The sequence below is a fragment of the Ruegeria sp. YKSF131 genome, from assembly GCF_059612645.1.
On record NZ_JBXWQZ010000018.1, the window covers coordinates 1 to 54174 of the forward strand.

57 protein-coding genes and 1 pseudogene (1 of these 58 only partly in view) are annotated in these 54174 nt (G+C 58.7%); 33 read left to right on the forward strand and 25 right to left on the reverse strand.

Annotated elements, in window-relative coordinates:
* Positions 1-115 precede the first annotated feature (115 nt).
* Both AC2FLZ_RS08525 and trxB read right to left on the reverse strand, forming a co-directional pair.
* Entirely contained in the window at positions 116-565 is a 450-nt protein-coding gene (locus tag AC2FLZ_RS08525) for an RES family NAD+ phosphorylase (protein ID WP_496716163.1), read from the reverse strand.
* Positions 566-568: 3 nt separating this feature from the next.
* The gene (gene trxB, locus AC2FLZ_RS08530) at positions 569-1510 is read right to left on the reverse strand and encodes a thioredoxin-disulfide reductase (RefSeq protein WP_496882075.1); all 942 of its coding nucleotides are present in this window, start codon (positions 1508-1510) and stop codon (positions 569-571) included.
* 227 nt (positions 1511-1737) lie between these two features.
* On the opposite strand from trxB, the gene AC2FLZ_RS08535 reads away from it, so the two are divergent.
* Positions 1738-2238, forward strand: a complete 501-nt coding sequence (locus AC2FLZ_RS08535; RefSeq protein ID WP_496882076.1) for an Lrp/AsnC family transcriptional regulator — start codon at positions 1738-1740, stop codon at positions 2236-2238.
* A 119-nt stretch (positions 2239-2357) separates the two neighbouring features.
* Here the strand turns inward: AC2FLZ_RS08535 and AC2FLZ_RS08540 are convergent, their stop codons facing one another.
* The 5 genes from AC2FLZ_RS08540 to lgt all read right to left on the reverse strand — a co-directional run bounded on the left by AC2FLZ_RS08540 (position 2358) and on the right by lgt (position 6578).
* Positions 2358-3140, reverse strand: coding sequence for a Hint domain-containing protein (locus tag AC2FLZ_RS08540; RefSeq protein WP_480475489.1), 783 nt, complete (start codon positions 3138-3140; stop codon positions 2358-2360).
* 329 nt (positions 3141-3469) lie between these two features.
* Positions 3470-3598: a hypothetical protein gene (locus AC2FLZ_RS08545; protein WP_267362961.1), complete on the reverse strand. Its 129-nt coding sequence runs from the start codon at positions 3596-3598 to the stop codon at positions 3470-3472.
* A gap of 270 nt (positions 3599-3868) precedes the next feature.
* Positions 3869-4627: a peptidoglycan editing factor PgeF gene (gene pgeF, locus AC2FLZ_RS08550; protein ID WP_480553930.1), complete on the reverse strand. Its 759-nt coding sequence runs from the start codon at positions 4625-4627 to the stop codon at positions 3869-3871.
* Positions 4624-5691 carry a class I SAM-dependent methyltransferase gene (locus tag AC2FLZ_RS08555; RefSeq protein WP_496715295.1) on the reverse strand — a complete coding sequence of 356 codons (1068 nt, stop codon included), beginning with the start codon at positions 5689-5691 and terminating at the stop codon, positions 4624-4626. The genes pgeF and AC2FLZ_RS08555 overlap by 4 nt, the downstream gene beginning before the upstream one ends.
* Complete coding sequence (gene lgt / locus AC2FLZ_RS08560) at positions 5688-6578, reverse strand: prolipoprotein diacylglyceryl transferase (RefSeq protein ID WP_480475495.1); 891 nt, start codon at positions 6576-6578, stop codon at positions 5688-5690. Before lgt ends, AC2FLZ_RS08555 begins: the two co-directional genes overlap by 4 nt.
* A gap of 97 nt (positions 6579-6675) precedes the next feature.
* Between lgt and AC2FLZ_RS08565 the strand changes: the two genes are divergently transcribed.
* From AC2FLZ_RS08565 to AC2FLZ_RS08585, 5 genes are all read left to right on the forward strand, one after another.
* Positions 6676-6924 carry an accessory factor UbiK family protein gene (locus AC2FLZ_RS08565; protein WP_050604795.1) on the forward strand — a complete coding sequence of 83 codons (249 nt, stop codon included), beginning with the start codon at positions 6676-6678 and terminating at the stop codon, positions 6922-6924.
* A 321-nt stretch (positions 6925-7245) separates the two neighbouring features.
* Positions 7246-7746: a type III secretion system chaperone family protein gene (locus AC2FLZ_RS08570; RefSeq protein ID WP_209598027.1), complete on the forward strand. Its 501-nt coding sequence runs from the start codon at positions 7246-7248 to the stop codon at positions 7744-7746.
* 39 nt (positions 7747-7785) lie between these two features.
* Positions 7786-8601, forward strand: a complete 816-nt coding sequence (proC, locus tag AC2FLZ_RS08575) for a pyrroline-5-carboxylate reductase (protein WP_480519138.1) — start codon at positions 7786-7788, stop codon at positions 8599-8601.
* Complete coding sequence (locus AC2FLZ_RS08580; protein ID WP_496882077.1) at positions 8594-8932, forward strand: tRNA-binding protein; 339 nt, start codon at positions 8594-8596, stop codon at positions 8930-8932. The genes proC and AC2FLZ_RS08580 overlap by 8 nt, the downstream gene beginning before the upstream one ends.
* Positions 8932-9882, forward strand: a complete 951-nt coding sequence (locus AC2FLZ_RS08585; RefSeq protein WP_496809345.1) for a 2-hydroxyacid dehydrogenase — start codon at positions 8932-8934, stop codon at positions 9880-9882. The genes AC2FLZ_RS08580 and AC2FLZ_RS08585 overlap by 1 nt, the downstream gene beginning before the upstream one ends.
* On the opposite strand, the gene AC2FLZ_RS08590 is transcribed toward AC2FLZ_RS08585, so the two are convergent.
* Complete coding sequence (locus tag AC2FLZ_RS08590) at positions 9879-10457, reverse strand: thymidine kinase (RefSeq protein WP_480519134.1); 579 nt, start codon at positions 10455-10457, stop codon at positions 9879-9881. The two genes, AC2FLZ_RS08585 and AC2FLZ_RS08590, sit on opposite strands and share 4 nt — an antisense overlap.
* Before the next feature lie 355 nt (positions 10458-10812).
* Between AC2FLZ_RS08590 and AC2FLZ_RS08595 the strand changes: the two genes are divergently transcribed.
* Positions 10813-11274 (forward strand): hypothetical protein, encoded by a 462-nt coding sequence (locus tag AC2FLZ_RS08595; protein WP_480475505.1) that lies wholly within the window; start codon positions 10813-10815, stop codon positions 11272-11274.
* Between the two features lie 159 nt (positions 11275-11433).
* A complete protein-coding gene (locus AC2FLZ_RS08600; RefSeq protein WP_480831311.1) occupies positions 11434-13236 on the forward strand; it encodes a hypothetical protein in 1803 nt (600 codons plus the stop codon).
* A 26-nt stretch (positions 13237-13262) separates the two neighbouring features.
* Here AC2FLZ_RS08600 and AC2FLZ_RS08605 read toward each other — a convergent pair whose 3' ends face one another.
* Positions 13263-14387, reverse strand: a complete 1125-nt coding sequence (locus AC2FLZ_RS08605; RefSeq protein ID WP_480482230.1) for a beta-ketoacyl-ACP synthase III — start codon at positions 14385-14387, stop codon at positions 13263-13265.
* Between the two features lie 160 nt (positions 14388-14547).
* Between AC2FLZ_RS08605 and AC2FLZ_RS08610 the strand changes: the two genes are divergently transcribed.
* From AC2FLZ_RS08610 to AC2FLZ_RS08620, 3 genes are read left to right on the forward strand one after another with little or no spacing between them, the layout of a single operon-like run.
* Positions 14548-15015 carry a MarR family winged helix-turn-helix transcriptional regulator gene (locus tag AC2FLZ_RS08610; RefSeq protein ID WP_480475511.1) on the forward strand — a complete coding sequence of 156 codons (468 nt, stop codon included), beginning with the start codon at positions 14548-14550 and terminating at the stop codon, positions 15013-15015.
* Positions 15012-16049 carry an efflux RND transporter periplasmic adaptor subunit gene (locus AC2FLZ_RS08615; RefSeq protein WP_480493636.1) on the forward strand — a complete coding sequence of 346 codons (1038 nt, stop codon included), beginning with the start codon at positions 15012-15014 and terminating at the stop codon, positions 16047-16049. The genes AC2FLZ_RS08610 and AC2FLZ_RS08615 overlap by 4 nt, the downstream gene beginning before the upstream one ends.
* Positions 16050-16060: 11 nt before the next feature.
* Positions 16061-19108, forward strand: coding sequence for an efflux RND transporter permease subunit (locus AC2FLZ_RS08620; RefSeq protein ID WP_496821490.1), 3048 nt, complete (start codon positions 16061-16063; stop codon positions 19106-19108).
* Positions 19109-19173: 65 nt separating this feature from the next.
* Here AC2FLZ_RS08620 and carB read toward each other — a convergent pair whose 3' ends face one another.
* Positions 19174-22527: a carbamoyl-phosphate synthase large subunit gene (gene carB, locus AC2FLZ_RS08625; protein ID WP_496882078.1), complete on the reverse strand. Its 3354-nt coding sequence runs from the start codon at positions 22525-22527 to the stop codon at positions 19174-19176.
* 178 nt (positions 22528-22705) lie between these two features.
* Between carB and AC2FLZ_RS08630 the strand changes: the two genes are divergently transcribed.
* From AC2FLZ_RS08630 to aspS, 4 genes are all read left to right on the forward strand, one after another.
* Positions 22706-23833, forward strand: coding sequence for an aminodeoxychorismate synthase component I (locus AC2FLZ_RS08630; protein ID WP_496809341.1), 1128 nt, complete (start codon positions 22706-22708; stop codon positions 23831-23833).
* Positions 23788-24435 (forward strand): aminotransferase class IV family protein, encoded by a 648-nt coding sequence (locus AC2FLZ_RS08635; protein ID WP_480622128.1) that lies wholly within the window; start codon positions 23788-23790, stop codon positions 24433-24435. Before AC2FLZ_RS08630 ends, AC2FLZ_RS08635 begins: the two co-directional genes overlap by 46 nt.
* 154 nt (positions 24436-24589) lie before the next feature.
* Complete coding sequence (locus AC2FLZ_RS08640; protein WP_496715290.1) at positions 24590-24952, forward strand: CPBP family intramembrane glutamic endopeptidase; 363 nt, start codon at positions 24590-24592, stop codon at positions 24950-24952.
* 79 nt (positions 24953-25031) lie between these two features.
* Positions 25032-26807: an aspartate--tRNA ligase gene (gene aspS, locus AC2FLZ_RS08645; RefSeq protein ID WP_496882079.1), complete on the forward strand. Its 1776-nt coding sequence runs from the start codon at positions 25032-25034 to the stop codon at positions 26805-26807.
* Between the two features lie 180 nt (positions 26808-26987).
* Here aspS and AC2FLZ_RS08650 read toward each other — a convergent pair whose 3' ends face one another.
* Positions 26988-27707, reverse strand: coding sequence for a response regulator (locus AC2FLZ_RS08650; protein WP_480557782.1), 720 nt, complete (start codon positions 27705-27707; stop codon positions 26988-26990).
* 136 nt (positions 27708-27843) lie between these two features.
* Between AC2FLZ_RS08650 and mce the strand changes: the two genes are divergently transcribed.
* Both mce and AC2FLZ_RS08660 read left to right on the forward strand, forming a co-directional pair.
* A complete protein-coding gene (gene mce / locus AC2FLZ_RS08655) occupies positions 27844-28248 on the forward strand; it encodes a methylmalonyl-CoA epimerase (protein ID WP_480519118.1) in 405 nt (134 codons plus the stop codon).
* A 24-nt stretch (positions 28249-28272) separates the two neighbouring features.
* Positions 28273-28545, forward strand: a complete 273-nt coding sequence (locus AC2FLZ_RS08660) for a DUF1467 family protein (RefSeq protein WP_480519116.1) — start codon at positions 28273-28275, stop codon at positions 28543-28545.
* A gap of 6 nt (positions 28546-28551) precedes the next feature.
* Here the strand turns inward: AC2FLZ_RS08660 and AC2FLZ_RS08665 are convergent, their stop codons facing one another.
* Positions 28552-29262, reverse strand: coding sequence for an EI24 domain-containing protein (locus AC2FLZ_RS08665; RefSeq protein ID WP_496842733.1), 711 nt, complete (start codon positions 29260-29262; stop codon positions 28552-28554).
* The gene (locus AC2FLZ_RS08670; RefSeq protein WP_480622132.1) at positions 29247-29825 is read right to left on the reverse strand and encodes a nitroreductase family protein; all 579 of its coding nucleotides are present in this window, start codon (positions 29823-29825) and stop codon (positions 29247-29249) included. Before AC2FLZ_RS08670 ends, AC2FLZ_RS08665 begins: the two co-directional genes overlap by 16 nt.
* A 134-nt stretch (positions 29826-29959) precedes the next feature.
* Between AC2FLZ_RS08670 and AC2FLZ_RS08675 the strand changes: the two genes are divergently transcribed.
* Complete coding sequence (locus AC2FLZ_RS08675; protein ID WP_480622133.1) at positions 29960-30235, forward strand: DUF167 domain-containing protein; 276 nt, start codon at positions 29960-29962, stop codon at positions 30233-30235.
* Here the strand turns inward: AC2FLZ_RS08675 and AC2FLZ_RS08680 are convergent.
* A complete protein-coding gene (locus AC2FLZ_RS08680) occupies positions 30232-30471 on the reverse strand; it encodes a DUF8831 family protein (RefSeq protein ID WP_267364243.1) in 240 nt (79 codons plus the stop codon). The two genes, AC2FLZ_RS08675 and AC2FLZ_RS08680, sit on opposite strands and share 4 nt — an antisense overlap.
* 121 nt (positions 30472-30592) lie before the next feature.
* Here AC2FLZ_RS08680 and AC2FLZ_RS08685 point away from each other — a divergent pair, with 121 nt between their 5' ends.
* From AC2FLZ_RS08685 to AC2FLZ_RS08705, 5 genes are all read left to right on the forward strand, one after another.
* Positions 30593-31300 (forward strand): M48 family metalloprotease, encoded by a 708-nt coding sequence (locus AC2FLZ_RS08685; RefSeq protein WP_480625211.1) that lies wholly within the window; start codon positions 30593-30595, stop codon positions 31298-31300.
* Entirely contained in the window at positions 31297-31665 is a 369-nt protein-coding gene (locus AC2FLZ_RS08690) for a YigZ family protein (protein WP_480475541.1), read from the forward strand. The genes AC2FLZ_RS08685 and AC2FLZ_RS08690 overlap by 4 nt, the downstream gene beginning before the upstream one ends.
* Positions 31666-31733: 68 nt before the next feature.
* Entirely contained in the window at positions 31734-31985 is a 252-nt protein-coding gene (locus AC2FLZ_RS08695; protein ID WP_496882080.1) for a DUF6455 family protein, read from the forward strand.
* 14 nt (positions 31986-31999) lie between these two features.
* A complete protein-coding gene (locus tag AC2FLZ_RS08700; protein WP_496882081.1) occupies positions 32000-32269 on the forward strand; it encodes a DUF6455 family protein in 270 nt (89 codons plus the stop codon).
* On the forward strand, positions 32269-32529 hold the full coding sequence (locus tag AC2FLZ_RS08705) for a DUF6455 family protein (RefSeq protein ID WP_480553949.1): 261 nt from the start codon (positions 32269-32271) through the stop codon (positions 32527-32529). The genes AC2FLZ_RS08700 and AC2FLZ_RS08705 overlap by 1 nt, the downstream gene beginning before the upstream one ends.
* Here AC2FLZ_RS08705 and AC2FLZ_RS08710 read toward each other — a convergent pair whose 3' ends face one another.
* Complete coding sequence (locus AC2FLZ_RS08710; protein ID WP_480475549.1) at positions 32530-32772, reverse strand: CDGSH iron-sulfur domain-containing protein; 243 nt, start codon at positions 32770-32772, stop codon at positions 32530-32532.
* 226 nt (positions 32773-32998) lie between these two features.
* On the opposite strand from AC2FLZ_RS08710, the gene AC2FLZ_RS08715 reads away from it, so the two are divergent.
* Positions 32999-33187 (forward strand): hypothetical protein, encoded by a 189-nt coding sequence (locus AC2FLZ_RS08715; RefSeq protein ID WP_209504738.1) that lies wholly within the window; start codon positions 32999-33001, stop codon positions 33185-33187.
* 137 nt (positions 33188-33324) lie between these two features.
* Here AC2FLZ_RS08715 and rimO read toward each other — a convergent pair whose 3' ends face one another.
* Positions 33325-34713 (reverse strand): 30S ribosomal protein S12 methylthiotransferase RimO, encoded by a 1389-nt coding sequence (rimO, locus tag AC2FLZ_RS08720; protein WP_496882082.1) that lies wholly within the window; start codon positions 34711-34713, stop codon positions 33325-33327.
* 95 nt (positions 34714-34808) lie between these two features.
* Here rimO and AC2FLZ_RS08725 point away from each other — a divergent pair, with 95 nt between their 5' ends.
* Positions 34809-36764, forward strand: a complete 1956-nt coding sequence (locus tag AC2FLZ_RS08725) for an AsmA family protein (protein ID WP_480605262.1) — start codon at positions 34809-34811, stop codon at positions 36762-36764.
* Between the two features lie 47 nt (positions 36765-36811).
* Here the strand turns inward: AC2FLZ_RS08725 and AC2FLZ_RS08730 are convergent, their stop codons facing one another.
* The 4 genes from AC2FLZ_RS08730 to AC2FLZ_RS08745 are packed head-to-tail and all read right to left on the reverse strand — an operon-like array spanning position 36812 to position 41383.
* The gene (locus AC2FLZ_RS08730) at positions 36812-38308 is read right to left on the reverse strand and encodes a phosphomannomutase/phosphoglucomutase (RefSeq protein WP_480605264.1); all 1497 of its coding nucleotides are present in this window, start codon (positions 38306-38308) and stop codon (positions 36812-36814) included.
* Between the two features lie 15 nt (positions 38309-38323).
* Entirely contained in the window at positions 38324-39157 is an 834-nt protein-coding gene (gene kdsA / locus AC2FLZ_RS08735) for a 3-deoxy-8-phosphooctulonate synthase (protein ID WP_480475557.1), read from the reverse strand.
* Between the two features lie 5 nt (positions 39158-39162).
* The gene (locus AC2FLZ_RS08740; protein ID WP_480475559.1) at positions 39163-40746 is read right to left on the reverse strand and encodes a capsule biosynthesis protein; all 1584 of its coding nucleotides are present in this window, start codon (positions 40744-40746) and stop codon (positions 39163-39165) included.
* Positions 40724-41383 carry an ABC transporter ATP-binding protein gene (locus AC2FLZ_RS08745; protein WP_209504732.1) on the reverse strand — a complete coding sequence of 220 codons (660 nt, stop codon included), beginning with the start codon at positions 41381-41383 and terminating at the stop codon, positions 40724-40726. Before AC2FLZ_RS08745 ends, AC2FLZ_RS08740 begins: the two co-directional genes overlap by 23 nt.
* A gap of 249 nt (positions 41384-41632) precedes the next feature.
* On the opposite strand from AC2FLZ_RS08745, the gene AC2FLZ_RS08750 reads away from it, so the two are divergent.
* Positions 41633-42220, forward strand: coding sequence for a uracil-DNA glycosylase family protein (locus AC2FLZ_RS08750; RefSeq protein WP_496715279.1), 588 nt, complete (start codon positions 41633-41635; stop codon positions 42218-42220).
* Positions 42213-43001: an SseB family protein gene (locus AC2FLZ_RS08755; RefSeq protein ID WP_496882083.1), complete on the forward strand. Its 789-nt coding sequence runs from the start codon at positions 42213-42215 to the stop codon at positions 42999-43001. Before AC2FLZ_RS08750 ends, AC2FLZ_RS08755 begins: the two co-directional genes overlap by 8 nt.
* 59 nt (positions 43002-43060) lie before the next feature.
* On the opposite strand, the gene yghU is transcribed toward AC2FLZ_RS08755, so the two are convergent.
* The gene (yghU, locus tag AC2FLZ_RS08760) at positions 43061-43939 is read right to left on the reverse strand and encodes a glutathione-dependent disulfide-bond oxidoreductase (RefSeq protein ID WP_496809333.1); all 879 of its coding nucleotides are present in this window, start codon (positions 43937-43939) and stop codon (positions 43061-43063) included.
* Between the two features lie 248 nt (positions 43940-44187).
* Between yghU and AC2FLZ_RS08765 the strand changes: the two genes are divergently transcribed.
* Positions 44188-44706 carry a YHS domain-containing (seleno)protein gene (locus AC2FLZ_RS08765; RefSeq protein WP_480553955.1) on the forward strand — a complete coding sequence of 173 codons (519 nt, stop codon included), beginning with the start codon at positions 44188-44190 and terminating at the stop codon, positions 44704-44706.
* A gap of 48 nt (positions 44707-44754) precedes the next feature.
* Here AC2FLZ_RS08765 and AC2FLZ_RS08770 read toward each other — a convergent pair whose 3' ends face one another.
* Positions 44755-45435: a DnaJ domain-containing protein gene (locus AC2FLZ_RS08770; RefSeq protein WP_496882084.1), complete on the reverse strand. Its 681-nt coding sequence runs from the start codon at positions 45433-45435 to the stop codon at positions 44755-44757.
* Positions 45436-45649: 214 nt separating this feature from the next.
* Entirely contained in the window at positions 45650-46516 is an 867-nt protein-coding gene (metF, locus tag AC2FLZ_RS08775) for a methylenetetrahydrofolate reductase [NAD(P)H] (RefSeq protein WP_480553957.1), read from the reverse strand.
* 94 nt (positions 46517-46610) lie between these two features.
* Here metF and AC2FLZ_RS08780 point away from each other — a divergent pair, with 94 nt between their 5' ends.
* Both AC2FLZ_RS08780 and AC2FLZ_RS08785 read left to right on the forward strand, forming a co-directional pair.
* On the forward strand, positions 46611-47516 hold the full coding sequence (locus AC2FLZ_RS08780) for a LysR family transcriptional regulator (RefSeq protein ID WP_480553958.1): 906 nt from the start codon (positions 46611-46613) through the stop codon (positions 47514-47516).
* A gap of 98 nt (positions 47517-47614) precedes the next feature.
* Positions 47615-48400 (forward strand): inositol monophosphatase family protein, encoded by a 786-nt coding sequence (locus AC2FLZ_RS08785; RefSeq protein ID WP_480625220.1) that lies wholly within the window; start codon positions 47615-47617, stop codon positions 48398-48400.
* Between the two features lie 18 nt (positions 48401-48418).
* Here AC2FLZ_RS08785 and AC2FLZ_RS08790 read toward each other — a convergent pair whose 3' ends face one another.
* On the reverse strand, positions 48419-49162 hold the full coding sequence (locus AC2FLZ_RS08790; protein ID WP_480493652.1) for a rhomboid family intramembrane serine protease: 744 nt from the start codon (positions 49160-49162) through the stop codon (positions 48419-48421).
* A 42-nt stretch (positions 49163-49204) separates the two neighbouring features.
* A complete protein-coding gene (gene putA / locus AC2FLZ_RS08795) occupies positions 49205-52603 on the reverse strand; it encodes a bifunctional proline dehydrogenase/L-glutamate gamma-semialdehyde dehydrogenase PutA (RefSeq protein WP_496715268.1) in 3399 nt (1132 codons plus the stop codon).
* Positions 52604-52711: 108 nt separating this feature from the next.
* Between putA and AC2FLZ_RS08800 the strand changes: the two genes are divergently transcribed.
* From AC2FLZ_RS08800 to AC2FLZ_RS08810, 3 genes and pseudogenes are all read left to right on the forward strand, one after another.
* Positions 52712-53194 carry an Lrp/AsnC family transcriptional regulator gene (locus tag AC2FLZ_RS08800; protein ID WP_480475581.1) on the forward strand — a complete coding sequence of 161 codons (483 nt, stop codon included), beginning with the start codon at positions 52712-52714 and terminating at the stop codon, positions 53192-53194.
* Positions 53195-53224: 30 nt separating this feature from the next.
* Positions 53225-53791 (forward strand): tetratricopeptide repeat protein, encoded by a 567-nt coding sequence (locus AC2FLZ_RS08805; RefSeq protein WP_496715266.1) that lies wholly within the window; start codon positions 53225-53227, stop codon positions 53789-53791.
* 119 nt (positions 53792-53910) lie between these two features.
* Positions 53911-54174, forward strand: a pseudogene (locus tag AC2FLZ_RS08810) (integrase core domain-containing protein); its annotated part runs 183 nt beyond the window's last position; the annotation flags it as partial.

Genomic DNA, 54174 nt, shown 5'->3' on the forward strand with positions numbered 1-54174 from the left:
GTTGCCCAACCGCCACGCCACAATGCGCTCTTCAAGAATACCACCTGTATCGCTGTTCGCCGTGGTTGGACTTTGCGGGGACGTTCGCGGTCAGGTCAAGGCTTCGGGTGCAAATCTAAGCCTGCCAGTGGGTGGCAGGGTGTTGGGAGTGAATTGATATCTTGTCCGCACAAAACAGCACCAGATGGCTGAGGTCGGGGCGCGTGCGCGAGCTGTAGATCAAGCCGTCCGCCCTCAGTGCCCGCGCATTATCCGAAAAAGCCCATGTCGGCGAAGGGACCCCCATAGCACGATTATCCTGCCAGATCACCGAGACAGCCGTCTGCCCGCGGTAGTCCACCAACCGCGCGTTTTCCACCAGAAACCTTTGTATCACGCGGTCGGGATCATCCCCCGAGACGTAGCGCCGGATGGCGACCGAAGCGCCCTCGGCGCTGAGCGAGGCATAAAGCGCGAACTGTCCGGAATGATGAAAGCGCCCCTCAGGCGCGCGGGCAGGCAGCAATGGGGTCGCTGCCTGCGACGCAAACAGAATTCTCCAGACTGGGCCAGAGAATTCAAGCATGCATCAGTCCTGTTCGGCCAGGAACCGTTCGGCATCCAGTGCCGCCATACAGCCCATTCCTGCGCTTGTTACCGCCTGACGATAGACATGGTCGGTCAGATCGCCTGCCGCGAACACGCCGGGGATCGAGGTTTCGGTGCTGCCCGGTTTGGTGACGACATAACCACCCATATGGGTTTCCAGCGTGTCCTTGACCAACTCGTTCGCAGGGGCGTGGCCGATGGCGACAAAGACACCTTTGCACGGGATCTCGGTGATCTCGCCGGTTTTAACATGTTTGACCCGAACACCTTCGACGCCCAAAGGCGCATCGGTGCCGATCACTTCTTCCAGCTGGTGGAACCACAGCGGTTCGATCTTTTTATTCTTCAACAGGCGATCCTGAAGGATCTTTTCCGCCCGCAACTCATCGCGGCGGTGGATCAGGGTCACCTTGCTGGCGAAATTGGTCAGGAACAGGGCTTCTTCCACGGCTGTGTTGCCGCCACCGATCACCACGATTTCCTGCCCGCGATAGAAGAACCCGTCACAGGTGGCGCAGGCCGAGACGCCAAAGCCCTTGAACTTCTCTTCCGAGGGCAGACCCAGCCATTTTGCACGCGCGCCTGTGGCCAGAATGACCGCATCAGCGGTATAGGTGGTGCCGCTGTCGCCCTTGGCGGTGAAGGGGCGCTTGCTGAGGTCCAGATCGCTAATGATATCGCCAATCACCTCACATCCCATGGCCTTCGCATGGTCCTGCATCCGCACCATCAGGTCCGGGCCCTGCACCTCGGTGTCGCCGGGCCAGTTTTCGACCTCGGTCGTCGTTGTCAGCTGACCACCGGGTTCGATGCCCTGTACCAGAATGGGTTCCAGCATGGCGCGGCTTGCATATACGCCTGCGGTGTACCCTGCGGGCCCTGACCCGATGATCAGAACCTTGGTGTGTCTTGTGTCGGCCATGGTGCCCCCGCTCGAATTGCCTGAATTGGGCCCGCGGCCCGTCGCCCCGATATAGCGACCGACTGGCCCGGCTTAAAGCCCCTTACTGTTCAGGCCCCCTCGGGCCGGGGTGCCTTGTGTTTACGGGAAGAAGGCGAAAAGGAAACAAAGAAAATTGCGCATCTGCGAAACATTATTGCGCGCGTGTGGGGTGCTGATATAAGAACCGAAAAAATCAGGAGCATTTGATGGTCACGACTCGGCTGGATGATATTGATCGCAAGATTCTGGCGGAACTGCAGGCGGACGGTCGTATGACCAATGTCGAGCTGGCAAAACGGGTCGGAATCTCGGCCCCGCCCTGTCTGCGCCGGGTGCGCACACTCGAAGAATCCGGCTTCATCACCGGCTACCACGCCGAGGTCAACTCACGCGAGTTGGGGTTCGAGGTTCAGGTATTTGCCATGGTAGGTCTGAACAGCCAGGCCGAAGTCGAACTGCGCGCGTTCGAAGGCCGCTGCCGCGATTGGCCATTGGTCCGCGAATGCCACATGCTGAACGGCGAAGTGGATTTCATTCTGAAATGCGTCGCACCTGACCTGAGCAGCTTTCAGCAGTTTCTGACGGGCGAGTTGCTGACCACGCCAAACGTGGCCAGCGTCAAGACATCGCTCGTTATTCGCGGCGCAAAAGACGAGCCAGGCGTACCGTTCGACGTTCTGGAAGAACGTATGAACCGGATGGCGTGACCCCAACACGTTTTGGTTGCGCGGTGATTGGTGGCAACAGTGCTGCCACCGCAAGGGATAGAACCCAACTTATTACCAGCTGCATGATGCCCCCCATAATGCAGTAATCACAATCATGCTCAGGCCGTCATCGCGTCGATCTCACCATCTCCGGCGCGCGGCATCAGCAGCGGGCCAAAATCGTTCAGCGACTCGATATGCGCGAACAGGTTCAGATAGATCGACCGAAGCGAGTGGCTGATCATGCGAACCGCATTCACACCTGGATGATATGTTTCGAACTGTAATCCATCTACGCGAATAACGGAATGGCGTTTTAAACAAATGTGAAACAGTTCAACGGGGGTAGGCGGCATTGTTTCAATGACACCCATCCCGTCCTGAAATTCGGACACGGGTGTAAGAATCGGCTGTCCCCCATGCAGGTGCCGCAAATGTGCAGGTGTTCCCACGATTCGCGCCGCCGGGCCGGCAATGACACCCGACATTGGCTTTTGCATCCCGAACGTATCCGCCATGATCCGCGTCAACGGTCGCGTCCGGCCACGTGAATCCGCGCGTCCGGGGATCAACGTGACAGATCCCTTCCACAACACGGTTTCCGATGCGCCATTCTGCGTCAGGACCGTATCCCCAGGCATCAAATCCTCGATTGCCATCGGTCCATGTTCTGTTTCCACCAAAGATCCACGTGTGAAGGCACAAAACGCGTCTTCAAACATCGGCAAGGCGGGCGCGATATGGCGGGTCTGAACCACATCTCCATTCTTTAGCAGGCTGCTGACTTCATAGCGGCGCAGCTGGGCCTTTGGCTTTGAAACTGGCCGCGGTATTTCTCGCAGCATGGCCGAAGTTTCGATTGCATTTCTGGCCGCGCGGGCCAGTGAATTTGGAATAGTCATTAATATTCCGTCCCCTCAAAATGTTCGGTCAGGCGCGGCGTACCCCCGTACAGACGCGCCCGGCGAACTGGTTCTTTGTCTTGAAACAAATGGGTGACCCCCGGGCGATGACCGGAACGGTCCCGCAACGCGACTAAATCTCGCTTTCCAATGGTCAACACATTGACCCCCCAGACAAACTCGTACTACACGGGCGAAATTGCCCGCACACACAACTCCGTAAAAGTCACGAACCCCTCGTTCGTGACGCGCGATACATCAGGCCGGAGCAAACCTGATACGCGTTGACCCAGATAAGACCGGCAGCTTGGTCTCTGGGTTTTTCTGTCTCAGCGTCGTGCCGCGATGCGACTGGCGACCCTGACAGAATTGCTTGTTACCCGCTTCCACGGCATTTCCAGGTTCTGGTCCCGAGTGGCCTCGACCATGGCTTTCAGAAAGCGTGATTTGGTTTTCATTTTTTGGTCCTGCTCCGAGCGGGGCGTATTTCCCCACATCCTCTGTAAACCTTTTGTGACGCGCGTTTGCGGCAGGGATAAGGCTTATCCGGGATGATTTGCGGACAGAAAAATGAAGTCAGACGGACCTCCCACTCAACACGCCAGCGCCCGATTTTCGAACGTCAGATACCGATCTGATTACTGGCAAAAACTCGTTACGATTCTGATGCCCAATCAACACAACAAATGTGGCGGAAAAGTGGCAGGGTACCTAAATCTGGACGAAGATCACAATCTTATGACGGAGATCAGCCGCCCGTAATCGACCTCGTTCGCGTGCGTTGATCGGCGATAGGAATAGAACCTGTCGGGGTCGGAATATGTGCAGTGCCGGGTCCACTCGGCCTGTCCGATTCCCGCCTGCCGCAGCCGGTGCAGCCCGAAGGCGGGCAGATCAAATTGCAGGCGGTCACTTTCACCATTGGCAAAAAAGCGGCTGTTGTCCGGCGAATCCGCCAGGAACGCGTCCAGAAACTCTGGCCCCACTTCGTAAGCGCGCTGGGAAATACTGGGTCCGATCACGGCGCAGATATTGCTGCGGTCGGCCCCCAGCGCCTCCATCGCGTCCAGCGTTGCCTCCAGAACACCGTCCAGCGCGCCGCGCCACCCGGCATGGGCGGCACCGATCACATGCGCGTCGGGATCGGCGAACAGAACCGGCTGGCAATCGGCCGTCAGGATCGTCAGGGCCAGACCGGGTGTTGCTGTGACAATGGCATCCGCTTTGGGCTTTTCACCTTCAACCGGGGCTTTGACTGTCAGAACCGTTGGCGAATGAACCTGATGCACCGCGACCATTGCCTCGGGTTCAACCTCCATCGCGTCTGCCACCCGTCGCCGGTTCAGCGCGACAATCTCGGTTTGATCCGAGGACCCCTGACCACAATTCAAGCCGCTGAAAATTCCTGAAGACGCGCCGCCGCGACGGGTAAAGAACCCATGGCGAAATGGCGACAGCAGGTCCGAGGTCAGAATTTCCAGCGTCATGGTTCCAATCCTGGTGGTGGGGCTGCATAGGCCGGGAAAAGGCCCATCACCTTGAACAGATTTCCCATTTCATCAGGATGCGTCAACCGCCGATGCGCGGCAATCAGCGCATCCAGGTCGGAACCGCTCAGCGCCTTGGACAGGGCTTGCGCGCGGGCGGTGATCCCCAGCCGTTCAAAGAAGACGCCCTGCGGTGTCAGGCGGGAATGCCTGCAACCACAGGCACGGGTCGCAATAGCCAAAGGCTCAAAATCCACATGCGCGGTCAAATCGGCCTGACCGGGCGATGCCAGAGGATCGGTATGTTCGTGGTTTTGCAGAGCCTGCAAGGTATCGCCCAGCGAATGCCAGTCACCATAATCCACAATCAGCGCCGCGCCGCCATGGCTGGCGATCCGCCCCGCGATCACGGTCAGAATGGGAATCGCAGCAGCACACAGCTCGACCAGATCACCGTCCTTGGTGTCCGACAGCCTGTCATTCAACGCCACCTGCGGCCCGATTGCGCCCAGTCCGAACGTCAACCCGCCGTCACGTTCACCCACCAGACGCTCGCGCCAGCCCGTACCGTCACGCTGAAACTGGCGTATGGGCAGGGCATCAAAGAACTCGTTAGCAACCAGCAACAGCGGCTGGTCGGGCAGGTAGGCGATCGTGTCGATCCAGACCGCCTCGTAATCCTTCAGCGTTGCCGCCTGCACCTGTTTCAATACAGGCGATGCTTCAACCAGTACAACCTGCGCTGCCTCGTGAAATCCGGGTACAGCCCGTGTGGCGCGCAGAATATCGGCCATCAATGTACCGCGCCCCGGCCCCAGCTCGCACAGGGTAAACGGTGCAGGCCGTCCCTGATCCATCCAGCTCTGCGCCAGAGACAGCCCGACCAGCTCCCCGAACATCTGGCTGATTTCCGGCGCTGTGGTGAAATCCCCCGCTGCTCCCAGCGGATCACGGGTCGTGTAATAGCCCAGCGTCGGATGCAGCAGGCATTCGCCCATAAAATCCGTCACGCTCAGCGGTCCATCCTGCCGGATGCGGGCGATCAGATGATCGGTCAGGCTCATGCCGCCCGCCGCCGCGCCCGCAGGGCAAACCACAGACCAAGCGCGATCATCGGCAGCGACAGGAACTGCCCCATGGTCAGCCCGTACCCGCCCACATGCCAGGCCAGCCCCAGTGGATTGCCGGGCGATACGAACTGCGCATCCGGCTGGCGAAAGAACTCGACGATAAAGCGCGACGCGCCGTAGCCCGCCAGGAACGTTCCCATGACAAGGCCCGGTGTGCGAAAACCGCCGCGCCGATAGACCAGCCACAGCAATACCGCCCCCAGCAAAACACCCTCCAGCGCGGCCTCATACAGCTGCGACGGGTGCCGGGCGCACATACCTGCGACCACGCCGGGGCAATCCTGCGCAGCAAATCCGGGAAAGATGACGGCCCAGGGCAGCTCACTCGGGCGGCCCCACAGCTCGGCATTGACGAAATTGGCCAGCCGCCCCAGCAGCAATCCGGGCGGAACGGTGTAGGCAACCAGATCCCCCAGCGACAGGGCAGGGATCCGGTGCCGTCGTGCAAAAAGGTACGACGCAAGGATCACGCCCAGCAGACCGCCATGAAAGGCCATGCCGCCTTGCCAGACCTTCACGATCTCCAGCGGGTGCGACAGGTAATAAGCCGGCTGATAGAACAGTACAAAGCCCAGCCGTCCGCCCAGAATTACGCCCAGAATGATCCAGGTGACCAGATCCTCCAGTTGCTCGGGCTTCATCGGCGGGCCATCCGCAGGCCAGAGCGTTGGGCGGCGCAACGCCACAACGGCCAGCCGCCACGCGATCAGGATTCCCGCGATATAGGCCAGTGCATACCACCTTAACGCGAACTCCATCCCGAACAGCGGGATCGAGAACAGTTCGGGCGACAGATCGGGAAAATTCAGAACAGCCTGCATGTGCGTCTCATTGCCCGGGGTTTGCAGGTCAAGTCAACCTTGAGCCCGCGCCATTCTTTGCCCATATACATGTAAACCGCGAGATCGGAGAACAGATATGCAGACCCGCAACAAGATCCTGGATGACGTGTCCCAACTGATGACCAACGCCATGGGCGTGGCGCAGGGCGCGCGGGAAGAGGCTGAAAACGCGATGAAGTCGATGATCGACCGCTGGCTGGCCGATCGCGATTTCGTTACCCGTGAAGAATTTGACGCCGTGCGCGCCATGGCCCAGAAGGCGCGCGAAGAAAACGCTGCACTCGAAGCCCGCATCGCCGCGCTCGAGGCAAAACTGGACAAATAACGCCCCGGCGTTCCCTGTTTTCACAATTTTCGGACAAAGCAAGCCGCCGCGCAATCCAGCCCGGATTGTGCGGTGCTGTGTATTCTGACGCGTCGCATAATTTATTCAAGATAAAGCTGACTCTGACGCCAATATTTTGAGCGCCGTTGCCTTCTGTCCACAACTTATTGCTGTTATCCCCAATAATTAGGGTTGCCAGAACTTACGCCACATCGCACCATATTTAGTACAAGCCTATGGGGGAAGCCCGGTTTGTAGAGCAGGCAACTAGCGCTGGGGCGCTGCCAGCCCCGAAATGCTAGAGATTAGTGAGGTGGCATTATGGCCCTTTCCGAGCAGTATCTCGAAGAAGACATTCATCCGATCGACATTGTTGAGCATCTGGCCGAACATCACGACTGGGATTTTGATCGCATTGGGGACGATCAGATTGCCATGGCCGTTGAAGGGCAGTGGCGCACCTACTCGATCACACTGGCCTGGTCCAACTATGACGAAACGCTGCGCATGGTGTGCAGCTTCGAAATGGAACCACCGGCCGAGCGTGAAATGCAGCTCTATGAGCTGCTCAACAAGATGAACGACCAGTGCTGGGCAGGCGCGTTTACCTATTGGGCAAACCAGAAGCTGATGGTCTATCGCTATGGTCTGGTCCTTGCAGGCGGGCAAACGGCCAGCGCTGACCAGATCGACACGATGATCAATGCCGCCGTCATGAGCGCCGAGCGGTACTACCCCGCGATCCAATTGGTGACCTGGGGCAACAGAGGGCCAGAAGAAGCCATGCAAGTGGCCATTGCAGAGGCCTACGGCCGCGCGTAAACCTTTGCTCCGAACCGATATGTAATGCGGGAGGGGCAAATGGACATGACGCGAGTGGCCGAACAGGGGCTTGTGCTTCTGGGGTGCGGAAAGATGGGGTCCGCAATGCTGGCGGGATGGCTGGAACACGGCCTTCCGCCAGCTTCCGTTTGGGTCATCGATCCCTACCCGTCAGATTGGCTGAAGGCGCAGGGCGTCAATATCAACGCACCGTTGCCCGAATCCCCCGCCGTGGTGCTGGTTGCGGTCAAACCGCAGATGATGGGCGAAGCCCTGCCTGCCCTTCAGGCACTGGGCGGTGGGTCCAGCCTGTTCATTTCGGTTGCGGCTGGCACCTCGATTGCCACCTTCGAATCTGTTCTGGGCGGTGACACCCCGATCATTCGCGCCATGCCCAACACGCCCGCCGCCATCCGTCAGGGCATCACGGCACTGATCGGCAACGCACACGCCTCCGAGGCCGATATGGAACAGGCCGAAAACCTGTTGGCAGCAGTGGGTCAGACCGTACGCCTTGAGGATGAGGCACAGATGGACGCCGTCACCGGGCTCAGCGGGTCCGGCCCGGCCTATGTGTTCCATCTGATCGAAACTCTGGCCGCTGCGGGCGAGGCGCATGGCCTGCCTGCCGAGCTTGCGATGAAACTGGCCAAGTCCACAGTGGCCGGTGCCGGGGCGCTGGCCATGGCGTCCGACGAAGACCCGGCACAGCTGCGCATCAACGTGACTTCTCCGAACGGCACCACACAAGCCGCGCTTGAGGTGCTGATGCATCAGGAAACCGGCTTTCCCGACCTGCTGCATCGTGCCGTCAAGGCTGCAACCGACCGATCCAAGGAGCTCTCGCGTGAGTGAAATTTCGTTCGATGACTTCCTCAAGGTCGATATTCGCGTGGGCGAGGTGATCCGCGCCGAAGCCTATCCCGAGGCCCGCAAACCCGCGATCAAGATGTGGATCGACTTTGGCGACGAGATCGGTGAGCGCAAGACCTCGGCCCAGATCACCGCGCATTACGATCCGGCCACTCTGGTCGGCAAACAGGTCATGGCTGTCGTCAACTTCCCTCCGCGCCAGATCGGCAAGTTCATGTCCGAGGTTCTGGTGCTGGGTTTGCCCGATGACAGCGGCGAGATCGTTTTGATCGGCCCCGACGGCAAGGTTCCAACCGGCGGGCGGATGCACTGATGAAACTGCTGATCACGCGCCCGATGACTCCGGCAGTCGAATCGCGCGCCCGCGCCGATTTCGATGTGACCATCCGGGAAAACACCCTGCCCATGTCACGGCAGGAGATGCTGGCCGCTCTGGCCGACTATGACGTGGTCGTGCCGACACTGGGCGATCAGTTCTCGGCTCAGGTCTTTGCGGATGCAGGTCAGCCACGATGCAAGCTGCTGGCCAATTTCGGTGTTGGCTTCAACCATATCGACGTGGATGCCGCACGTGCGGCCGGGGTTGACGTGACCAACACCCCCGGTGCGGTGACCGATGCCACGGCTGATATCGCCATGACCCTGCTGCTGACCACAGCCCGGCGCGCAGGTGAGGGTGAGCGGCTGGTGCGGTCGGGTCAGTGGCAGGGCTGGCACCCGACGCAGATGCTGGGCCATCATGTGACCGGCAAGCGCGTGGGCATCGTCGGTATGGGCCGCATCGGGCAGGCCATCGCGCGCCGCTGTCATTTCGGGTTTGCAATGCAGGTGGCCTATCAGTCCCGCAATGCAAAAGATCTGGATTTCCCGGCGGAATTCACACCTGACCTTGAAACACTCGCCGCCTCGGTCGATTTTCTTGTGCTTGCCGTTCCCGGTGGTGCGGAAACCCGCCACCTGATCAATGCGCAGGTTCTTGAGGCGATGAACCCCTCGGCTATTCTGGTCAACATCGCCCGTGGCGAGGTGGTGGACGAGGCCGCGCTGATAACGGCTCTGCAAACCGGTCAGATCGCGGGGGCGGGGCTGGACGTCTACGAATTTGAACCCAAAGTGCCGCAAGCTCTGTGCGATATGGAAAACGTCACCCTGCTGCCCCATCTGGGTACAGCCACCGAAGAGGTGCGCAGCAGCATGGGTCACATGGCGCTGGATAACGTGGCGGCCTTTGTCGCGGGCAGGGCGCTGCCCAACCCGGTCTAGTCGCCCACCGCCTCACGCCAATGTTTACGGCAGAGCGAGACATAGGTCTCGTTCCCGCCAATCTGCACCTGCGCCCCTTCGGTGATGGCCTTGCCGGTTTCATCCCGCCGAATCACCATCGTGGCCTTGCGACCGCATTCACAGATCGTGCGCACCTCGCGCATTTCGTCGGCAAGGGCCAGCAGGGCGGCGGAACCGGGGAACAGTTTGCCCTGAAAATCCACCCGCAGCCCATAAGCCAGCACCGGCACATCCAGATCGTCCACCGCACGGGCCAGTTGCCAGACCTGCGCCTCGGACAGGAATTGTGCCTCATCAATGAAAACGCAGGCCACGGAACCATTGTCCAGCCGGGATCGGATCATGGCGAAGACATCATCTTCGGGTGTGAACGTGTCAGCCTGCTCCGATATGCCGATGCGCGATGCAATCCGCCCCGCACCCGCCCGCCCGTCAAGGGCGGCGGTCATCAGATAGGTCTGCATCCCGCGCTCGCGATAGTTGTGCGACGCCTGTAGCAACACGGTCGACTTGCCCGCGTTCATGGTGGAATAGTTGAAATACAGCTTTGCCATGGCGTGGGTCTAAAACGCCCGACGAAAAGGAACAAGAGAGCAATCGGTCGTAAGAAGCGACGTCGCCGTTGCGTGTGCAGAGGCCGAGCTGGGCTCGTAGGGGATGGAACCCCCGCGTCTGCAACAGCGACGCCGTCGGCCAACATGTGGCCAAAACAAAGCAAGGCCCAACAATACCGCCCTGCAATCACTCTTTACCGGCTTGAACTGCCGCCACTCACTCACAAAATCCCCCGCTTATCTGAGGGATAGTCAATGTATGACATTTCAATTATGACTCAGGTATGGGAAATTTCCCGACGCTTTCCCCGGTTTGGACACCGGGCGGGCGTTTGCAGGTAATAAAGGTAAATCAATGGCAGATATCGGGGCCTATCTGAAGAAACACACAGAAGCGCTGGTCAAAGATGTCGGAATAGAAGCTGCTTGTGAAATCACCGGAAAATCCAAGGCGACCCTGGGCCGGTATTATTCGGACAATGCCGAACACGCGGACAGGTTCATGCCCGTGGATGCGGTGGCTCGGCTTGAAAACGCAGCAACTTATCCGCATGTGACATCCGCGCTGGCGGATCTGAAAAACATCACCTTGTCCTACAGCGAACGCAACACCGAGGATCCTCGCACAGGCGGGGTGAATTCGGATGTCATCGCGCTCAGCCAGCGGTTTGCAATGCTGATGACTGAATATCAATCCGCAATCGAAGATGGCATCATCACGGTGAACGAAGCCAAAAGGCTGCTGAAAGAAACCAGTTTGCTTCAGCAGGTCCTGATTGAAATGAAACTGCACCTGGAAGAAGAAAGCGTCAGCTAGGCTTGACTGCGGTCCGTAACCGGCCAAATTCCGCCTGCCCGGATTGCAGCAGATGTCGTGCGCTTTGTGGAATGATCACCAACCGGACCCTGTGCCTCAATTCAGTCACGTCTTTCCGATAAGCTGCGGCGCAGGCAAGATCGTCAAGGGCAGTAAACCATGCAGAAAATGCAGGGAAATTACAGCGTTCTCGCAGACCATATGGTTTGGCGGTCGTTCCTGTTTGTCTATACGCTTTTTCTGGCCACGGTGCTGTTTGGTGCTTATCAGGAAGGCCCCGATGACGCGATGCGCTGGGTCATGGTGCAGGACCTGCTGGCGGGGCAGGGCTGGTTTGACGCCTATCAGCATCGGCTGGGGCCGGGTGACGGCACGCTGATGCACTGGTCCCGGCTTGTCGATGCGCCGATTGCCGGGCTCTACACACTGTCCGCGATGGTCGTGCCACCCGACAGCGCCTTGCAAGTGACTGCGTTTGTCTGGCCGGTGCTGCTGGCGGGGCTGACCCTGTGGGCCTTTGCTGTCACCGGTGGAGCTTTGGGCGGGCGCAATGGCGCGGTTTCGGCACTGGTGGTCGGCGTGCTGACGCTCGAACATTATCGGAAGTTCGACTATTTCTCTTTTGACCACCACAATGTTCAGATTCTGCTGTTTGCAGCGGCCCTCATGTTCTTTGTCCTGCGCAAGGCCAAACCCTCTGCTGCGGGGTGGCTGGGTGCCTGCCTCGCCCTTTCGGTGTCCGTCGGCACCGAATCGATCGTGCAGATCGCGGTTATCGCGGTGTTCCTTGCGATTGACTGGATCGTGACCGGCACAGCCGCCCGCCGCAACACCATGGTGTTTGGAGCCGGGCTGGCGCTGACCCTGTTGCTGGCCAGCGTTGCAACAACGGGACGTCAGGGCTTTCTGTTTCCAAGCTGCGATGCCCTGACGATCAGTGTGGCCCTGCCGGCCGGGATCGCGGCCCTGTGCCTGTGTGCAGCAGCCTGGGTCGGGTCGGGCTGGTCCTATTGGGGGCGTATCGGCGCGTGTCTTGTGGTCGGCGCTGTAACACTTGGCTGTGCTTACGCATTTGCACCCCACTGCCTTGAAAACCCGATTGCGGATCTGCCTCAGGACATGCGCGACTTCTGGCTCAGCCAGGTCGCTGAAGCACAGAATATCACCGTCGTTCTGGAACGGCATCTGGGCGAGGCCGCGGCCCTGATCGCCATGTCTGTCATCACGGCGGTGGCGGCCTTGATCTTTGCCCGCCAGTCACAAGACAAAATGGATTACCTCCTGTTTCTGGCGCTGATTGTGACCGGGTTTTCCATGTTTCTGTACCAGTCCCGGATGATGACGTTTCTGGGCGTGTCCCTCGTGGCTGTTCAGGCTCAGATGCTGCGGGCCCTTTACGTCAGTTACAGAACCCATGGCCGCACGCTCTCCGGCTTGGCTATGATAGGCTTTATCGTCTGCGTCTCGCCAAAGATCGGTAGCAGCGTGGAAAAACAGCTGGGACGGTTTGCGCGCCCATCCCTTGCGGCACCCGTCGCCGAGGTTGCGCGGGATTCGCAAAACGTCGGCGCCCCCTGCAAAGCGCCCGAGGCCTACGCGACCCTGCAAGACCTGCCAGCCGGAATGGTTCTGGTCGATTTCGATTATGCGGCAGAGGTGCTGCGCTATACTGATCATTCGGTTCTGGCTGGGAATTATCACCGCAACCGGGCCGGAATTCAGGCGCAGATCGCGGTTTTGCGTGTGGATGCGTCCCAGGCCGGTCCGCGTCTTGCTGCACTGGGTGTAAGCTATGTGCTGCTGTGCACCGCTGCGCCCCGTGCCGAATTCTGGGACTGGGCGTCTCAGGGGCGCGGGCTGCAATCCCAACTGGCAAAAGGTGAAACCCCCGCCTATCTCAGCCGGATTGATCGTGGGGAAGGGGCCGCGTTCCAGGTTTTTCAGCTGGCGGCCGATCTCTAGGCCGTCAGCGCTTTGCGGAATGCAGATCAGGCGTGACGCTTCACGATCACCGATCCAACCGAATACCCGGCCCCAAAAGAACAGATCAGGCCCAGATCGCCCTCTTGCAGATCGTCAGAGTATTTCGAAAACGCAATGATCGACCCTGCGGATGAGGTGTTCGCATAATCCTGAAGGATATTGGGTTGCTCGCCCGCTTCGGGTTCGCGGCCCAGAACCTTCTTGCCGATGAAGTCGTTCATCGTCTTGTTGGCCTGATGCAGCCACAGGCGTTTGAGGTCGGTATTGCTGACCCCTTCGGCCTCCATATGGTCGCTGATATGCTTGCTGACCATCGGCAACACTTCCTTGAACACCTTCCGGCCGTTCTGCATGAACTGCATGTCGCGGCGGTCAATCACACCATCGGGGCGCGACCGGCGCAGGAAACCGTTATTGTTGCGGATATTGTTGGAAAAGGCGGTGGCACAGCGGGTCGACAGGATTTCGAAATGCGGGCCTTTTGCGTCTTCGATCCGCTCGATCAGCGTTGCCGTTGCCACATCGCCAAAGATAAAGTGACAATCCCGGTCGCGCCATTCCAGATGGCCCGAGCAGATTTCAGGGTTCACCACCAACGCCGCGCGCACCGAACCGGACCGCACCATATCCGCCGCCGCCTGAATGCCGAACGTGGCCGAAGAACAGGCGACATTCATGTCAAAGCCGAACCCGTCGATACCCAGTTCCTGCTGAATCTCGATTGCAATCGCCGGATAGGCGCGCTCGTGGTTCGAGGCCGCACAGATCACCAGATCGACATCCGCCGCCGTGCGCCCCGCCTGCGCCAGCGCCTTCTTGCAGGCATCCACTGCCATCTCGGTCATGATCCCGGGCTCGTCATCGTTGCGCTGGCGCAGCGTCGGGTGCATCACGTCGGGGTTCAGCACCCCGGACTTGTCCATCACGTAGCGGTTCTGAATGCCCGACGCCTTGACGATGAACTCTTCCGAGGAATGCTGCATCGCCTCCATCTGCCCGGCTGCGATGGCCTCGGCATTCTTCGCGTTCTGCTTGTCGGCATAGGCGTTGAACGCTTCAACAAGCTCGGCGTTGGTGATGACGTTTTCCGGGGTGAAGACACCGGTACCGGTGATGGCGGGGGTATACATGGCGGGTCCTGAATGTTTCGGATTCGCCCAAAATGCAGTCATGGCGTGATTTGATCAAGATATGTTGACCTAAGGGAATTCGTTCCTGGGCGCAGTTTCATATCTTGAATAGTTCAGAAATTGAAGTATATCGCCCCGTAACCCGCGCGGAGACCCCCCAATGCCCGACGATATCAGCGCCAGACTGGGCCGCCTCAGCCCCGAGATTCAGGCGATCATGGGCGTCTATGCCCTGTACTGGAAACTGGAAGAGACCTTCGACTGTATCGAAACAGACCTGAGCCACCCGGAATGCCACATGCTGATCAAACTGGATCAGCCCAAGCGCATGGGCGTTCTGGCCGCTGATATGTTAAGCGTCCCGTCAACGATCACCGCCACAGCCGATGCCCTTGAAAAAACGGGCTACCTGACGCGGCGGCGTGACCCCGAAGACCGCCGGGCCTGGTTGCTGGTGCTGACAGAGCAGGGTGAAGAGGCCCGCAACATGCTGGTCGCCGCCGCCGGGGACCTGTTTCACAGGGCCTCGGGCCTAAACGAACAAGAAACTGCCGAATTCGCGCGACTGGCGCGCAAAATCCGCGACAACGTATTGAAAACGGGAATTCCCGAGGGATTGAAGAAATGAAACTCCTGACCTCTCTGGGCCTTGCACTGGCCATTCTGGCAACCCCGATTGCCGCTCAAGATACCCCGAAACCGGTGAAACTCATGCAGGTGCGCGAAACCGCGCCGGGTTTCACGCGGCAGTTCTTTGGCCGCGTCGCCGCGCGCCAGACCGTTGATCTTGCCTTTCAGGTTGCCGGCCAGATTGTCGAGATGCCCATCAACGAAGGCTTCATGATTCCCAAGGATGGTCTGATTGCCCGCCTGGATCAGGAACCGTTCGAGCTGCGCCTTGATCGGGCGCGGCTGCAAAAGGAACAGGCCGACCGCACCGTCGCCCGCCTGTCGCGCCTGCGCGGTACAACCGCCAGCCAGGTGGCCGTGGACGACGCCGAGACCGAGGCGCAGCTGGCCGCAATCGCCCTGCGCGACGCGGAATATGAACTGGAACACGCCACGTTGACCGCGCCGTTTGACGCGCTGGTCTCCAGCCGCTCGGTCGAGGCGTTTACGACCGTCTCGGCGGGCACCCCCATCGTCCGCATTCACGACATGTCGGAACTTCGCATCGTGGTCGATGTGCCCGAGATCCTGTTTCAACGCTCTGGCCAGAATGACGACTTCTTCATCACCGCGAAATTCCCGGTCAGTGACGAAGTCTTCCCGCTGGAAATCCGTGAATTCGACGCGGAAACCTCCAGCGTCGGTCAAACTTTCCGGATCCAGTTTGGCCTGACCCCGCCAAAGGGGCTGCAAATCTTTCCCGGTTCTTCCGTTACCGTCAACGTTCAGGTGCAGGACAACCGCACAGGCATCGTCGTCCCGGCGACCGCCGTAGTCGCTGACGCAAACGGCGCGCTGAACGTCGTGGTGTTTTCCCCGGTAGGGGCGGATGAGGGCACCGTGCGCCGCGTCCCAGTGACCATCGAGCCCACGCAAACCGGCGAAGTCCGGGTGCTGACGGGCCTGTCAGATGGGGATGAGGTCGTTGTGGCCGGGGGCGCTGTGCTGACGGATGGTCAGACGGTGCGCCGGTTCGCCGGTTTCGCGAACTGAGGGGCTGACAGATGAACATCGCCCGCGCCTCAATCGACCGGCCGCTTTACACATGGCTGGTCATTCTCATTGCTCTCATTGGGGGCATCTGGGGGTTCACATCGCTTGGCCGTCTGGAAGACCCGGCCTTTACAATCAAGAACGCGGTTGTCATCACGCAATACCCGGGCGCCACCGCCGAACAGGTGGCGCTGGAAGTATCGGAACCGCTGGAATCCGCCATACAGCAGATGGGCGAGGTGGACGTCATCACCTCGGTCAATCAACCCGGACGGTCCCTGATCGAGGTTGAGATCAAGTCGACATACGACGGCACCGAACTGCCCGCCATCTGGACCCGGCTCAGGGCCAAGGTGCGCGACGCCGCGCGCGGCCTGCCATCGGGCGTCGGCCAACCGTTTGTGAATGACGGGTTCGGCGACGTGTTCGGCCTGTTCTATGCGGTGACCGCCCAAGGGTTCTCGGACGCTGAAAAGCACGAACTGGCAACCTTCCTGCGGCGGGAACTGCTGACCGTTGACGGCGTTGCGGATGTCGAGGTTCAGGGCCTGCCGGACGAGGCGATCTTTGTCGAACCCGATCTGGCGATTTCGGTGAACCAGAATGTCCCGCTGCAAGCAATCAACCAGGCGATTGCCAATGCGGATTCGGTCAATTCCTCAGGGTCCTTGCGCTCTGATAACGACCGCACCACCATCCTGACGGCTGAAGGGTCGGACAGCGTGTCGGCCATTGCGGGCCTGTCTGTCGGTTCGCAAGGGCAGGTGATCAACCTCTTTGACATGTCCGATGTCTATCGCGCCCGTCAGAACGACCCCGACATTATCATCCGCTACAACGGGATCGAGGCTTTCACCTTGGGCATCGCGGGTCTGGCCACTGAAAACATTGTCGAGGTTGGCAAACGCGCTGACGCCAAATTCGCGGAGTTGAACACAAGCATTCCCTTCGGTGTCGAAATCCTGCCGATCTATCAGCAACATGTGGTGGTCGAGCAGGCCTCGAACGACTTTCTCGTGAACCTTGCCATGTCGGTGGCCATCGTGGTCGCCGTGCTGGGCATCTTCATGGGCTGGCGCGCGGCCATTGTCGTTGGCTCGACCTTGCTGCTGACCGTGGTCGGCACGCTTCTGTTCATGTCGCTCTTCTCAATCGAGATGGAGCGAATCTCACTGGGTGCCCTGATCATCGCCATGGGGATGCTGGTGGACAACGCCATCGTCGTGGCCGAAGGGATGCAAATATCCATGCTGCGCGGCCAGTCCTCGCGCGATGCGGCCGAGGATGTGGCGTCAAAAACCCAGATCCCGCTGCTGGGTGCGACCGTGATTGGCATCATGGCCTTTGCGGGCATTGGCCTCAGCCCTGACGCAACCGGAGAATTCCTGTTCTCTCTGTTCGCCGTGATCGGCATTTCACTGTTGCTCAGCTGGGTTTTAGCGATCACCGTCACGCCGCTATTGGGGCATTACTTCTTCAAACAGGGCAAAGCAGGCGAGATCGACGCTTATGGCGGCCTCCTGTTCCGCATCTATGGTGCGATTCTGCGCTTTGCGCTGCGCTTCCGCTGGCTGGTTGTTGCTGGTCTCGTCGGCGTAACCGTGGTGTGTTATGCCGGGTTTGGGCTGATGAAACAGCAGTTCTTCCCCAACTCCAACACGCCTTTGTTCTTTGTGCACTACAAACTGCCGCAGGGCACACCGATTGCACGAACAGCCGAAGACATGGCGGTGTTCGAAGAGTGGCTGGCAGCACGCGACGACGTCGTCTCGGTCACGACCTTTGTCGGCCAGGGGGCTACCCGTTTCATGCTGACATATTCAGCCGAAAAGCCGAACCCCAGCTATGGGCACATGGTCATCCGCACAGCAAGCCTGGACGACATCCCGGCGCTGCAAGCAGATCTTGAAGCGTTTGGGTCTGTCCAATTCCCCGAAGGTGAGTTCGGTACCAAGCGTCTGGTCTTTGGCCCCGGCGGTGGTGATCCGATTCAGGCCCGCTTCTCGGGCAGCGACCCGGTCGTGCTGCGCCAGCTTGCCGATGAGGCGGTGCAGCGCATGGCAGCCGCATCGCCGAACGCGCTGCTGGTTCATCACGACTGGCGCGAACAGGAACTGGCGCTGCAACCGATCTATGCAACAGAACGGGCGCAGACAGCAGGTGTCACGCGCGAAAATATCGCCGCCACTCTGCAATTCTCGACCGACGGCATCACGGGTGGTGTGTTCCGTGAGCGCGACCGCCTGATCCCGATTATCCTGCGCCGACCCGCGGACGGAGATTACTCGATTGTCGATCAGGTCGTGTACTCGGACCAGTCGGAAAAGTTTGTTCCAATTGAACAAATGGTGGATGGATTCGAGTACAAATCGCTCAATACGTTGGTTCACCGTCGTGATCGGGTTCTGACCATCACCGTCGGCGCCGACATCCCGCCCGACCTGACAGCGGCACAGGTCCACGCCGAAGTGCGCGACGCCATCGAGGCCATCGATCTGCCACCCGGCTACAAGATGGAATGGGGTGGAGAGTTCGAAAACTCGCGCAAAGCACAGGCAAGCCTGGGCAGACAATTGCCGCTGAGCCTGCTGATCATGGTGTTGATCTCGGTCCTGTTGTTCAACGCGATCCGCCAGCCGATCATCATCTGGCTGCTGGTGCCGATGTCCGTGAACGGCGTGGTGATCGGCCTGCTGGGAACAGGGCTGCCCTTCACCTTTACGGCACTTCTGGGCCTGCTCAGCCTGTCGGGTATGCTGATCAAGAACGGCATTGTTCTGGTTGAGGAAATCGATCTGGTCCGCGCCACCGGCAAGCCCCTGCGCGAGTCAATCATCGAAGCATCCGTGTCCCGTTTGCGGCCCGTCATGCTGGCGGCTGTCACGACCATTCTGGGCATGGCGCCGCTGCTGACGGATGCGTTCTTCGTCTCGATGGCAGTGACGATCATGGGCGGTCTGGCATTTGCCACTGTGCTGACAATGGTTGCAGCACCGGTGTTCTATCTGCTGTTCTTCGCCCGTGACGAACGAAAGAGAACGACGGAAATACCTACGTAAAGCATTGGAAATAAAGAAAAGCCCCAGAGTTTCCTCTGGGGCTTTTTCGTTTGGGTCAGGGGTCTTTACCCCTGTAGCGATTTCACCTCGACGTCGCCTTCAGCCTGCGCCTTGATCGCCAGTGCAGCGGCGTTGGCACCTGCTGCGGTGGTGAAATATGGGATCTTATCATACAGCGCGATCGAGCGGATGGCCTTGCTGTCCTCAACCGCCTGCGCGCCTTCGGTAGTGTTCATCACCAGCTGCACCTGACCGTCTTTCAGCATGTCCACAACATCCGGGCGGCCTTCGTACACCTTGTTCACCACGTCACAGGCAACACCCTGTTCGTCCAGCCAGCTTTGGGTGCCGCGCGTGGCCACGAGCGTAAAGCCCTGGTCAACCAGAACTTGCGCCGCTTCCAGCATGGCTTTGCCCTTGTCGGCATCCTTGATCGAAATGAACGCACGGCCAGAGGACGGCAACACCATGCCCGCGCCCATCTGCGCCTTGAGGAACGCACGTGGGAAGTCACGGTCCCAGCCCATCACCTCGCCGGTCGAGCGCATTTCCGGGCCAAGGATGGTGTCGACGCCGGGGAAACGGGCGAAGGGCATGACAGCTTCTTTCACCGAGAACCACGGCATGTCCGGATCGGCCAGCGTCATCTGGTCCGCGATCTTGGTGTCCTTGCCTTCCTGATAGGGAGGGCGCATCGGGAAGTTGGCCAGCTTCTCGCCCGCCATGATGCGTGCAGCAATCGACGCAATCGCACTGTCGGTGGCCTTGGCAACAAACGGTACGGTGCGCGACGCGCGCGGGTTCACTTCGATCAGATAGATCTCATCATCTTTGATCGCGAATTGCACATTCATCAGGCCAACGACATTCAGCGCCTTGGCCAGCTTGAACGCCTGATCCTTGATCTGCCCGATGATCTCTTTCGACAGTGAATAGGGCGGCAGCGAACAGGCGGAATCGCCCGAGTGGACGCCCGCCTCTTCGATATGCTGCATGATGCCCGCGACGTGGACATCGGTGCCGTCACACAGGGCGTCTACGTCCAGTTCGACCGCGCCCGCCAGATAGCTGTCCAGCAGTACGGGGCTGTCGCCCGAGACCACAACGGCCTCGTTGATATAGCGTCGCAGCTGATCCATGTCGCGCACGATTTCCATAGCACGACCGCCCAGAACGTAAGAGGGGCGAATGACCAGCGGGAAACCGATCTCTTCCGCAATCTCCAGCGCCTTTTCGTCGGTCGAGGCAATGCCGTTTCTGGGCTGTTTCAGGCCCAGTTCATTGACCAGCGCCTGGAACCGTTCGCGGTCTTCGGCCAGGTCAATTGCGTCCGGTGTGGTACCCAGAATCGGAATACCCTCGGCCTCAAGCGCGTTGGCCAGCTTCAACGGAGTTTGCCCACCGAACTGAACGATCACACCGTGCAGCGTGCCATTTTCCTGTTCCTTCGTCAGGATTTCCATGACGTGTTCAAAGGTCAGCGGCTCAAAATACAGACGGTCCGAGGTGTCGTAGTCGGTCGAGACTGTCTCGGGGTTGCAATTGACCATGATGGTCTCGTACCCGGCCTCGGTCAGCGCATAGCAGGCGTGGCAGCAGCAATAATCGAACTCGATCCCCTGACCGATCCGGTTCGGACCACCACCAAGAATAACGACCTTCTTGCGGTCGCTTGGGCGTGCCTCGCATTCGACATCGCCCATCATCGGCGCTTCGTAAGTCGAGTACATATAGGGCGTTTGCGCTTCGAACTCGGCGGCGCAGGTATCGATGCGTTTGAAGACCGCGGTGACGCCCAGATTGTGGCGGGCGCGGCGTACGTTATCTTCGCTGCGGCCAGACAGATTGCCCAGACGCGCATCGGTGAAGCCTAACATCTTGAGCTTTCGTATGCCTTCTTCGGTCACTGGCAAACCGTCCTTGCGCACGGTGCGCTCTGCTTCGATGATCTCGCGGATGCGGGCCAGGAACCAGGGGTCAAACTTGGTAACGCCGAAGATTTCGTCGTCGGTCAGGCCATGACGCATGGCTTGTGCGATAGTGCGCAGGCGGTCGGGGGTCTGCTTGCTGATCGCTTTGATGACATGTGCCTTGTCGTCGCTGCTTTCGACCTCATCCCACAGGCCGATGCTCAGCCCCGGAATTTCGATCTCATCAAACCCGGTCAGGCCGGACTCCATCGAGGCCAGCGCCTTTTGCATGGATTCGTGAATGGTGCGGCCGATGGACATCGCCTCACCCACCGACTTCATTGCAGTGGTCAGATAAGGCTCAGAGCCGGGGAATTTCTCAAACGCGAATTTCGGGATCTTGGTGACGACATAGTCGACGGTAGGTTCAAACGACGCAGGCGTGACCTTGGTGATGTCATTGTCCAGCTCGTCCAGCGTGTAACCCACGGCCAGTTTCGCAGCGATCTTGGCAATTGGGAAACCCGTCGCCTTGGAGGCCAGCGCCGAAGAGCGCGACACGCGCGGGTTCATTTCGATCACAACCATGCGGCCATCATCGGGGTTGATCGCCCATTGCACGTTCGAGCCACCGGTTTCCACTCCGATCTCGCGCAGCACGGCGATCGAGCCGTTGCGCATGATCTGGTATTCCTTGTCGGTCAACGTCAGGGCAGGGGCCACGGTAATCGAGTCACCCGTGTGCACGCCCATCGGGTCGACGTTTTCGATGGAGCAGACGATAATGGCGTTGTCGGCGGTGTCGCGCACCACTTCCATCTCGTATTCTTTCCAGCCCAGCAGGCTTTCATCGACGAGGATCTGGTTGACAGGCGAGGCATCCATGCCCGAGCGGCAGAAATGGATATAATCCTCGCGGTTATAGGCCACGCCGCCGCCTGTGCCGCCCAAGGTAAAGGCCGGGCGGATGATGGCAGGCAGGCCGATTTCCTCCAGCTCGTCCAGAGCGATCTGGACACCTGCGTCCAGATCGGCAGAGCCGTCGGCCTTCTTGGGGGCGGTCACGATGGTGGCTTTAGGGTTTTCCAGCCCCAGCCGATCCATCGCCTCGCGGAACAATTTGCGGTCCTCGGCCATCTCGATGGCGTCGCGTTTGGCACCGATCATCTCGACACCGAACTTGTCCAACACCCCCATCTCTTCCAACGCGAGCGAGGTGTTCAGACCGGTTTGCCCGCCCATTGTGGGCAGCAGGGCATCAGGGCGTTCCTTTTCGATGATCTTGGCGACGACCTCGGGCGTGATCGGCTCGATATAGGTGGCATCGGCAAGTCCGGGGTCAGTCATGATTGTCGCCGGGTTCGAGTTGACCAGAATAACCCGGTAACCTTCTTCGCGCAGGGCTTTGCAGGCCTGCGCTCCAGAATAGTCGAACTCGCAAGCCTGACCGATAACAATGGGACCCGCCCCGATGATCATGATCGACTTGATGTCGGTTCTCTTCGGCATGGCCTGGCCCCTTCGATTTTGCACGAGTCGCGGGCACCGCCCAAGCGCCCAAATTGTCGTGGGTTATAGGGACCACGCAGAAAGGTTCAAGGGGTATCGGAAACAGAAGCGAAATTGCCGCTTTCCCCCCTTTCCCCTGCCAGAGTATTCTCTATATCGCCCTTCACGGCAAAAGAGGATGCAGTTGCGTATTCGTTTTGATCAGGGACCAGCCGGTCGCGGAGCCCGGTTTCAGCGTCCGTCTCGGATTATCCGTGCGGATACTGCGAAGGACGTGCCCCAGGCTCTGGCGGCGCTGGATGAGGCGCGCGCGGACGGGGCATGGCTGGCTGGCTATGCCAGCTATGAACTGGGATATGTGCTTGAACCCCGGCTGATCGATCTTTTGCCGGATGCGCGTCGGTTGCCCCTGCTGTGCTTTGGGGTTTACGGCGCACCGGATCGGGTTGCTTTACCGACGCCTGCGGGCGAGGTGCGCGTGTTTCAGCCGCGCTGGGATGAGGCGCGTTATGGCGAAGCCTTTCAAGTGGTGCATGATGCCATCGGTGCTGGTGATATCTATCAGGCGAACCTGACCTTTCCGATTGATCTGACCGTCTCGGGCAGCAGTGAAGCCCTTTATGCGGCACTGGCAGCGGGGCAGCCCGTTGGGCATGGCGCGCTGGTGCAGCAGGTCGGGTTGCCCGATTTGCTCAGCCGCTCGCCGGAGTTGTTCTTCCGCACGGACACGGATGGAAAGATCGAAACACGACCGATGAAGGGTACCCAGCCGCGCAGCGAAGACCCGGATGAGGATATGCGGCGCCGGTCGTTTCTGACCACGGACGAAAAGAACCGGGCGGAAAACCTGATGATCGTCGATCTGCTGCGCAACGATATCAGCCGTGTCGCGCTGCCCGGTTCCGTTCATGTACCTGAACTGTTTAAGGTCGAAACCTATGCGACCGTGCATCAGATGGTTTCACTTGTCCGGGCCCAGTTGCTCAAATGCGCAGGGCTCAGCGATATATTGATGGCGTTGTTTCCCTGCGGCTCGATCACGGGCGCCCCCAAAATTCGCGCCATGGAAATTCTGGCCGGGCTGGAACCCTGGCCGCGCGACATCTATTGTGGCACCATCGGCTGGGCCGCGCCTGATGGCCGGTCCGAGTTCAACGTGGCCATTCGTACGCTGATGCTGGAAGGCGATCAGGCCACCCTGAACGTGGGCGGGGGCCTTGTCTGGGACAGTACCGCCCCGGCAGAATATGAGGAGGCGCTATGGAAAGCCCGCTTCGCCCGCCAGCTGAGCCTGATTTCCGCCTGATCGAAACGCTGGCGTTTCGGCCAGATCAGGGCTTTGTCCGAAAAGACCGTCACCTTGCGCGCATGGCCCGAACCGCTGCGGCCTTTGGCCTTCCCTTCAACCCGGATGCAGCGACCGCCGCGCTGGATGGCGCGTTGGGCGACACCCCCTTGCGTTGTCGTTTGACGTTGGATGCATCGGGTGCATTCGAATTGACGACCGGGGTTCTGGCCAGCAACCCTCCGGTCTGGCGCATAGCCCTGTCTGATCAGCGGCTGGCTTCCAATGATCTTTGGCTGCGTCACAAGACAAGCCGCCGCGCCCTATATGACGATGCCCGCGCCGCGCTGACGGATGGCATAGACGAAGTGTTATTCCTGAATGAGCTTGATGAACTGTGTGAGGGCACCATCAGCAACCTTTTCGTCGAAAAGCGGGATGGCCGTATTCTGACGCCTGCGCTGTCCAGCGGTCTGTTGCCTGGCATATTGCGCGAAGAGTTGCTGGATAAAGAAACGGTGTCCGAGGCCGTGCTGACCTTGAGCGACCTGAAAAATGCGCAAACTGCCTACATGGGCAATTCACTGCGCGGGCTGATCCGGGTGGAGCTGATATACACGTGATCAAAGAAGGTGCGATGGTCGGGTCTCCGGTTGCATTGCCGCGGTTAAGGGTTGAGTTCGGCCTGTTTAATATTGTCCCGCCGCTGATCATCGCGGTTTTGTTTCCTACGAACAGGATGTTTCCGGCACTGTTTGCCCTGACCGGGATGGGATATTGCTGCTGCATTGGACACCGGGCATTCAATGGGCCGAGCTGCGCTATGATTGGGCCAACTGGTCGCTTCGCGAAGTTGTGCTGTTCCGCCCACTATACTTCCAGTGTTATCACGCGATCTTGCCAGAGGGGCGCGCGGCTTATGTGCTGAATGCTGCAATCTTCTCGTTCGCGCATCTGATGCATTGGAGCTGGATTGTCGCCCTCATGACATTTGCGGGCGGGCTGCTGTTTACATGGGCCTACAGGCAGCGCGGCTCGTTCTTCTATGCGGTGCTGTTGCACGTGATTGTGGGTAATATCATCTTTGCGGTCGGGCTGGGTGTCTATTTCTACTCAGGCAACGTGCAAAGGCCGTTTTGACAGGGCGACCCGCCTTGACTTTCCGGGCCTGACAGGGTGTATCGGCGCGACGAATTCTGCGCCCGAAGGGATATGATCCATGCACGCCTATCGCAGCCACACCTGCGCCGCACTGACCGCCGCCGATGTCGGTGAAACCGTTCGCCTGTCCGGTTGGGTGCATCGGGTCCGAGATCACGGGGGCGTCCTGTTCATCGACCTGCGCGATCATTTTGGTGTGACACAGGTTTTGTGCGATGGCGACAGCGCCGCTTTTGCTGCGCTGGAAAAGGTGCGTTCCGAATGGTGCATCCGCATCGACGGAACCGTCAAGGCGCGTGCCGCCGAACTGGTGAACCCGAAACTGCCCACCGGCGAGATCGAGGTTTACGTGCGCGAACTGGAAGTTCTGGGGGCTGCGGAGGAACTGCCGCTGATGGTGTTCGGCGATCAGGAATACCCCGAGGAAACGCGCCTGCGTTATCGTTACCTCGACCTGCGGCGCGAGGCGATGCAGCGCAACATGACCCTGCGCTCGGACGTTGTGGCCTCCATGCGCAAGCGTATGTGGGATCAGGGGTTCCGTGAGTATCAGACGCCGATCATCACCGCATCCTCGCCCGAAGGCGCGCGTGACTTTCTGGTGCCGTCGCGCCTGCATCCGGGCAAGTTCTACGCACTGCCGCAGGCCCCGCAGCAGTTCAAGCAGCTGATCATGGTCTCGGGCTTCGACAAGTATTTCCAGATTGCGCCCTGCTTCCGCGACGAAGACCCGCGCGCCGACCGCTCACCCACCGATTTCTACCAGCTCGACCTCGAGATGTCCTTTGTCGAGCAGCAGGATGTGTTCGACACGATCCAGCCCGTTCTGGCCGGCGTCTTCGAAGAGTTCGGCGGTGGCCGCAAGGTTGATCAGGACTGGCCGCAAATTTCCTACAAGGATTCGGCGCTGTGGTACGGCACGGACAAGCCCGACCTGCGGAATCCCATCAAAATGCAGGTGGTCTCTGACCACTTCCACGGGTCTGGTTTTGCGATTTTCGCAAAACTGCTCGAACAGGAAGGTACCGAAATTCGCGCTATCCCCGCGCCAACCGGTGGCAGCCGTAAGTTTTGTGACCGAATGAATGCCTTTGCCCAGAAAGAGGGTCTGCCGGGGATGGGCTACATCTTCTGGCGTGATCAGGGCGAAGGGATGGAAGCCGCAGGTCCGCTGGCCAAGAACATCGGCCCCGAACGGACCGAGGCAATCCGTCAGCAATTGGGTCTGGGGGTCGGCGATGCTGCATTTTTCCTGGGTGGTAAGCCGAAAGCCTTTGAAAAGGTTGCAGGCAAAGCGCGCGAAGTGATCGGGGATGAGCTTGGCCTGACCGAGAAGGACCGCTTTGCCTTTGCCTGGATCGTTGATTTCCCGATCTACGAGCAAGACGAAGAAACCGGCGCTATCGACTTTGAGCACAACCCGTTTTCGATGCCGCAAGGCGGCATGGAAGCGCTGCAGGGCAATCCGCTGGATGTGCGCGGCTATCAATACGATCTGGCGTGCAACGGATACGAACTGGTGTCGGGTGCGATCCGGAACCACAAGCCGGAAATCATGCTGAAAGCTTTTGAACTGGCGGGCTATGGCGAGGATGAAGTGAAATCCCGATTTGGTGCCCTGTTCAACGCCTTCCACTACGGTGCGCCGCCGCACGGTGGCTGCGCTGCAGGGATCGACCGGATCGTGATGCTGTTGGCGGATGAGGCCAATATCCGCGAGGTCATGATGTTCCCGATGAACCAGCGGGCCGAAGACCTGATGATGCATGCGCCGTCGGACCCGACGTCAGATCAGCTGATGGAACTGGGTTTGCGCCTCATTCCGCAGGACTGAACGAGAGCCGCCCGCATTTAGCGGGCGGTTTCATTTTGATGCCAGCGAGTATTCGCGGGTCAGTCCAGCGGGTTGTTCAAATCACCTCGGTTGACACGAATTGAACGTGCAGCATGCCGTGTTTGGCGATAGGCCCAGATGCACAGAAGCGTTGCAGTGATGAAGTAGGCTGCAATCACGTCAAATCGCCTTTCTTTGTTCCAGGCGGTTCTGCACCATGCCGGCGACCTGCGCTGCCTGCGCGGTGATCGGTGCGCCGTTCGCCCGTGACAGCGCCAGCTTTCGGGCGGCTTCTGCCAACGGTCTGTCATCGGCTTCCCGTGCGACCCCTTGCAGGAACTGGGCAGCGTAATCCCACGTGCGATGATCGTTGGGCCCGGTAAGGACATCGGCGATATGCGCCATATCGTCCTGATAGGCCATCGGGTCGGGGCGGATGACTTCATCTCGAACCGAGTGGAGCCCGCTTGGGCGTCGATCCTCGGGCAGGCGCTCCAGAATGGACTTCTGAAAATAAGACAATGATTTTATTGGCTTGGAAAGAAATCCGTCCGCCCCGGCTGCGTGCGCCAGACTTTCGGTGGCGTCGTCGCCCGACAGGCCCATGATCACGCTGATCCGTGGTGAAGCTTCGGCCAGTTCGGCGATCAGGTCGGCTCCGGACCCGTCGGGCAGGCCCATATCAACCAGAATGACCGAAGGGCGATAGATTTGCAGGTGTCGCCGTGCCGATTTCAGGCAGTCAGCGCGTCGGATACGTGCGCCGCTGTGCAGGCACATCAGGCGGATCGCGTCGCAGGCATATCGGCTGTCTTCAACAACCAGAATTGTCTGTCCCAGCAAGGGCCGCGTTGCGGTGGGCGTGGCGGCGGTGGTGGCAATGAGGCCCGAATCGTCCATGGCAGCTCTCCTATCCAGCAGATGCTTCACGCTAGGAACTTCTGGCTAACACGACGTTAACGCGCGATTTGGCGCACTTGTCCTTTTGCAGAGCAACCCCCATAACCCACGCAAAGCAGGACATCAGGAGTGTGACATGATTGGACGTCTGAACCACGTTGCCATCGCCGTACCCGACCTTGAGGCGGCATCCGAGCAGTACCGCAATGCGCTGGGCGCCAAGGTCGGCGCGCCGCAGGACGAGCCGGATCATGGCGTCACGGTTGTGTTCATCGAACTGCCCAACACCAAGATCGAACTTTTGTACCCGCTGGGCGACGACAGCCCGATCAACGGGTTTCTGGAAAAGAACCCGGCAGGCGGTATTCATCACGTATGCTATGAGGTCGACGACATCATCGCCGCCCGTGATCATTTGAAAGCGACCGGCGCCCGTGTTCTAGGGTCGGGTGAGCCCAAGATCGGCGCACATGGCAAACCAGTGTTGTTCCTGCATCCCAAGGACTTCAACGGCTGCCTTGTCGAGCTGGAACAGGTATGATCCGCAAAACCCGGGGGACCTGAAGTGACCATTACTGCTGCATTGGTGCTGTTCGCCGTCATCTGGTTCATGACGTTGCTTGTGGTGCTGCCCATTCGCATCAAAACTCAGGGTGACCTGAACGATATCGTTCCGGGCACCCATGCGGGTGCGCCGGAAGTCCATCACATGAAAGCCAAGATGTGGATCACCACCGCCATTGCTGTGGTTTTGTGGGCGATCATTGCCGGGATCATCATTTCCGGTGTGATTTCAGTGCGGGACCTCGACTGGTTGAACCAACTGGAGCCGAGGTAATCTGTGTCAGACCTTTTGGCCTGACACAGCATGATAAATATGGGTGAATGTCGCCGCGCCAAGGATCGGGATCACCAGATTCAACAGCGGTATCGACAGCGGAATGGCCATCAGGGTTCCGGCGACCCAGATCGTGGTCGAATGTCGGGCCCGCAATTGGCGCGCGCCATCCCGCCCGATCCGGCGTATGGCGGCCAGCGTGAAGTATTCCCGCCCCAACAGGAACCCGTTCATGGCCCAGAAGATGAAGGGCGCAAACGGGGTGAAGATCGCATAGAGGATCAGCGCCAGCAGGTTTGCTACAATCAGCACGCCAAGAAAGCTGAGGCCGTCCTTCAGGGCCTCCGACACCGGGATGCGTCGTGCAGGTGGCAAGGCTGGAAAATGCTTGTCCTCGACCGCCTGCGCCACTTCGTCCAGAAAGATCGATGTGATGGCTGACGCCACCGGTACCATAAGGAAAACAGGCAGGACCAGGACGAGAACGATACCTGAATAGTTCAGAACGTCGTTCAGCCACGGGACAGCTCCGACCAATGGCAGCGAGATTTCACTGCCCGACAACCAGTTGATCAACCTGATCGCACCGACACATGCAAGACCCAGCAACAGGATGGTCAAACCTACACCGCGCAGCAGAACGGCACGGAACTTGGGATCTCCGATCTGGCTTAGTGCGCTGAAAAAGGCGTTCAGGATGATCATTCTGTGATCCATTCCGTTATGGCTGCCACATCGGGCCGCGGGCGTTCGGGTGGGGCAGTTCCTTCGGTGGCGATATGTATCAGTCCGGCGACACGCTCGTTCTTGGCAAGGCCAAAGGCGTCGACACAGAAGTCGTGGTCGTGGGTTTGCCAACCTGTCAGCCAGTTTGCACCCCAACCCGCGGCCAGCGCGGCATTCAGCAGGGCCAGACAGACCGCGCCCGCAGAATAGGTTTGTTCGATTGCGGGTATTTTCTCGGACGGTTTTTGTACTTCGATTACGGCTACGGCCAGATGCCCCATGTCGAACTGGCTGCGCGCTTTTGCAATGTCTTCTGGACTTTTGTTCAGCCGTTGCCCGCAGGCCTCGGTCAGGGTTGCCAACCGTGCCATGGCCCCCTGTTCCAGAACGATAAATCGCCAGGGTTCCAGTTTTCCGTGATCGGGGCTGCGTGCGGCTGCGGTCAGCAGGGGGCGCAATTCGTCCCGTGTCGGAGCCGGGGCAACCAGTGTCTTGGCGGGTCGGGACCGGCGCGACTGCAAAAACTCCAGAGCAGCGGGGTTTTTCATGGACATATGTTAACTTCCTTTACATCACGTCTCTGTATCTTGGTCGGCATGCCGAGGGTTTCAAGGGCGCGGCGACGGATCGCGTGGATCAATTTCATCCTACCGCCCATCATGCAAGACTATTGAGGGAAGGGGCGACAATGGCGAAATCGAAACTACGAGATCTGCCGGATCTCAGCGCGCAGGCGCACGCCGGGGCAGTGTTTCACTTGAAAGTAACACCTAAGGCCGCGCGCGACCGGGTGATCGTGGAAGGCGGGCAGATCAGGGTATTTGTCACGGCTCCGCCTGACAGTGGCAAAGCCAACCATGCGGTTCAGGCGATCCTTGCGAGGTGCCTTCGCGTTGCCCCTTCGACACTGACACTCAAGCAGGGGCAAACCGCGCGCAACAAGGTGTTTGTCTATGTGCCCTAAGGTCCCGTTTCACGGATCTGGTAAACACCCTCGGGCAGGTCCAGCGCTGCGGCCAGGTCGCGGACCTGTTCGGGCGACAAGGTGATCTTTTGCACCTGGTCGGTTCGCGGATCAAACTGTTCCAGCGTGACGCATTCGGCGAAATTGTTGATCACAACATCTTCCTGCAAGGGTTTTTCACCTTCGTCCACAAGCGTTATGACCGTCGAGTCGAATTCATGCTCAATCGAAAACATAAGGACAGAGTGCAAGCCGTCGACGCGCAATGCAAGACGTTCGTTTCAAAGCATTGTGTGGTCACTCTGAGCGGCAGGTACTATGTTGAAATCGCAGTCAGACCGAGCCGAAGGATGTAACATGCGCAGACGCTTTGTTTTGGTGTTTCCCCTGCTGCTTGCGGCCTGTGCGGAAGGTGCATTGCGCTTGCAGCCTGCCGCGGACTGGCTGGGTGAAGGGCCGGGTTCTGAGGATGTTGCCCAGACCTTTCGCGAAGTCAGCCAGAACATCGTGGCTGAGGCCCGCAGCCAGTGTTTGAAGCAACCAAGGCCTCAGAAATGCGATTTCCAGATTCTCGTTGACCTGAATCCGCGCGCATCCGCCAATGCCTTTCAGACATTGGACGACCAGCGGCAACCTACCATCATTTTTACCGTTGCGATGATCCGTTCTACGCAAAACGCAGACGAACTGGCTTTTGTCATGGGACATGAGGCGGCCCATCACGTTCTGGGGCACATCGCAAGGCAAAGCGAAAATGCCAGCGCAAGCGCCACTGAGTTTGGAAAGGCGGAAAAGCTGCGCGGGGGTGACGCCGCCGACATAGAAGAGGCTCAGAAAGTGGGCGCGCAGGTTGGTGTTCAGGCTTATGTGAAGGCTTTTGAGCTTGAGGCTGACCAGATGGGCACGATCATTACATATAACGCGGGCTACAACCCGCTGGTTGGGGCGAAGTTCTTTGACCGGATTCCGGATCCTGGCGACAGGTTTCTGGGCACCCACCCACCAAACGCGCAGCGCGTGCACATCGTGCTTGAAACCGCCACGCAACTGGGGCTGACGCAATGACCGATCTTGTGCGCCTTGGCGTAATTTTGACGGATCGCGGGTCGAAATATGCGGTATCTGGCGCGCCTGTGGCGTCGCGCGCGGAAGTTGACGCGGTTCTGGATCAACTGAAGTCCGATAAATCCTATGCCAAGGCCACACATAACACCTGGGCCGCCTCTTTGCCGACCGGTGCACTGAAGGCCGATGATGGGGAAAGCGGGGCCGGTATGGTAATCCTGCGGATGATCGAGCGTGCAGGGCTGGACAATCACGTGATCATCGTCACCCGCTGGTACGGAGGCAAAAAGCTGGGTGGGGACCGCTTTCGCCGCGTTCAGGATGCAACCCGGGCCTATCTGGATCACATCGGCGCCCAATTTTGACCTGTGTCAAAGTATGACGCCCCGGATGCGCTACGATTTCGTAAAGCGCGAAAGGGAAAGGATACAGCATGCCCACCCGAGAGTCCTTGAGGCTTCATGCCGGATTGGTGGACGACATGGCCAGAATGCTGGACATCGATCTTGAGGAAGCAGCCATTGGTGGCAAGGTGTCTTTCGACCAGATTTCCGAGGCAGTTCTGCGATGTGCCGATTGTCCAAACCCGGATCATTGTCAGGATCTGCTCAACAAAATGGCGACCGCTGGGCGGACACCGGAATACTGCCGTAACCAGGAGTTACTGCACAAATTGATGCCTTAACTGTCAGGTTCGCCATGCCACGACTCGGTGAAATCATGGCCCATCTTCGTCTGGTACTGCGGATGGGTCAGGTCACAGGAACCGACTTGGCCGCAGCCTATCGGGATGGTCACCTGAAACATGAGGATTGGGCCGAGATCGTGCAACAGTGTCGCGGCTGTACCTGGGCCAGAACCTGTCCGGAGTGGCTGGGACGGCGTGAACAGATTGATCATGCCCCGTGCACATGCCCGAACTGCGGTCGATTCAAGGCCATCAAAGCTTTGCAAGCGGAGGACGCGTGATGCCTCGGGATATTCTGGGTGAGGTCGAAAAGCACTTTTGGATGACGCGCTCTGTTTCCCGCAGCATGGGAATTTCACTGAGCGAAGCCATGGCCGAAGGGCGGTTGTCGCCCGAAGGATACGCTGAACTGGTCACGCGCTGTCGCGCCTCGGGCTGTGGTGCGCAATGCACCAACTGGCTGGCTCAGCGGCAGAATCCAGCGGACACGGCCCCAGATTTCTGTGCAAATTCAGAGACGCTGAACAGATTGAAGGGCTGATCAAAGGTCTTTATGCGTTCCATCGCACAACGGCGCGTTTGCACTGTGTTTGCACCCGCAAAAAAAGACCTTTTTGCTGGCCTCGGCCGTATATTTCACCGGTTCGAACCCGCTGTCTTTATGTGAGCCATCGCAAAAGGGTTGCCGGTTCGACTTTCCACACGCGCACCAGAAATAGGTTTTTCCTTCGGCAACTTCGACTGGAAAAGGGGTTTTCTGGGCAATAACGGGTGTGTCTGACATGTGGCTTCTCCGTATTTGGCTGAAACGTCACACAGTTTAGGACGATCCAGACAAAAAGGTAGCTGTAATGCCGCAAGGATCATCGTTTGGGCTTCGAACTGGCATGGAATCGCTCTTCCTCACAAGGAAGTGACCGTTTTAGTTGCCAGATTGCCGTTCAGCCCGTACTCTGGAAGCGGCCCGAAAAGCTGGGCAATATCAGAAAAGTAATAGAGGATTGACGGACATGAAACTGAAACTTGCAGCCGTTGGCGCATTTGCCCTGGTCCTGACCGCTTGTGCGCAGCAGGAAGAACCGACCCCTGTTTACGTACAACCCGACTATGACAAGTATGGCTCGGCCAGCTGCTCGGCAGGCTATGAACTGGCAACAACCGAAGCAGGTCAAACCGTCTGCAACCCGGTTTCTCAGTAAGCTTTTCGCAGGCGGTTTGACTACGGACCGCCTGCACCATTTTCAGGAATTTTCGCCGCCATTCATGGCGGTTTTTTCTACCTGAACTGTACTTCGTAACTATTGACCCGAAAACACTATGGGGCAGGCTACTGGCGTTAAACGGGTTTCCCCCACAGATCGTATTCCCCCGCCTCGTCCACTTCGACGGTGACGATATCGCCGGGTTTGAAGCCTTCGAAGCCCTCGTCAATGAACAGGTTGCCGTCGATCTCGGGAGCGTCCGATTTGGTGCGGCAGGTGGCGGCTTCGTCATCCACGTCGTCGACGATTACTTGAAGCGTTTGTCCGACTTTAGCTTGCAACTTGGCTTCTGAAATGGCCTGAGCCTTTTCCATGAAGCGATCCCACCGCTCTTGCTTGACTTCGGCCGGGACGTGATCGGGCAGGTCGTTTGAGCGCGCACCGTCCACGTTTTCGTATTGAAAACAGCCGACACGATCCAGTTGCGCCTCGTCCATCCAGTCCAGCAGGGCTTGGAATTCGGCCTCGGACTCACCCGGATAGCCAACGATAAAGGTCGAACGCAGGGTGATATCGGGGCAGATTGCGCGCCAGGCTTGGATTTCGTCCAGAGTTTTGGCCGCTGCGGCGGGGCGGGCCATCCGTTTCAGAACATCCGGGTGGGCGTGCTGGAACGGGATATCCAGATACGGCAATATGTTGGACCCGGCATCCGCCATCAGGGGGATCAACTCGCGCACATGTGGATAGGGATAGACATAGTGCAGCCGCACCCAGGCATCCATCTGACCCAGTTCACGGGCCAGATCGGTGATGTGGCTGCGGACCTCGCGGTCTTTCCACGGGTTCACATCGTATTTCCGGTCCAGCCCATAGGCCGAAGTATCCTGCGAGATCACCAACAGTTCGCGCACGCCGTTTTCGACCAGCTTTTCCGCCTCGCGCAGAACCGCATGGGCCGGACGGCTGGCCAGTTTTCCTCGCATATCGGGGATGATGCAGAACTTGCATTTGTGGTTACAGCCCTCTGAGATTTTCAGATAACTGTAGTGGCGGGGGGTCAATCGAACGCTGCTGGCGGGCAGCAGATCAACGAACGGGTCAGGGTCAGGGGGAACGGCGGCGTGAACCGCATCCAGCACCTGTTCGTACTGATGCGGACCGGTGACCGCCATGATGCGGGGGTGGTGCTCGCGGATGTAATCCGGTTCGGCGCCCAGACAGCCGGTGACGATGACCTTGCCGTTTTCAACCAGCGCCTCTCCGATCGCATCCAGCGATTCTGCCTTGGCGCTGTCGAGGAACCCGCAAGTGTTCACAATGACGGCATCGGCCCCGGCATAATCGGGCGAAATGCCGTATCCTTCAGCACGAAGCCGGGTCAGAATGCGTTCGCTGTCGACCAAAGCTTTTGGACAGCCCAGCGACACCATGCCGATCGTCGGCTGGTTTGAATGGGGTGTCTCGGTGATCCGGGCGGCCGGAGCCAGGTCGGGGCGGAGGTTTGGCGGGTTCGTCGTCATGGCGCGGCATATAGTGGGGAAAGCTTCCTCTTGCAAATGTGACGTGCGATTTGAATGATCGCGGCAAAGACAAGCCAAAAGGCGGAGAGCAGATCATGAAATGGCTGATACGCATCCTGTTTATTGTTGTGGCAGTGATTGCGCTGGTAATTGGCGCGCTTTTGCTGATGCCCGGAGACAAGCTTGGCGCGATTCTGGCTGAGCAGGTCAAAGCCCAGACCGGGCGCGAACTGAGATTGAGCGGCGACGTGCGCCTGTCGTTCTGGCCGGTGCTGGGGATGGAAACCGGGCCCGTGCGTTTTGGGAACGCCAGCTGGGCCGGGCCAGAGCCGATGCTGAGCGCTGATAGCCTTGCCGTGGGCGTGGATGCTGCTGCGCTTTTGAATGGGGATCTGCGGATCAAACGCGTTTTCGCGGAAAACCCGGTGCTGCGGCTGGAGCGTTCGCAAGGGCGCGGAAACTGGGAGCTGAGCGCGCCTGTGACCACCGCGACGGCCACACCGTCTGCAGGGACGGTTCCGGCCAGCGCATCGTCGGCCGTAACTTTGGAAGAGTTGCAGCTTAATAATGCGCGACTGATCTATGTGGAAGACGGTGCCACGCAGATGGACTTTCCTGATGTAACCTTGTCGGCCAGTTGGCCTCAGGTCACTGCACCGATGGTAATGGAGGCATCAATGCCTGTACCCGGAGGTGCTGTTCAGGTCGATCTGAAGATTCCGGACTTGCCAGCCTTTGCCGCAGGGTCCGTAACCGCGCTTGAATTGGCCCTGACTGCACCGGGCGGCAAGATCGGCTTTGACGGCCACGTCAATCTGGCCGGAGAGATGGACGGAACCACAAAGATCATCACCCAAGATACAGAAAAGATGCTGGCGGCCTTCGGTCAGGCGGGCGTGACTGTGCCGTCTGGATTGGGTAACGTTGCCGATATCTCTGCGCAAATGACCTATACGCGGGACGGTCGGATTTCCCTGCGAAATATGACAGCGCAGTTGGATGGCAACCGGTTTGTCGGAGAGGCGGATATCACCATTTCCGATCCCCCTCAGATCGTCGCACGCCTGGATGCGGGCGATCTGGACCTGTCGAAGATATCTGAAACCGGCGCTGGGCTGGGTGGCGCGTCTCAATCTGCCTCACCAGTTCAGGAGGGCTGGTCAAAAGACCCAATCGACGCATCCGCGTTGGCTTTGGCGAATGGCAATATTCGCCTGACGGCCAACTCAATCGCAGTTCCCGGCATGACGTTTGGGAAAAGTGACCTGACGCTGACACTGGATCACGCGCGGGCGGTTCTTGCGATGCATCCGGCGACGTTGTTTTCGGGTCAGTTGAACGGGCAGGTGGTTGCCAACAATCGCAATGGCCTGTCCGTGGGCGGCAAGGTGACGGCAAGTGAGATTGATCTGAAACAGGCATTGTCAACGTTGGCCGGTGTCGAACGCCTGTCGGGAAGCGCGGCAGGAACCATTGAGTTTCTGGGTGTCGGTCAGTCTGAGGATCAAATCATGCGGTCTCTCAGCGGTAAGGGAAATCTGGATGTCGGGACGGGGGTAATATCCGGTTTCGATCTGGATCGACTTATGGGGCAGGGGACCGGATCGGGCGGGACAACCGTGTTCAACAGCCTGTCGGCCAGCTTTACCATTGATCAGGGTGTGTTGACGAATAACGATCTGCTTATGTCGCTCAAGAATTACCGTGCCGATGGTCAGGGGGTCGTGGGGCTGGGTGCGCGCAATATCGATTATCTGTTCACGCCTGTAGCTTTGCGTGCCAATTCGGGGCAGGGCATCTCGGTGCCTGTGCGCATCGTTGGCCCGTGGAGCAACCCGTCAATCAAGCCGGACCTGTCCAAGGTCATCGAAGCGGCGGCAGATGTGAAGGTCAAAGAGCTGGAAAACGACGCGAAACAGAAAGTTTTCGAGAAGGTTGGAAACGAGCTGGACACCACCATCACGGACAGCGATCAGATCGAAGATGCGCTCAAGAACAAGCTTGAAGAAGAGGCGAAGAAAGGGCTGCTCAAACTGTTTGGCGGCAACTGAGCAAGTGTTGCGCTTGGGGCAATCAGATATGTCCCAAGCAGTTTTCTTCAGATGGTCTGGTCGTAATCGCCAACACTGGGTTCGGTTCGGATCACCGCATCGATATCGGCAAAGATCGCACGCATCTCAGCTTCGCTTTCGCTGCTTTCACACACGACCACCAGATTGGGTGTGTTGGATGAAGCCCGCACCAGCCCCCAGCTGCCATTGTCCAGAATCACACGTGCGCCGTTCACCGTAACGACCTCCTTGATCGCGCGGCCAGCAAATGTCTCATTAGCTTCGCTTTTGGCAACCAGCTTGTCGACCAGTCGCTGCAGGATATCGTATTTTTCGGTATCTGCCGCATAGGGTGACATGGTGGGCGTCGACCAGGTCTTGGGCAGAGCTTTGCGCAGGTCGGACATGCTTTGATCCGGGTTGCGGTCCATCAGTTTACAGATCTCGACCGCGACGCGCATTCCGCAGTCATAACCGCGCCCGACCGGCTCGGCCAGAAAGTAATGGCCCGACTTTTCAAACCCAGCCAGCGCACCGATTTCCTTGACGCGCCGTTTCATGTGGCTGTGGCCGGTTTTCCAGTAATCTACCTTGACGCCAAGGGCCTGTAGCTCGGGATCACTGGCAAACAGGCCGGTAGATTTCACATCTGCGACAAAGGTCGATCCGGGGTGCAGCTTGGCCAGATCGCGGGCCATGATCACGCCCACCTTGTCGGCAAAGATTTCTTCACCTTCATCATCGACGACGCCGCAACGATCACCGTCACCGTCAAACCCAAGTGCCAGATCGGCACCGCTGGATTTTACCGTTGCCGCCATGTCATGCAGCATTTCCATCGCTTCGGGGTTCGGGTTGTAATTCGGGAAAGTGTAATCCAGCCGGTTATGGCTGGGGACGACCTCAACGCCCATCCGTTCGAAGATTTCGGGCGCAAAGGCCGAAGCGGTGCCGTTTCCGGTTGCGCAGACAACCTTTAGCGGGCGGGACACTTTGAAATCGCCGACGAGATCGTCGATATACGCTTCTTTCACGCCCTCGACGAATTCCCAAGATCCACCCGCATGCGTCTGACCTTCGCCATTCAGAACGATGTCGCGCAATTCAGACATCTCGTCGGGGCCGTGTGTCAAAGGGCGGTCAAAGCCCATTTTGACCCCAGTCCAGCCGTTTGGATTGTGGCTCGCCGTAACCATCGCCACGGCCGGTACATCCAGATGAAACTGTGCGAAATAGGCCATCGGGCTAAGCGCAGGGCCAATGTCTTTCACGCGGATACCGGCCTGTATCAAACCCAGGATCAGGGCGTTTTTGATCGCCAGTGAATAGTCACGGTAATCGTTTCCTACAGCGATCACGGGCTCGATCCCGCGCCTGCGCATTTGCGTGCCAAGTCCTAGGCCAAGCGCCGTCATGCCCGGCAGGTTAATCTCTTCCGGATATTTCCATCGGGCGTCGTATTCGCGAAACCCGGTGGGTTTGATCATTGCGTCGCGGAGAAAGCTCCAGGTGTTTGGTGTTACCTCGGGAATCGGTTTGGTCATAACAAGTCTCAATCGTTAAATCTGAATAGGATCAGCTTTGGCCAGCGCATCGAAGCGCATCAAAGTGTCAATGAGTTGGGGCATCTGATCCAACGGAATCATGTTGGGCCCATCCGAAGGGGCATTGTCCGGATCTTGGTGTGTTTCAATGAACACCGCGCCAATACCCAGCGACACGGCGGCGCGCGCCATGACCGGAGCAAATTCGCGTTGCCCGCCCGAGGATCCACCTTTTCCACCCGGTTGCTGCACGGAATGGGTCGCATCCATCACCACCGGATAACCGGTTTGGGCCATTTGCGGCAGGGACCGCATATCAGCCACCAGCGTGTTATAGCCGAAAGAAGTGCCACGTTCGGTCAGCAAGATATTATGATTCCCCGTGCTTTCGATCTTGGACACGATATTGGGCATCTCCCACGGCGCGAGAAACTGACCCTTTTTTACATTGACCACTGCGCCGGTATTGCCCGCAGCGAGCAGCATATCCGTCTGGCGGCACAAAAACGCCGGGATTTGCAGGACGTCTACCGCCTCGGCGGCGATGGCGCACTGCGCTTCGGTATGAACATCGGTCAGGACCGGAATGCCCATCGATTTGCGGATGCTATCCAGAACCTGCAACCCCGCATCAATGCCCATGCCGCGCTTGCCGGACAGCGAGGTCCGGTTTGCCTTGTCATAAGATGCTTTGAAGACATATTGCGCACCGGCTGCGTCGCAGGCCTCTTTCATCTTGCCAGCAATCATCTGCGCGTGGTCTGCCGTTTCAAGCTGGCAGGGGCCTGCAATGATGGTCAGCGGAAGGTCGTTGCCGACTGTCAGGTCGGAGATTTTTACATGTTTCATGAGTCTTATGAGGATACCTGTTCACGAAGGACCGACGCGGTAAGCGAGATCATGAGGTAGATACCAGCAAACAACAGGAATGCCAAAATCGTATTTTCGAACTTGCGCGGATAGCTGGGTTCCTGACTGGGGATCGGGTTCACCGAGACGGTCAGATAACGCACCTGCCGATTGGCTTCGGATCGGGTCGATTCCATTTGCTGCATTGCCGTTTGCAGCATCATGTCCCGCGCCGCCAGATCCGCCTGAGCGATCTGGATGCGCACGCTCAACCGCGCCAGCGAATTTTCGCCATCGGAAGCATCCTGCATCTCGGCATTCAGTTGTTCCAGCACCTTTTCAAGCCGGGCAATGTCAGCCTTGACACCGTCAACCTTGGCTTTGTTCGGGCGCAGGTTGTCCTGCAGGGCGGCAAGTTCAAGCTCTTTGTCCTGCACCAATATCTCGATCTCGTTGATGCGGGCGCGCAGGCTGGCAATGACATTCTCGGGGTCCAGCACCGCCCCTTGAAGCTGAAGCTCGATCAATTCCTCCTGCGCCTGCCGCCGCGCCTCCTGCGCCGCTTCAAAGCTTTCCAATGCATCGCGCATCTGGTCTTCGCGCTTCTTGCCGGACAGGGCATTCACCCGATCTTCGGCGTAAGAGATCAAACGCTCCGAGAACTCGGTCGAGGTCTGTGCGTCCGGTGCTACAACCTCCATCCGAATGACCCCTTCGGTTGGGTCATACCCGATGGTGATCATGCGTTTGAACAGCTTGTATGCGTCTTCCAGCGTGGCGTCGGGCGACAGCCTTTGAATCGGATCAATCTTTTCCTGCCTGAAGACATCGGAAAACCCTGCGTCCCGATCCAGCAGCAACAAAGCCTCTTTCGACTCCAGGAAAGACTGAACCGAGATGGAATCCTGCGTGGTGGCGAATTGCGTCCCGGCAAGCAGCCCGCCGATAGAGCCTGGCCCGCCATCGGCTTGCAGGATCAGAAACTCGGAATCGCTGGCATACATCGGGGTGGCGATGCGATAGAAATAGAACCCCACAACAAAGGTCGGCAGGAACACAAAAGCGGCCAAACGTGCGAAAAGGCCAAACAGCTTACGCCTGCGTCGACGCGCGATGTCCTTCTGAATCTGACCGATTTCAAGGTTGCGCCGCTCAGCCGGGCTGAGCTCGGGTCCCGGAAGGTTCGGTGTGCTTGCGCCAATGGATTGCGGCAACTGAATGCTGATCTTGTCTTTGACCTTCGAACTGTCGCCCTGTGCCGAGGGCTTTGCCGCGGCAAGATCAAGAAGGTTCGTGCGCTGAAACGGATCAATGCCTTTCTTGCGCAGCAAGCGCACCGCATCATAGTCCGATGTTGCTGCCAGTCCGTGTTTCTGCGCCAGTTTTCGCGCGATGCGCAACTGGCGGCCTGTCAGGCCTTCGCGCTTGATGTCGTCAATTTGCGTGCCTGGCTGAGCCTCGGCCGCTGGTGCCTGGCCTTGCGTCGCGCCCCGTATGCGAGAGATTGCATCCGCACGCGCCTCGGCCGAATCTTCCACCTGACGATTGTTGCGCCAGTTGTACTTTCTAACCTTGGGTTTCGTAGTCATATAGCTGCTTTGCCTCTTCCAAGGAGTCAAACATGTACAATTGCCCGTCCAGCAGAACGGCGGCTTGCTGAGCGAATTTCTCCAATACAGTCGGGCTGTGCGACACGATCACCAAAGTCGTAGTGCGCAACCTTTCCTTCAGGATCGCCCCTGCCTTTTCGTTGAATTCAACATCGGTAGATGCTGGCATCCCTTCATCGACAAGATACATGTCGAAATCCAGCGCCAGCATCAAAGAAAACGTGAATCGTGATCGCATCCCCGAAGAATAGGTGGACAACGGCTGTTCGAAATATTCACCCAAGCCGCAGAGCCATTTGCAATACGCCTCAACATAGTCCGGGTCCATGCCGTAAATCTTGGCGATGTATCGCGCGTTCTCAAGCGCTGACAACTTGCCGGTTACACCCCCGGTAAAACCCATGGGAAAAGAGACCCGGCATTCGCGGCGGATCACACCTTCGTCGGGCTTTTCCAGACCGGCCATCATGTTGATCAGTGTGGTTTTGCCAGTACCATTCGGGGCCAGAACGCCCAGCGACGTACCCAGTTCGACACGGAACGAGACCCTGTCCAGGATCACCTTGCGGCGCGTCCCGGTCCAGAAGGACTTGCTGACATTGTCGAACTCTAGCATTCGGGGCCTGCTGCTCGTTTCCGTTGTGTCGCCGCGCTTTCAGGCGGTCAGAAAGGATGGTTTTTACCGATCCATGTTGGCTACATTATGTCGAATTATGAAACAAATGTTCAATGCGTTGCTGCCAAACCCGCAAACAACTGATCGGTTGTCGGCAATTCCGCTGCACTTCTGGTAATCTTCCGCACCTTTATTATGTGGTTTCACACCTGATCTTTGCAAAACAGCTTTGGGAGGTTACGCAACCAGATGGTAAATCTAGATGGCGAAATCCGCGCGTGCCGCCTGTGCGCTGCGTCCTTTGCGCAAACCAAAACTGCTCATGAACCCCGCCCGGTGGTCTGGTTTCGGCGCGGAACACCCATCCTGATCGCGGGGCAGGCCCCGGGTGCGCGCGTGCACGAGTCAGGGCGGCCCTTTACAGACCCGTCAGGCGACAGGCTTCGCCAATGGCTTGGGGTCAATGAACCTGTTTTTTATGATCGTGACCTCGTGTCGATTGTGCCCATGGCATTCTGTTTCCCCGGCTATGATGCCCGCGGTTCTGACCTTCCTCCGCCCGCGATATGCGGTAAAACTTGGCATGACAGGGTGATGCAGGAACTGGGGCAGGTGCCGTTGACGGTGTTGGTCGGTGGTCATGCGCATAAATATCATCTGGGGGCGCGGGGGTCGGTGACGGACACCGTTCGGAACTGGCAGGACCATGCGCCGCGGGTCTTTGCCTTGCCTCATCCGTCCTGGCGGAATACGGCATGGGTAAAGAAAAACCCGTGGTTCGAGGCAGAACTGCTGCCGGTTCTGCGCGCGCGGGTCCAAGAGGTGCTGAATGACTGAAACCACAGCGTTGGACACGGCGCATGCCGCGATGCTGGCAGATCCGCAGAACGATGCTGCCCGTCTGCGGTTTTTTGAACGGCTTGCTGATAGTGAGCTGTTTTTGATGCTGACCGAAGAAACGGTGGGCGAAAACATCTCGCCCGAAGTGTTCGATGTGGCCGACGGGCGCTTTGTGTTGGCTTTCGACCGCGAGGAACGATTGGCGCAGTTTGCGGGGAGGCCTGTGCGTTATGTTGCGCTGTCGGGGCGTGTGTTGTCGGCGATGCTGGCCGGGCGGGAGATCGGGCTGGGCCTGAACCTGGAAACTGCCCCATCATCCATGCTGGTGCCTGCCGAGGCCTTGGGCTGGCTGGCCGAAACGTTGTTGCATGGCCCGGAAGAGGTCGAGGAAAAGCTTGCCGAGTTCATGCCGCCCGCCGGTTTGCCGGACAGCCTGTTGACCGCCCTTGATGCAAAGCTGGCAACTGCTGGCGGCCTTGCCAGTGCGGCCTATCTGGTCGCCACGAAATCAGAAGTGGGCGCTCAGGGTCATTTGCTGGGGTTTGTCGGAGCGGTTGATGGGGCCGAGCCAGCGCTGGCCAAGGCAGCTTCGGAGGCGTTGACGTTTTCAGGGATCGAGGCGGGGGCGATGGATGTCGGGTTCTTTGCCACAGATGACGCCGCTGCCGCGCTGCTGGCTAAGACGGGGCTTCGCTTTGACCTGCCCGAACCGCAGGTTGCAGATCTGGTGCGCGAGGTACCGGGCAGCAATCCCGCGAAACCACCAATTCTGAAGTAACCACCAAAACGCAAACACGCGGCGCATATTGCGCCGCGTGGCACTAAGATGGGACGCTGCTATTCCGCAGCAGCTTCCAGTTTGTCTTGCGTTCGTGTTTCGAAATCGCTGGCGTCGTGGCGCTCTTGAAGCTGCGTGTGCGGCTCGCCAAAGGCGCGGTTGACCATACGGCCACGCTGAACCGCAGGCCGCGCGTCAATCGCCTTGGCCCAGCGTACAACGTTCTTGTAGGATTCCGCGTCAAGGAACTCTGCCGCGCTATAAAGTCGGCCCAGAACCAGCTGACCGTACCACGGCCAGATCGCCATGTCGGCAATCGTATATTCCTCGCCCGCGATATAGGTCTTGTTCGCCAGTTCCCTGTCCAGAACGTCCAGCTGGCGTTTTGCCTCCATCGCGAAGCGGTTGATCGGGTATTCCCACTTTTCAGGCGCGTAGGCGTAGAAATGGCCAAACCCGCCGCCCAGATAAGGGGCGCTGCCCATTTGCCAGAATAGCCAGTTCATGACTTCGGTCCGTTCCGGCCCGGACGCGGGCAGAAACTCTCCGAACTTCTCAGCCAGATGAAACAGGATCGAGGCGCTTTCAAATACCCGAACCGGCTTGTCGCCAGAGCGATCCCAAAGGGCGGGGATTTTCGAGTTTGGGTTGACCTCGACAAACCCTGAACCGAACTGGTCGCCATCGCTGATGTTGATCAGCCAGGCGTTGTATTCAGCGCCTTCGTGACCCAATGCCAGCAACTCTTCCAGCATTACGGTGACTTTGACACCGTTGGGCGTGGCAAGGGAATACAACTGCAAAGGGTGACGTCCAACCGGCAGGTCCTTGTCATGAGTTGCGCCGGCAATAGGTCGGTTAATGTTGGCGAACTGTCCGCCACTTTCACTGTCCCATGTCCAGACTGCTGGGGGAGTATACGAAGATTGGTCGCTCATGTCTTGCCTTTCATGCCTTTGTCCGGGCCGTGTTCGGTGCAGTCTTACAGGTAGTGTTGCAATCCGCCGAGTCCAACCCAGCTTTTCCGGCTTAATTTGTAATAATCCGCGACCAAACTCTCACGTTTGCTCGAGAGGGGTCACAGCGGCGCGAGGAGGGCTACGAACAGAATGGGAATCGCATATTGTTTTGCCAGACCTGCCATCACGGCGTCACCGATACCGCTGGTACGAAAAGGATAAACTACATGAAACGCTTTGCTTTGACCTTTGCTGCGGCCCTGGCCCTGGCCGTTCCGGCATTTGCCGGACCGCAATATATTGACGGCACGGGGTTTGCCGTCTCGGGGTATGATGTTGTTGCCTATCGCAACCTGGATCAGGTCCCCGTAGGTCAGCCACAGCACGAAGGCGTGCGTGGCAATGCCAGCATCACTGCCGAGTACAATGGTGCAACCTGGGCATTCTCGTCCGAGGAAAACCGCGACAAATTTCTGGAAAACCCGGCCTATTATGCCCCGCAATATGATGGCCACTGCGCCTATGGTGTGTCGCGCGGCGGCAAGGTTCCGGCAAACCCGAACTTGTGGCGGATCGTTGACGACAAGCTGTATCTAAACATCACGGATGTGGTTGTCGGGTTCTTCGAAGAAGACATTCCGGGCAACATCAACCTTGCTGAAGGCAACTGGCCGGGTATCGAGCCGTCTGACGCCTCGACCAGCGTTATCCCGAAATTTACCTCGGAAGGTCCGGTGAAAAACTGACCCGGCCGCAAATGCACAAAGCCCGGCTTAACCAGCCGGGCTTTTCGTTCAGCCAGCAAGCCAGAACTGATCCCGTATCGCCTGATCTGCATCAAACCGGATCCTGACGCTTTTGGCACCCGGGAATTTGCGTTCGCGGATCGTATCGGGAATGACTACTTCCCCGGCGCCTGTGTCGCTGGACTGAAAGCTCAGGATTTCCGCTGTGGTGTGCCGCGCACTGGTCAGAACGGTAGTTGGCAAAGCCACACGATTTGCGCCCTGATTGACCGGTGTTGTGACGAAGTAAGTCAGGTGTCGCCCATAGCATCCGACCGCGTCGGGAACATGGTCAGCAACACTACTGCAGCATTTGGGTTGAATACCCGGCTGACTGTTCATATGCGACAGCGCTTGCCCAGGATTCAGCATCGCCTCGCAGGCGGCAATATCCTCCTGCGGAAGCTCGATGATACGTTTTTTCAGCCGCGCCCGACGTGGTTGTGGCGGGCCAGCAGCGGCGCCGCCCTTTGTCGCGAGCCCTTCTTTGCGCAGAAAATCATAGGCTGCCTTGGCGCGCGAAAACCCGGAACTGTCGCCTTCCTTATGATCCGGATGCGTGTGAAAGGCGATGTGACGCCAGGCCTCTCGTATTTCACTGGAATTGGCAGACGGGTTCAGGCCCAGATCTGCCAGGGCATCCATGCGTGCCCTGACCTTATCGACAGGTTCCATACTCAAAACACTCATTAAAAACTACACACCCCTAGTGTTGCCGAGGGCATGGTTTTGTCAAATCTCACGTTTGATTGAGAGGAAAGCTGACAACAATCGCGATGCGAAGATTCCATTGTTCCGCAAAGGCGTGAATTCGCGGATGCGACTGTGAAACAGGTCGCGCATAAGAAAAGGAAAACGCCCGGGCATGTTCGTAACTCGGGCGAATCATTGGATTTTTCAGATGTCAGGCGACGTTTTGCAGATCGACTTGTGGTGTAATCCCAAGGGCAAAGCACACATCGCGCGTCAGTTCGGGACGGTTCAGGGTATAGAAATGCAGCTTGTCCACGCCACCTTCGATCAGGTCTGAGCACAACTCGGTGCAGATCGCAGTTGCCAGCAGATCCTCACGCCCGTCGCGCACGGCCTTTTCAAAGGCTTGTTCGACCCAATCGGGAATATGCGTGTCGCAGCTTTTGGCGAACTTGCGCGCGCCTGCCCAGTTTTCTATAGGCAGAATGCCCGGAACGATCGGTTTGTCGATGCCCGCCTTGGCGCAGGCGTCACGGAAACGGAAGAAGGTTTCGGCCTCGAAAAAGAACTGCGTCAGGGCTTCGTCAGCGCCCGCGTCAAGTTTGGCCTTCAGCCAGTCCACGTCTGCTGACATGTCCGCAGCTTCAGGGTGTTTGTCAGGATAGGCCCCGACACGGATGCTGAACATTTCGGTTTCAGCCAGCGCCTCAATCAACTCAATCGAACTGTTAAAGCCTTCTGGGTGCGGTACGAACCGGTCGTGCCCTTTCGGCGGGTCGCCCCGCAGGGCCACGATGTCCTGCACGCCCGCACGTGCGAATGTGTCGGCGATTTCCAGCGTTTCCTGCCGCGAAGCGTCGACACAGGTCAGATGCGCGGCGACGTTCAGGCCAGACGATTTATGCAGGGTTGCGACCGCGTCGCGCGTCAGTTCCCGGGTCGTACCGCCTGCACCGTAGGTGACGGAAACAAAACGAGGCTCCAGCGGTGCCAATGTCTGGACCGTATCCCAAAGGCGGAAAGAAGCCTCCAGAGTTTTGGGCGGAAAGAACTCGAATGAAATTTCGGGTTTGGACATGGCTGCCTCACTGGATCAACTGACTATCTTGTGCCATGACAGGCATTGTGAGACAAACTCATATTATTCAACAACAACATGAACGATACTTGAGATGCACATTGAATTCCGGCACCTGCGAACCATCAAGGCGATCCATGAATGTGGTGGGTTGGCACGCGCTGCCGACCAATTGAACATCACCCAATCCGCATTGAGTCATCAGGTCAAAGGGTTGGAGGATCAGGCCGGGGTCGAGCTTTTTCTGCGACGTTCAAAGCCGATGAAGCTGTCAGCCGCCGGTTTGCGTCTGCTGCGGTTGGCCGAGCAGATCCTGCCGCAGGTCGAGGCGGCACAGAATGAGTTTTCATCGCTGCGGGACGGGCGTACCGGACGGATGCATATCGCCATCGAATGTCACGCGTGTTTCGAATGGCTGTTTCCGGTTCTCGAATCCTTCAGGAAATCCTGGGGCGACGTGGATGTAGATATTCGACCCGGTCTGGCCTTCGACGCCCTTCCAGCCTTGCAGAAGGAAGAGGTTGATCTGGTGGTCTCATCCGATCCCGAAGATCTGCCGGGTGTCGAGTTTGTGGAACTGTTTGACTACAACCCCGTCTTTGTCGCTGCATCAGCCCATCCACTGGCGGAAAAAGCCTATATCGAGGCTGAGGATTTCCGAGGCCAGACTCTGATCACCTACCCGGTGGAGCGCACACGTCTGGACGTGTTCAGCCAATTGTTGATCCCTGCACGGGTCGAACCTGCCTCGATCAGGCAGGTGGAACTGACAGCTGTCATCCTGCTTCTGGTGGCATCAAACCGAGGCATCTCGGTTCTGCCGGATTGGGTCGTGCGCGAGGTCAAATACAACTCGGACTATGTGACCCGGCCCCTGACTAAAGAGGGGATCACGCGTCGCCTTTATGCAGCGGTCCGATCAGATGATCTGGATAAACCCTACGTGCAGGAACTGGTGAAACTGGCCCGCGAAGAGGCGCGCAAGCTGCAATCCCGGTAGAGGCGTTTTCTGCGGGTCTGTTATGCGTATCATTCCTCTTGGCAAGGAAGCCTTGCGGCAGTATACGCGCGGTTTGACCGGACAGGAGCCCTTTTACAATGGTTGGCAGTGCAAATCTCAACATCATGATCAAGGCCGCGCGCAAGGCGGGGCGTTCTTTGGTCAAGGACTTTCGTGAAGTCGAGAATCTGCAGGTGTCGATGAAAGGCGCGGGCGACTTTGTCTCCAAGGCCGACATCGCGGCCGAGGCCATCCTGAAGGACGAATTGCTGGGCGCACGCCCGACCTATGGCTGGCTGGCCGAAGAGGGCGGTTCCATCGACGGAGAAGACCCGACCCGCCGCTGGATCGTCGATCCGCTGGACGGCACCACCAATTTTCTACATGGCCTGCCGCATTGGGCAATTTCGATTGCACTGGAACATAAGGGCAAGATCGTTGCTGGCGTGATCTATGATGCTGCCAAGGATGAGATGTTCTTTGCTGAAAAAGGCGAAGGTGCGTGGATGAACGACACCCGAATTCGTGTGTCGGGGCGTCACCGCATGATTGAATCGATCTTTGCAACCGGCCTGCCCTTTGGGGGTCGTTCTGACCTGCCTGCAACCCTGCAGGATCTGGCGCGTCTGATGCCCGCCTGCGCCGGCGTGCGCCGTTGGGGGGCTGCGGCGCTCGACATGGCATATGTGGCCGCGGGTCGGTACGAAGGTTTCTGGGAACGCCGCCTGAACGCGTGGGATGTTGCCGCCGGTATCATCATCGTGAAAGAGGCAGGCGGCTTCGTACAGGCCCTGAACCCCGAAGGCAATGTGCTGGAAGATGGTGAAGTGATCTGTTCGAATGAACCGATATTTGATCAATTCGCCAAAGTCATCCGGGGCTGATCGTCCCTTAGCCCAGCTTTATCGACGCGGAACGCGCGGAATACGTGACTGCGACAGCTTGTACGTTGCCTCTGGGTGGGGCGGGTGCCCGTGCGTGCGGTTCCAAAACTGCACGCCACCGCGCCGCAGCCACAATGGCACGCATAGGAGCAGGCCCACGGCAAACCCGCCGGTATGGGCCCAATAGGCGATACCGCCTTCGTCCGGGTTGCTGGTGACGCTGCCAAAGAACTGAATCGCCAGCCATACGCCCAGCATGATGAAAGCGGGGATGGTAAAGACCCTGAAATAGACAACCAGGATCAGCAGAATATCCACACGCGCCTTGGGAAACAGCAGCAGGTATCCACCCATGACACCTGCAATCGCGCCCGAGGCGCCGACGGTAGGCACCTGAGAGTCCGGCCCTGTAACCACATGGATCAGACCTGCGCCGATACCTGCGACCAGATAGAACAGCAAAAAGGGCAGATGGCCCATTTCATCTTCCAGATTGTCGCCGAATATCCATAAGAACAGCATGTTCCCGGCCAGATGCATCCATCCCCCATGCAGGAACATGGATGTCACAAGGGTTTCCAGACCAACCCCATCACTGACCCGCGCCGGGATGATGGCATAGTCGAAGAACAGCCGGTTGATAAGTGGCGCATCATTCATGATCCCCACATAGCTGAGGAAGATCAGGATGTTGGCCGCCAATAAGGCGTAGACAACATAAGGCGTGCGCCCTGAGGGGTTATGGTCGCGGATCGGAAACATGAGGTGACGCTGGGCTTTTGCGCGCCCAGCGTCAAGGCAAGCTTATGCCGCACCTCCCAACAACGCAGCGTTTCCACCGGCTGCGGTCGTATCGACACACACATGGCGTTCACCCAGCACACGCGCGCGGTCGGGTCTGCCCGGAATCAGGGGCACAATGGGACCGTTCCGGCGGGCCAGGTGCTGTTCGATCTGCTGCGCGGTTTCAGCGTCGCCCCACCAAAGGACACCCGAGATACCGGTCAGGTTCTCCAACCGGTGAAGGTCAAGCATTCCGGTTGCCTGAATGGCCGTGCCACCCAGCGCCAGTACGGCGTCAGCCTGCGCGCGCGCTGCCGTTTCCCCCGGCCCCATGCACAGAAGAGGCGGGCGGGGATATTCGCTCAGCCGGTTCGATTCTCCGGTTGGGCCGGGCAGAGAACGGGTCCGGATTGGGGCAGGCTGGCCCTGAGGAGCAGGTAGGTCTCCCAAATGCTCCCAGGTTTCTGTCGTGGTTTGCCGATCCGGTGCACAGAACCGGGCCATGTAATTCGGGCCGCCCGCCTTCGGACCGGTGCCTGACAGCCCTTCACCGCCAAAAGGTTGGGAGCCAACGATGGCACCGATCTGATTGCGGTTTACATAGATGTTTCCGGCATGGATAGCTTCGGTCACATGCTGCACCCGGTCGTCGATCCGGGTTTGCAGGCCAAAGGTCAGCCCGTATCCGGTTGCGTTGATATCCGCGATGACCTTGTCGATCTCCTGCGCTTTGAATCTTACCACGTGCAACACGGGGCCAAAAATCTCACGCTTCAGCGCGGCAATGCCCGAGATTTCGATCAACGTTGGGGCAACAAAGATGCCTTCGGGCGGCAGCGGCAGCTCTTTCAGAACGCGCCCTTCGGCCCGTGCCGTAGCGACGTGATCGGCGATGACCTGCTGGGCCTGCGCGTCGATCACCGGGCCGCAATCGGTAGAGATCAGCCAGGGGTCCCCGATGCGCAGGGCATCCATTGCCCCTTTGAGCATGGTCAGCACGTCATCTGCGATATCCTGTTGCAGGTACAGGCATCGCAGTGCCGAACACCGCTGGCCTGCGGATTGAAAGGCACTTTCAATGATCGATTGCACGGCCTGTTCCGGAAGTGCAGTGCTGTCAACGATCATGGCGTTCAGGCCGCCGGTTTCCGCGATCAGCGGGGTGCCGGGGCGCATGGACCCAGCCATTGCCGACCGTATCCTGAGAGCGGTTGCCGTTGAACCGGTGAAGGCCACGCCCGAGACGCGCGCATCCGATGTCAGCGCCGCGCCCACGGCCGGACCACCCGGCAGCAATTGCAGCGCGTCGCGCGGCACACCAGCCTCATGCAGCAATTGAATGGCGCGGTGCGCGATCAGGGGTGTCTGCGGCGCAGGCTTGGCCAAAACGGCGTTCCCGGTCGCCAAAGCAGCCGAAATCTGCCCGGAAAAAATCGCCAGCGGGAAGTTCCACGGGCTGATGCAGGTAAATATGCCAGCGGGCTCGGCATCAGGAATGTTGGCGGCGTAGTAACGTAGGAAATCCACCGCCTCACGCAGTTCCGCCACCGCGTCGGGCAGCGACTTGCCAGCCTCACGCGTCAGCAGGGCGAACAACTCGCCGTAATGTGTTTCATAAAGATCGGCGGCAGAGTTCAGGATACGGGCACGTTCGACTGCCGGGGCCTGCCATGGCTTTGCCGAAGCCAGCGCCAGTTCCACATCTGCTTCACTCGCCGGAGCCACCGCGCCGGGCTTGTCGGCAGGATTCGCCGGGTTGATTACCTGCTCATCCGCTTGGGGTTTGGCAGCGTCAGCCAGCAAGGGTTGTGCATACCAGTGATACGCGCGGAACTGGTCCCGCGCTGCGTCAACCTTGTCCAGCGTCGGGGTGTGGTGCAGATCGAAGCCCTTGGAATTGGGGCGATCCGGCTGGAACAGTTCGGGGCCGGTGGGCAGCGGGGGCGGAGGCGTTTGAACAGTAACAAACGGATCTGCGGCAACCACTTCCGGCGGGACGTTATCGTCGACAATCTGGTTGACGAAGGATGAGTTCGCTCCGTTTTCCAGCAGACGCCGCACAAGGTAGGCCAGCAGGTCACGATGTGCGCCAACCGGTGCATAAATGCGGCAGCGGGTCTTCTGCCTGTTCATCACAAGCTGATGCAATGTCTCGCCCATGCCATGCAGGCGCTGAAATTCAAAAGGCTGACCTTCGGCCATGTGCAGGATGGCGCTGACTGTATGGGCGTTGTGGGTGGCGAATTGCGGATAGATCCGGTCTGTCATGCCCAGCAATTTGCGCGCATTGGCGATATAGGACACATCGGTGACCGCCTTGTGGGTGAAGACGGGAAAGCCGTCCACACCTTCGACCTGCGCGCGTTTGATCTCGGTATCCCAATAGGCGCCTTTGACCAGACGGACCATCAGCTTGCGATCGTGGCGTTCCGCCATGTCATAGAGCGTGTCCAGAACCAGCGACGCGCGTGGCCCATAAGCCTGAACCACGATGCCGAACCCATCCCAGCCGGCCAGCGCCGGATCGGACATCACCGCCTCAATCACCTGCAGTGACAAAGACAGGCGATCCGCCTCTTCGGCGTCGACGTTTAGCCCCATACCAGCGGCCTTGGCCAAAAGGGCCAGCGCCCGCAGTCGGGGAACCAGTTCATCCATCACGCGCTTTTCCTGCGCCAATTCATAACGGGGATGCAGGGCTGACAACTTGACTGAAATTCCCGGGTTGGCGCGGATATCCTCATGGGTGCAGGCTTCGGCGATGACCGAGATGGCGCGTGAATACGACAGGTGATATCGCGCGGCGTCCGCCTCGGTTCGCGCGGCCTCTCCCAGCATGTCGTAGGAGTAGGTATATCCCTTGTTTTCCATCCCGCGCGCACGCTCCATCGCGGCGTTGATGGATTCACCTAACACGAATTGCCGCCCCATTTCCTTCATCGCCCGCGACACGGCGGTACGGATCACGGGTTCACCCAATCGCTTGATGGCCCCGCGCAGGGCGCCAACAGGCGAGGCCTTGCCTTCGTCCAGAACCTTGCCCGTCAGCATCAGCGCCCAAGTTGAGGCGTTCACCAAGGATGAAGACGAGTGCCCAAGATGCTTGCCCCAGTCCGAAGGGGCAATTTTGTCTTCAATCAACGCGTCAATCGTGTCGGCATCCGGCACGCGCAACAGCGCTTCGGCCAGGCACATCAGGGCGACGCCTTCGTCGGTGGACAGGCCGTATTCGGCCAAAAACACCTCCATCAACCCCGGAGACGTGCTGGAGCGGATGTCGCGCACAAGCTGCGCGGCGGCGGCGCTGATGGCGGCGCGGTCTGTGGCGCTCAGGCTGGCCTGAGAGATCAGGGTTTCAAGGATCGCCGACTGGTCAGCATAGGTTGAGGTGTCGATTAATGTACGCAGGGTATGAGACATGAGTCCTCCGGTCTTTGTGCCAATATACCTGCGAAAACTCAGGACAATCGCCTGAGTTTACGATAATTGAAGGCGGAACACCTGAAATTTCGCCAGAGAGCAGCACAAATGAACTTTCCTGACCTGGACCGGTTTGACCGGTCGATTCTGAGAATTCTGGCCGAGGATGGGCGCATTTCGGTCGCCGATCTTGCGCGCGAAATTGGTCTGTCGAAATCACCGACACAGGCGCGCCTGAAACGGCTTGAAGCAAGCGGGGTGATCAAAGGATACCGGGCGATGCTGGATCCGATCAGACTGGGGCTGGACCACGTTGCCTTTGTCGAAGTGCGCCTGACCGATACCCGCGAAAAGGCACTGGCCGAGTTCAATGCGGCTGTCCGAAAAACTGCCGAGGTCGAGCAAGCCCATATGATTGCTTCGAATTTCGACTATTTGTTGAAGGTCCGCACAGCCACGATGTCAGAGTATCGTCGTGTTCTGGCCGAAAAGATTTCATCCATGCCGCATGTCGCCAGCACCTCGACCTTTGTGGCGATGGAGGCGGTTAAGGAAGCCGGCAGTTTGGGTGGGTTCGAGCATCAGGCTTGACGGATCAGGATTACGAGCCATCCTTGGTACATGACACACGCTTTCCTCTCTGCTCTTTCTGTTGTTGCCTTGTCTTGTGCGGCGCACGCCCAGTCCTGCCCTGATGCTCCGGATCATTCAGAAGGTGTGGATGCGCTAATCAATCAGGTTCAGAAGGCAGAATCGCAAAATGATGCGCGCGCCATTTCCAACCAGATGTGGGAGCTTTGGACGGACGCGCCGGATGCGCGTGCGCAAGGCTTGCTGGACCGGGGAATGGCACGGCGGGAGGCTTGGGATTTACTGGGCGCGTTGGAAGAGCTTGACCAGCTTGTCGATTACTGCCCGAACTACGCCGAAGGCTACAATCAGCGCGCATTTGTGAACTATCTCAGACAAGACTTCGCTGCTGCCTTGCAGGATCTGAATGTCACTATCGAGTTGTCGCCGAACCACATAGGTGCGCTGAGCGGTCGCGCCTTGTCATTGTTGGGTCTGAAGCGCCTTGACGACGCGCGCTCTGCCCTTGCCGAGGCGCTAGAACTTAACCCATGGCTGTCAGAGCGGGCATTGTTAGAACCCGGCGGTCTTTTGGAACCGCCCGGTCAAGATATCTGACGCAGGGTTTTCGAAAGAACCGCAAGGGAAACCGAACCTTTTTGCGGGCAAACTGGTTGTGTTGGACCCCTTCGGAGTTGTTGGCTGGCTATCCAGTGGTATGGGTTCTGACTGGCGTGGGCGTGTATCGGACGCTGAACATCATTGACGAATACACCAGCGAGGCGCTGATGATCCGCGTCGATCGTAAGCTCAACTCAACAGATGTGCTGAATGCATTGACTGACCTGTTCATCCTCCGCGGCCCGCCGGCATTCATAAGATCCGACAATGGGCCGGAATTTATCGCCCAGAAGGTGCGGGAGTGGATTGCAGCTGTCGGGGCGAAGACGGCTTACATCGAACCGGGATCACCCTAGGAGAACAGTCATTGCGAAAGCTTC

What these genes read in the sequence shown, in the direction of transcription:
- AC2FLZ_RS08525 (WP_496716163.1), bottom strand. Translation starts at nt 565, where the DNA reads ATGCTTGAATTCTCTGGCCCAGTCTGGAGAATTCTGTTTGCGTCGCAG.
- trxB (WP_496882075.1), bottom strand. Translation starts at nt 1,510, where the DNA reads ATGGCCGACACAAGACACACCAAGGTTCTGATCATCGGGTCAGGGCCC.
- AC2FLZ_RS08535 (WP_496882076.1), top strand. Translation starts at nt 1,738, where the DNA reads ATGGTCACGACTCGGCTGGATGATATTGATCGCAAGATTCTGGCGGAA.
- AC2FLZ_RS08540 (WP_480475489.1), bottom strand. Translation starts at nt 3,140, where the DNA reads ATGACTATTCCAAATTCACTGGCCCGCGCGGCCAGAAATGCAATCGAA.
- AC2FLZ_RS08545 (WP_267362961.1), bottom strand. Translation starts at nt 3,598, where the DNA reads ATGAAAACCAAATCACGCTTTCTGAAAGCCATGGTCGAGGCCACTCGG.
- pgeF (WP_480553930.1), bottom strand. Translation starts at nt 4,627, where the DNA reads ATGACGCTGGAAATTCTGACCTCGGACCTGCTGTCGCCATTTCGCCAT.
- AC2FLZ_RS08555 (WP_496715295.1), bottom strand. Translation starts at nt 5,691, where the DNA reads ATGAGCCTGACCGATCATCTGATCGCCCGCATCCGGCAGGATGGACCG.
- lgt (WP_480475495.1), bottom strand. Translation starts at nt 6,578, where the DNA reads ATGCAGGCTGTTCTGAATTTTCCCGATCTGTCGCCCGAACTGTTCTCG.
- AC2FLZ_RS08565 (WP_050604795.1), top strand. Translation starts at nt 6,676, where the DNA reads ATGCAGACCCGCAACAAGATCCTGGATGACGTGTCCCAACTGATGACC.
- AC2FLZ_RS08570 (WP_209598027.1), top strand. Translation starts at nt 7,246, where the DNA reads ATGGCCCTTTCCGAGCAGTATCTCGAAGAAGACATTCATCCGATCGAC.
- proC (WP_480519138.1), top strand. Translation starts at nt 7,786, where the DNA reads ATGGACATGACGCGAGTGGCCGAACAGGGGCTTGTGCTTCTGGGGTGC.
- AC2FLZ_RS08585 (WP_496809345.1), top strand. Translation starts at nt 8,932, where the DNA reads ATGAAACTGCTGATCACGCGCCCGATGACTCCGGCAGTCGAATCGCGC.
- AC2FLZ_RS08590 (WP_480519134.1), bottom strand. Translation starts at nt 10,457, where the DNA reads ATGGCAAAGCTGTATTTCAACTATTCCACCATGAACGCGGGCAAGTCG.
- AC2FLZ_RS08595 (WP_480475505.1), top strand. Translation starts at nt 10,813, where the DNA reads ATGGCAGATATCGGGGCCTATCTGAAGAAACACACAGAAGCGCTGGTC.
- AC2FLZ_RS08600 (WP_480831311.1), top strand. Translation starts at nt 11,434, where the DNA reads ATGCAGAAAATGCAGGGAAATTACAGCGTTCTCGCAGACCATATGGTT.
- AC2FLZ_RS08605 (WP_480482230.1), bottom strand. Translation starts at nt 14,387, where the DNA reads ATGTATACCCCCGCCATCACCGGTACCGGTGTCTTCACCCCGGAAAAC.
- AC2FLZ_RS08610 (WP_480475511.1), top strand. Translation starts at nt 14,548, where the DNA reads ATGCCCGACGATATCAGCGCCAGACTGGGCCGCCTCAGCCCCGAGATT.
- AC2FLZ_RS08615 (WP_480493636.1), top strand. Translation starts at nt 15,012, where the DNA reads ATGAAACTCCTGACCTCTCTGGGCCTTGCACTGGCCATTCTGGCAACC.
- AC2FLZ_RS08620 (WP_496821490.1), top strand. Translation starts at nt 16,061, where the DNA reads ATGAACATCGCCCGCGCCTCAATCGACCGGCCGCTTTACACATGGCTG.
- carB (WP_496882078.1), bottom strand. Translation starts at nt 22,527, where the DNA reads ATGCCGAAGAGAACCGACATCAAGTCGATCATGATCATCGGGGCGGGT.
- AC2FLZ_RS08630 (WP_496809341.1), top strand. Translation starts at nt 22,706, where the DNA reads ATGCAGTTGCGTATTCGTTTTGATCAGGGACCAGCCGGTCGCGGAGCC.
- AC2FLZ_RS08635 (WP_480622128.1), top strand. Translation starts at nt 23,788, where the DNA reads ATGGAAAGCCCGCTTCGCCCGCCAGCTGAGCCTGATTTCCGCCTGATC.
- aspS (WP_496882079.1), top strand. Translation starts at nt 25,032, where the DNA reads ATGCACGCCTATCGCAGCCACACCTGCGCCGCACTGACCGCCGCCGAT.
- AC2FLZ_RS08650 (WP_480557782.1), bottom strand. Translation starts at nt 27,707, where the DNA reads ATGGACGATTCGGGCCTCATTGCCACCACCGCCGCCACGCCCACCGCA.
- mce (WP_480519118.1), top strand. Translation starts at nt 27,844, where the DNA reads ATGATTGGACGTCTGAACCACGTTGCCATCGCCGTACCCGACCTTGAG.
- AC2FLZ_RS08665 (WP_496842733.1), bottom strand. Translation starts at nt 29,262, where the DNA reads ATGGATCACAGAATGATCATCCTGAACGCCTTTTTCAGCGCACTAAGC.
- AC2FLZ_RS08670 (WP_480622132.1), bottom strand. Translation starts at nt 29,825, where the DNA reads ATGTCCATGAAAAACCCCGCTGCTCTGGAGTTTTTGCAGTCGCGCCGG.
- AC2FLZ_RS08675 (WP_480622133.1), top strand. Translation starts at nt 29,960, where the DNA reads ATGGCGAAATCGAAACTACGAGATCTGCCGGATCTCAGCGCGCAGGCG.
- AC2FLZ_RS08680 (WP_267364243.1), bottom strand. Translation starts at nt 30,471, where the DNA reads ATGTTTTCGATTGAGCATGAATTCGACTCGACGGTCATAACGCTTGTG.
- AC2FLZ_RS08685 (WP_480625211.1), top strand. Translation starts at nt 30,593, where the DNA reads ATGCGCAGACGCTTTGTTTTGGTGTTTCCCCTGCTGCTTGCGGCCTGT.
- AC2FLZ_RS08690 (WP_480475541.1), top strand. Translation starts at nt 31,297, where the DNA reads ATGACCGATCTTGTGCGCCTTGGCGTAATTTTGACGGATCGCGGGTCG.
- AC2FLZ_RS08695 (WP_496882080.1), top strand. Translation starts at nt 31,734, where the DNA reads ATGCCCACCCGAGAGTCCTTGAGGCTTCATGCCGGATTGGTGGACGAC.
- AC2FLZ_RS08700 (WP_496882081.1), top strand. Translation starts at nt 32,000, where the DNA reads ATGCCACGACTCGGTGAAATCATGGCCCATCTTCGTCTGGTACTGCGG.
- AC2FLZ_RS08705 (WP_480553949.1), top strand. Translation starts at nt 32,269, where the DNA reads ATGCCTCGGGATATTCTGGGTGAGGTCGAAAAGCACTTTTGGATGACG.
- AC2FLZ_RS08710 (WP_480475549.1), bottom strand. Translation starts at nt 32,772, where the DNA reads ATGTCAGACACACCCGTTATTGCCCAGAAAACCCCTTTTCCAGTCGAA.
- AC2FLZ_RS08715 (WP_209504738.1), top strand. Translation starts at nt 32,999, where the DNA reads ATGAAACTGAAACTTGCAGCCGTTGGCGCATTTGCCCTGGTCCTGACC.
- rimO (WP_496882082.1), bottom strand. Translation starts at nt 34,713, where the DNA reads ATGACGACGAACCCGCCAAACCTCCGCCCCGACCTGGCTCCGGCCGCC.
- AC2FLZ_RS08725 (WP_480605262.1), top strand. Translation starts at nt 34,809, where the DNA reads ATGAAATGGCTGATACGCATCCTGTTTATTGTTGTGGCAGTGATTGCG.
- AC2FLZ_RS08730 (WP_480605264.1), bottom strand. Translation starts at nt 38,308, where the DNA reads ATGACCAAACCGATTCCCGAGGTAACACCAAACACCTGGAGCTTTCTC.
- kdsA (WP_480475557.1), bottom strand. Translation starts at nt 39,157, where the DNA reads ATGAAACATGTAAAAATCTCCGACCTGACAGTCGGCAACGACCTTCCG.
- AC2FLZ_RS08740 (WP_480475559.1), bottom strand. Translation starts at nt 40,746, where the DNA reads ATGACTACGAAACCCAAGGTTAGAAAGTACAACTGGCGCAACAATCGT.
- AC2FLZ_RS08745 (WP_209504732.1), bottom strand. Translation starts at nt 41,383, where the DNA reads ATGCTAGAGTTCGACAATGTCAGCAAGTCCTTCTGGACCGGGACGCGC.
- AC2FLZ_RS08750 (WP_496715279.1), top strand. Translation starts at nt 41,633, where the DNA reads ATGGTAAATCTAGATGGCGAAATCCGCGCGTGCCGCCTGTGCGCTGCG.
- AC2FLZ_RS08755 (WP_496882083.1), top strand. Translation starts at nt 42,213, where the DNA reads ATGACTGAAACCACAGCGTTGGACACGGCGCATGCCGCGATGCTGGCA.
- yghU (WP_496809333.1), bottom strand. Translation starts at nt 43,939, where the DNA reads ATGAGCGACCAATCTTCGTATACTCCCCCAGCAGTCTGGACATGGGAC.
- AC2FLZ_RS08765 (WP_480553955.1), top strand. Translation starts at nt 44,188, where the DNA reads ATGAAACGCTTTGCTTTGACCTTTGCTGCGGCCCTGGCCCTGGCCGTT.
- AC2FLZ_RS08770 (WP_496882084.1), bottom strand. Translation starts at nt 45,435, where the DNA reads ATGAGTGTTTTGAGTATGGAACCTGTCGATAAGGTCAGGGCACGCATG.
- metF (WP_480553957.1), bottom strand. Translation starts at nt 46,516, where the DNA reads ATGTCCAAACCCGAAATTTCATTCGAGTTCTTTCCGCCCAAAACTCTG.
- AC2FLZ_RS08780 (WP_480553958.1), top strand. Translation starts at nt 46,611, where the DNA reads ATGCACATTGAATTCCGGCACCTGCGAACCATCAAGGCGATCCATGAA.
- AC2FLZ_RS08785 (WP_480625220.1), top strand. Translation starts at nt 47,615, where the DNA reads ATGGTTGGCAGTGCAAATCTCAACATCATGATCAAGGCCGCGCGCAAG.
- AC2FLZ_RS08790 (WP_480493652.1), bottom strand. Translation starts at nt 49,162, where the DNA reads ATGTTTCCGATCCGCGACCATAACCCCTCAGGGCGCACGCCTTATGTT.
- putA (WP_496715268.1), bottom strand. Translation starts at nt 52,603, where the DNA reads ATGTCTCATACCCTGCGTACATTAATCGACACCTCAACCTATGCTGAC.
- AC2FLZ_RS08800 (WP_480475581.1), top strand. Translation starts at nt 52,712, where the DNA reads ATGAACTTTCCTGACCTGGACCGGTTTGACCGGTCGATTCTGAGAATT.
- AC2FLZ_RS08805 (WP_496715266.1), top strand. Translation starts at nt 53,225, where the DNA reads ATGACACACGCTTTCCTCTCTGCTCTTTCTGTTGTTGCCTTGTCTTGT.